We start from the raw sequence: 57,671 nt of genomic DNA on the forward strand, positions 1-57,671 counted from the left end.
CGCGAGAAACTCGTTTAGCTTCAAACACTTGACTCGCTGCGATCTCTCGTAGCGGGAGGCGAATCATACAGCGTTTAAAACCGCTGTCAACCTTCATCTCAACCGCTGCCGATCATGCGACCGTAGCCTTTTCAGCTTCTTCGCCACTACTTAACTCATTGATTAACAAGGAGTTTTTCGTTCCGATGTCGCTGGAAGTGGGGCGCATTATAAGGGGATTCGGAGAGGGGTCAAGGGTTAATTTCAAGAAATTGCAATATACGCAAAAAAGACCGTATCAAGGCTGCCAAGTGCCCGCCACGACGCATTCAGCGCCTATGCGATCGAGTGCCGCGCGGGCGGCGCTCGATTTTGTCGGCGCTGCAAGGGTTGTGGCGGACACTTCTGAAAACCAACTCAGCTTCAAGACAACCCCCAACCCTCAAACCGCCCTCCCCTGCCTCCGGGCAATCTTGGGCAACACCCGCGAAACCACAGGCACCCGCAGCACCATCAACACAACACCTATAAGCGCATAGATCACCCACTCCCGCAGATCCGACCGAACGATCCACAAGAAATGCAGCAACCCCAACCCAAGCACGCCATACACCAACCTGTGCAGCTTCTTCCACCGCGCCCCCATTCGCCGCTGACTATACCGGTTCGAGGTAGCCGCCAAGGCCAGCAACCCGAGGAACCCCAATGCGCCCACAATAATGTATGGCCGCTTGCGTAGCTCCACCGCCAGCTGCCCCCAATCCAGCCCGAGGATAAAGAACAGATACGCCAGGATATGCAGCACGATATAGGCAAACACCCACAACCCCAGCTGTCGGCGCACCACGACCCAACCCGGCCAGCCCGTCAGCTTCTGCAGCGGCGTCATGCTCAAGGTAACCAGCAGGAAGGTCAGCGCCCCAAGCCCGAGGCGGTCCATCAGGATCTTGCCCGGGTCCGGCCCCAGCAGATTCAGCGCGGCCTCATACAACCACCAGGCCGGGAACAGGCACCCCACGATGAAGATGGCCAGACGCAACCAGGGGTAACGCATCAATAGTTCTTCCGCAGATCGAGCCCGGTATACAGCGACGCCACTTCATGGGCATAGCCATTGAACATCTGGGTTTCCCGCACATTGGGGCTGAACAGCCCGCTGGGCAACCGCCGCTCACGCGCCTGGCTCCAGCGTGGGTGATCGACCGACGGGTTCACATTGGCGTAGAAGCCATACTCGTCCGGCGCCAGGCCTTGCCAGGTAGTACCAGGTTGCTCAGCCACCAGGCTGATACGCACGATCGACTTGATACTCTTGAACCCGTACTTCCACGGTACTACCAAGCGCAATGGCGCGCCATTCTGGTTGGGCAGTTCGCGGCCATACATGCCCACCGCCAGGATCGCCAACGGGTGCATCGCCTCATCCAGGCGCAAGCCTTCCCTGTAGGGCCAGTCGATCAAGGCGAAACCCGAACGCTGCCCGGGCATGTGCTCCGGGTCCTTCAAGGTTTCGAAGCGTACATAGCGCGCCCTGGAAGTCGGCTCGACCTGCTTGAGTACCTGTGCCAACGGAAAGCCCAGCCATGGGATGACCATCGACCATGCCTCTACGCAGCGCAGCCGGTAGATGCGCTCCTCAAGCTGGTACGGTTTGACGAAGTCTTCCAGCGCATAGCGCCCGGGCCTACCCACTTCGCCATCGACCACAACGCTCCACGGTTCGGTTTTCAGGCTGTCGCCATTGGCCGCCGGGTCACCCTTGTCTGGCCCGAACTCGTAGAAGTTGTTGTAGTGGGTCGCATCCTTGAACGGGGTGATTGCCTCGTCCTTGACCGTTACCGCCTGCCACTGTGTGGCAGCAAGCTTGTCGGCAAACCAGGCTGGCGCGCGCCCGGCCTGTACATCGGCATAACGCGAGACCTCGGCCGCGCCGACCCTGCCGGGCAACGCCCCCAGGGCCAGAGCCGCCAGGGAACCGCCCATCAGGGCACGCCGGGAAAGATAGAGGCTTTCAGGGGTGATCTCCGATGCCTTGCATTCGGAAGACCTGGATAGCTTGATGAGCATGGGCGGCTCCATAGCACTGGATAGCGGATGTACCAGTGAGACTATGGAGCCGAAGGGTTATTCCAACATTAACGGGCTGTCAGGCTTTACGCCGACGCCCCTTCAGCAGGAACTGGATCGGTCCCGAAGCCGCATAGGCGAGGAAGATCAACAGCAGGATGCGCGGCGGGTCGCTGAACACCACGGCAAACACCAGCACCACGGCCAGGATCGCCACAAACGGCACACGGCCCTTGAGGTCCAGTTCCTTGAAGCTGTTGTACTTGATGTTGCTGACCATCAGCATGCCGGCAGCAGCCACTAGCAGCGCCACCAGGAACGACAGCTTGGAACCCTGGATGCCGTAGTCGCTGAACGCCCATACGGTACCCGCCACCACGCCTGCAGCGGCCGGGCTGGCCAGACCGATGAAGTAGCGCTTGTCAGCAGTACCGACCTGGGTATTGAAACGTGCCAGACGCAACGCCGCACCCGCCACATAGATGAAGGCGACCATCCAGCCAACCTTGCCCATGTCGCCCAGCGCCCAGCCGAAGGCCAGCAAGGCCGGGGCCACACCAAAGGCGACCATGTCCGACAGCGAGTCGTACTCGGCACCGAAGGCGCTCTGGGTATTGGTCATGCGCGCGACACGGCCATCCAGGCCGTCGAGCACCATGGCCACGAAGATGGCGATGGCAGCGAAGGCAAAGTACTTGCTCGCCTCGCGCGGGTCACCGGCACTGAGGGCGCTCTGCGCACTCATCGAGCTGATGATGGAATAGAAACCGGCAAACAGGTTGGCGGTGGTAAACAGGTTGGGCAGCAGATAGATGCCACGGTGGCGCACCTTGCGCCCTTCGGCGTCATGCCCTTCTTCAACGTGCTCATCGACAGGTAGCAGGCTTTCGGCGTCGGAGGGCTTGTTCGGCTCTTCGGGACGTTCGCTCATGGAGGGTACCTTGCAACAGGATGGAAAATGTTCGACACGGGCCCGCAAGACAGGTTCTAACAGCCGGCCACTGGTCTGCTTTATACCAGAAGCCAGCTGCCAGAACGAAAAAACGCGGCCGAAGCCGCGTTTTTCATCCTTCGACAGACTCAGTTCTTGGTCTTGTCGACGATCTTGTTGGCCGAGATCCATGGCATCATCGAACGCAGCTGCTCGCCGATGATTTCGATGCCGTGAGCGGCGTTGTTGCGGCGCTTGGCGGTCATCGATGGGTAGTTGGTAGCACCTTCGGAGATGAACATCTTCGCGTACTCGCCGTCCTGGATGCGCTTCAGGGCATTGCGCATGGCCTTGCGGGATTCTTCGTTGATGACTTCCGGACCGGTAACGTACTCACCGTACTCGGCGTTGTTGGAGATCGAGTAGTTCATGTTGGCGATGCCGCCTTCGTACATGAGGTCAACGATCAGCTTCAGCTCGTGCAGGCACTCGAAGTAGGCCATTTCCGGCGCGTAGCCAGCTTCGACCAGGGTTTCGAAACCGGCTTTGACCAGCTCAACGGTACCACCGCACAGTACAGCCTGCTCGCCGAACAGGTCGGTTTCGGTCTCGTCCTTGAAGGTGGTTTCGATGATGCCGGTACGGCCGCCACCCACGCCCGAGGCGTAGGACAGGGCGACGTTCTTGGCGTTGCCCGAAGCGTCCTGGTAGATAGCGATCAGGTCAGGAATGCCGCCGCCTTTGACGAACTCGGAGCGAACGGTGTGGCCCGGGGCCTTCGGCGCGATCATGATCACGTCGAGGTCGGCACGCGGAACCACCTGGTTGTAGTGGATCGAGAAGCCGTGGGAGAAGGCCAGGGTGGCGCCCTTCTTGATGTTCGGCTCGATTTCCTGCTTGTACAGCTGGCCCTGGAATTCGTCCGGGGTCAGGATCATGACCAGGTCGGCGGCAGCGACGGCGGAGGCAACGTCGGTCACTTTCAGGCCGTGGGCTTCTGCCTTGGCAACGGTGGCCGAACCTTTACGCAGACCGATGGTGACATCCACACCGGAGTCCTTCAGGTTGCACGCCTGAGCGTGACCCTGGGAACCGTAACCGATGATGGCGACTTTCTTACCCTGGATGATGGAAAGGTCGCAGTCTTTATCGTAGAAAACTTTCATGAAAATACCCCTGGTTATATCTCGGCCCCTGCGGAGCCATCGCTAATTTGTGGAATTCAGATGCTGAGCACTTTGTCGCCACGGGCAATGCCGGTAACGCCGCTGCGCACGGTTTCGAGAATCGATGCGGTGCCGATCGCCTGGATGAAGCTGTCCAGTTTGTCGCTGGTACCGCTCAGCTGCACGGTGTACACGCTGGCGGTCACATCGACAATCTGGCCACGGAAGATATCCGTGGTGCGCTTGATCTCGGCGCGCTGGGCACCGGTGGCCTTGACCTTGACCAGCATCAGTTCACGCTCGATGTGAGCGCTTTCCGACAGGTCGACAAGCTTGACCACTTCGACCAGCTTGTTCAGGTTCTTGGTGATCTGCTCGATCACTTCGTCATGGCCAACGGTGGTCAGCGTCAGACGCGACAGGGTCGGGTCTTCGGTCGGCGCCACGGTCAGGCTTTCAATGTTGTAGTTACGCTGGGAGAACAGGCCGACCACGCGGGACAACGCACCAGGTTCGTTTTCCAGCAGCAGGGAAATGATGTGCCGCATATCAGGTACGCTCCGTCTTGCTCAGCCACATGTCACGCATCGAGCCATCCTTGATCTGCATCGGATAGACGTGCTCGCTGCGGTCAACCGCGATGTCGATGAACACCAGGCGGTCCTTCATCGCAAACGCTTCTTCCAGCTTCGGCTTGAGGTCCTTCAGGCTGGTGATGCGGATACCCACATGGCCATAGGCCTCGGCCAGCTTGATGAAGTCAGGCAGCGACTCGACATACGAGTGCGAGTGACGACCGTTGTAGGACATGTCCTGCCACTGGCGGACCATGCCCAGCACACCGTTGTTCAGGTTGACGATCTTCACCGGCAGGCCGTACTGCATGCAGGTGGACAGCTCCTGGATGTTCATCTGGATGCTGCCTTCGCCAGTCACGCAGGCCACGTCCTGGTCCGGGAAGTTGAGCTTGACGCCCATCGCCGCCGGGAAGCCGAAGCCCATCGTGCCCAGGCCACCGGAGTTGATCCAGCGGTTTGGCTTGTTGAAACGGTAGTACTGCGCCGCGAACATCTGGTGCTGGCCGACGTCGGAAGTGACGAAGGCGTCGCCATGGGTCACTTCGCACAAGGTCTCGATGACCTTCTGCGGCTTGATGACGTTGCCGTCGCCCTTGTCGTACGGGAACAGCTCGCCATTGCCACGCCATTCATCGATCTGCTTCCACCAGGCATCCAGCGCCGCCTTGTCAGGCTGCTCGCCGATTTCCTTGAGGATACCGAGCATCTCGCTGAGGACGCTGTCAACCGGACCGACGATCGGCACGTCGGCCTTGATCATCTTGGAGATCGACGCCGGGTCGATGTCGATGTGGATGATCTTGGCGTTCGGGCAGAACTTGGCCGGGCCGTTCACCACGCGGTCGTCGAAACGGGCGCCGACGGCAAAGATGACATCGGCATGGTGCATGGCCATGTTGGCAGTGAAGCTGCCGTGCATGCCGAGCATGCCGAGGAACTGGCGGTCGGTACCCGGGAAGCCACCGAGGCCCATCAGGGTATTGGTGACCGGCAGGTTCAGCGATTTGGCAATTTCGGTCAGGGCTTCGGAACCGCCACCGAGAATCACGCCACCGCCGGAGTACACCACCGGGCGCTTGGCCGCCAGCAGCATCTCCGCAGCCTTGCGGATCTGTCCGGAATGACCGCGAACGGCCGGGCTGTAGGAACGCAGCTTGACCTTTTTCGGGTAGACGTATTCGAACTTCTCGGCCGGGTTGGTCATATCTTTCGGAATGTCGACCACGACCGGACCTGGGCGACCGGATTGCGCCAGGTAGAATGCTTTTTTCAGAACTTCCGGGATTTCGCTGGCATGTTTGATCATGAAGCTGTGCTTCACGATCGGCCGCGAAATGCCGATCATGTCGGTTTCCTGGAAGGCATCGGTACCGACCATGGTGCTGGGCACCTGACCGGACAGGATGACCATCGGGATCGAGTCCATGTAGGCAGTGGCAATACCGGTAATGGCATTGGTCGCACCAGGCCCGGAAGTTACCAGTACCACGCCGGCCTTGCCGGTGGCACGGGCGTAGCCGTCCGCCATATGGGTAGCCGCCTGCTCATGACGAACCAGGATGTGCTCGACTTCCGGTTCCTTGAACAGCGCGTCGTAAACATGCAGGAGAGCACCACCAGGGTACCCGTAGATGTGCTTAACGCCTTCGTCACGCAAGAAGCGGACGACCATCTCAGCGCCAGATAAAAGCTCCACGTTGTTCACCTCTAAAACGCCAGAATACCGCCCTCACTGGACGGGTCTTAATAGGTTTACTGCCAAGCAGAGCATGAGCGAACGTCAGCACTGACTGAGCAAGTATTGGGAGCGCCCCAGAGTGTTGCGGGGTTTTCCCACCCAGCGCGAGGTAACGCGTTGCGGGGTGTAACAGGTCGGCGCGGGTGTGCGCCTCATGATCTGCTTAGCGGGTCTGCTTCTGGCAGTCCCTCTACAGCGGAGATTGGATTCTTCTGATTCGGCGCCAACAAGTCAAGAAAAATTATTGCCAATTTTTCGCCAAGATGAATTCCTGCCACCACTAAAAATCGCTTCAGCAGCAGAATTAATAAGATTTCCACAAAAAAGGGCCACAATCTGCGGCCCTTGAAGGAAAAACTGAAGAAATCAGGCTGAAGGAGCAATCAATTGATCGAAAGCTGCCAACAGGCGCCGAAGCTCGCGGCTTTGTTCCGGACGGTCGGTAAATACGGTTTCGGCCATGACCAGGATGCCAGAGGCATTGGGCAGCGGGTGGCCCAGCTCGATGATGATCTTCATGCGCGGCAGGAATATCCATTGCAGCCATTGCTCGAAGCTGAGGGTATCGACGGCGAACGGCACAGTGCTGGCCAGTGCCTCGTCGCTTGGCGCCTCGGCATCCCACCAACCCTGCACCTGCAGCTCACGCTCGATCAGCATCAGATGGTCGGCAATATCCAGGATGCGTTGCTCGATCATCACGAATTGACCCGAGCCTTTTGCCGGGCCAGCGCAGCACCAGCGCTGTCACCCTGCTTTTCGCGGGCCTGGGCGATGGTGTTCCACAGCTCGGCCTGCAAGCTCGGGCGGCCGTTGGCGTAAGTCAGGGCGCGACGCGCCAGTTGCTCGGCCTGTGGCGCGTCACCTTGCGACAGGCGCACCTGGGCCAGGCGGTACAGCACCTGCGGCTCGCGCGGGGCAATGCGCTGGGCACGTTCCAGGCTGGAAGCAGCACCGTTGAAGTCACCGCTACCCTGCTGCGACTGCGCAGTAGTCAGCAGTGCCAGTACCGGGCCATCCAGTTGCTCATCTGCCGACAGCCCGCCTGCAGCGGCACCGCTACGCGGGATACCGGTCGGGGCGCTGGTGCTTTGCGGGGCGCTGTTCATCGCGGCGATGTCGAACGGTTCGTCGGCGATCGGGTTCGGATTGGTGGTCATAGGCGCCGAACTGACCGGGCCGGTTGTGATCGGCCCCGGCGTGATCGGCGAGGTGCTGATCGGTGCCGAGCCGTTGGCCGCCGGGAATGTCTGGATGCCGGAGGCACCCGCACCCTGCGGGATCATCACGGTGACGCCAGAGTCCTCGGGCAGCGTTTGCGCTTGCGCGGTACCCGCGTTATAGCCACCCGCCGAGCGGTTGGCCGTGACGCGTTCGCTATTGGACACGCGGGTGCTCGAGTCGACCACCGGAATATTGCCGCGCGGGACACTGGCGCACCCCTGGAGCACAGCCAGCGCCGTCACGGCAGGAAACAGCCACTTGTTCACGTCACACCTCTTCAATGCAGCCTGTGCTTAATTCATCCAGCCCTTGACCCAGTCCATGACCGATTCAACCGGATCCTGCTCGCCGCCACAGGTCGCACCGGCGGGCGGTTCACTCCCGCGAATATACGGCATCTGCACTGCGCCCGGACAGCTGCCATCAGAACCATGGCCACTGTATGGGTCAATCCACGCCTGCACCACGTTGTCCGGTTGCGGCATGTCCAACGGCAGCGGGTCGGCCTTCTTCATGAAGCTGGTCCACACCTGCAGGGCACCGGTAGCGCCGGTAAATGGCGTTTTGCCGTTGTCGTCACGGCCCATCCATACCACGGCCAGCAGGTCCTGGCTGAAACCGGAGAACCAGCTGTCACGCGAGTCGTTGCTGGTACCGGTCTTGCCCGCCAGGGTCAGCGTGCGCGGCAAGGTGTTGTATACCGAGCGGCCGGTACCTTCGCGCATTACCCGCTGCATGGCGTTCTGCACCAGGTAGATGGCGCCCGGGTCGAAGGTCTGCTGGATCTGGAACGGGTAGCGCTTGAGCGGCTCGCCCTCGGCGGTGAGCACGCTGCGGATACCGCGCATCGGCGTATTGAAGCCGCCGTTGGCGATGGTCTGGTACATGGTCGCCACCTGCATTGGCGACATGCCGCCAGCGCCCAGCAGCATGGCCGGGAAGGCTGGCCAGTCGACATTCACGCCCAGCCGGCCGATGGTCTTGATCACGTTCGGCACGCCCACTTCCAGGCCGATCTTGGCGGTCGACAGGTTGTAGGAGTTGGCCAGCCCCTGGTACAGGTAGATGGTGCCATGCGGGCGGCGGTCATAGTTCTGCGGGCGCCAGACCTGGCCGTCGGCGCCTTTGACCGAGAAGGGCTCGTCCTGCACCCAGCTGGTCAGCGTGTACTTGCTCGGTTGCTCCAGCGCGGTCAGGTAAACCGCCGGCTTGACCAGCGAGCCGATCGGGCGCACGGCATCGATGGCGCGGTTGAAGCCAGCAAAACCGGCCTGGCGGCTGCCGATCAGCGCCTGCACTTCACCGGTTTCCGGGTTGGTCACGACCATCGCCGACTCGACTTCGTCAGCCCCCTTGCGACCTGCCAGGCGCTTGAAGGTCTCGCTCATCGAGGCTTCGGCCTTCATCTGCAGGATCGGGTCGAAACTGGTGAAGATGCGCAGGCCCTCTTCGGTCAGGTCTTCGTCGCGGTAGTCCTGGCGCAGCTGACGCTTGACCAGGTCAAGGAATGCCGGGAACGAGCTGTCAGCCAGGCTGCCGCGCTTGGTCACGCCCAGCGGCATCTTTTTCGCCGCATCCACTTCCGCCTGGCTCGCCACGCCCTGTTCGGCCACCAGGTCGAGCACCAGGTTGCGGCGCGCAAGGGCACGGTCGGGGTAGCGTCGCGGGTTGTAGTAGGACGGGCCTTTGACCATGCCCACCAGCAAGGCGATCTGGTGCAGTTTCAGCTCCGACAGCGGCTGGCTGAAGAAAAACTGGCTGGCCAGGCCGAAGCCGTGCACCGCACGCTGACCATCCTGGCCGACGAACACCTCGTTGAGGTAGGCCTCGAGGATTTCGCGCTTGTCGTAATGCAGCTCCAGCAGCACGGCCATCATGGCCTCGGTCAGTTTGCGGCTGAGGCTGCGCTCGCTGGTGAGGTAGAAGTTCTTCACCAACTGCTGGGTCAGGGTACTGCCGCCCTGGCGCATCGAGCCGGCTGACGTGTTGACCCAGAGGGCGCGGGCGATCGATTTGGGCGACACCCCGAAGTGGCTATAGAAATCGCGGTCTTCGGTGGCCACCAGGGTTTCGAGCAGGTACTTGGGCACCTGGTCGATCTTGATCAGAATGCGGTCTTCAAGGTTTTTCGGGTAGATGCCGCCGATCATCAGCGGCTCCAGGCGCACCACATCGAGCGCCTTGCCGTTGGCTCCGGACAGGCCTGCAACGTAGTCGCCGGAGAAGCGCACCCGCACGAACTGTGCTGGCTCCATGCCCTCGTAGAACTGGAAGCCGCGGGTGTTGAGGTCGACCGTATTGCCGTTGACCGACGCCGCACCGGGGCCATTCGCAGCGTTTTCACGGCGATAGCCGAGCGCATCCAGCTCGGTGAGGAAGTCGTCCTTGCTCAGCTTCTGCCCGGTGAACAGCTCCAGCGGCCGGGCGTACACCTTGGCCGGGATGGTCCAGCGCTTGCCGGAGAACTTTTCCTGGACGACGGCATCGAGGTAAACCGCGAAGCCGGCAACGATCACCAGGCCGACCAGGCTGAGCTTCAAGGCCCAGCCCAGCCAGGCGCGGGAGCGGCCGGTCGGGCGTTTCTGAGGGGTGCGGGGGTTTCGGGTTCGAGTCATGGCGGCGGATTATACGCACTTTATAAAGGCTGGGCAGACGGCCCGGCGGTAGGCAGGGGCGGCACCATTGACCATAATGGCGCATTCGAATTCCCTGCCCCGGAAGGATTTCCCGTGAGCCAAGCCCTTATCACCGCGCTGCAGAACCCTGCCCTGTACCCTCACCCCGTGGAGGAGTTCCAGCTGATCGAGACGCATATCTCCTGGGTTCTGCTCACCGGCGAGTATGCCTACAAGATCAAGAAGCCGATGAACTTCGGCTTCCTCGACTTCACCAGCCTGGATCAGCGCCAGCACTTCTGTAACGAAGAATTGCGCCTGAACCAGCGCCTGACCGACGGCCTGTACCTGGAAGTGCTGCCGATTACCGGTAGCGTCGAGGCGCCGCAGATCGGTGGCGCAGGCGAAGCCATCGAATACGTGCTGAAGATGCGCCAGTTCCCCCAGGGGCAGATGCTCAATACCCTGCAGGCCAATGGCGAACTGAACGCCGCGCATGTCGACCAGATGGCCCGGCAGATCGCCGAATTCCACTTGCAGGCGCCCCGTGTGCCGGTGGAGCACCCCCTGGGCACGCCGGACAGCGTGATGGCGCCCGTGGAGCAGAACTTCGAGCAGATTCGCCCGTTCCTCAGCGACAAGGCCGACCTGCAGCAGCTTGACGCCCTGCAGGCTTGGGCACGCAGCAGCTTCGAGCGCCTGCATGGCCTGCTGGAAAAGCGCAAGGCCAACGGTTTCATTCGCGAATGCCACGGTGACATCCACCTCGGCAACGCGACGCTGATCGATGGCAAGGTGGTGATCTTCGACTGCATCGAGTTCAACGAACCGTTCCGCCTCACCGACGTCTACGCCGACACCGCTTTCCTGGCCATGGACCTGGAAGACCGCGGCCTGAAATGCCTGGCCCGGCGCTTCATCAGCCAGTACCTGGAACTGACCGGCGATTACGAAGGCCTGGAACTGCTCAACTTCTACAAGGCCTACCGCGCGCTGGTACGGGCCAAGGTGGCGCTATTCAGCATGCCGGCCAATGCCGATGGCGTGCAGCGTGCGACCACCCTGCGCACCTACCGCAACTACGCCAACCTGGCAGAAAGCTACAGTGCCATCCCGTCGCGCCTGCTGGCCATTACCCATGGGGTTTCGGCGGTAGGCAAAAGCCACGTGGCCATGCGCATGGTCGAGGCCCTCGGCGCGGTCCGGGTACGCTCGGACGTTGAGCGCAAGCGCCTGTTCGGCGAGCAGCAGCAGGCCGATGCGGGCCAGCTGAGTTCAGGCATCTATGCCCAGGACGCCAGTGCCGCTACCTACCAGCGCCTGCACGAGGTGGCGGCAACCATTCTGCGTGCCGGCTTCCCGGTAGTGCTGGATGCCACCTACCTCAAGCGCGAGCAGCGCCAGGCAGCAGCCGATGTCGCCAGCCAGACCGGTGTGCCGTTCCTGATCCTCGACTGCCATGCACCGGACGCGGTCATTGCCAGCTGGCTGGGGCAGCGCCAGACAGAGCAGAACGACCCATCGGATGCCACCCTCGACGTGATCAAGGCCCAACAGGCCAGCCGTGAGCCACTGGATGCGCAAGAGCTGGCACAGAGCAAACGCGTCGATACCCAGGATGCCGGTAGCATGGACCAGGTGATCGAGCAGATTCGCCAGCGCTTGCCTGGGCTGTAGGTTCAGCGCTTTCCCGTGGGGGCCTCTTCGCGGGCTTGCCCGCTCCCACAGGTACAGCACAGGCCCTGAAAGCTGTGCCGCACCTGTGGGAGCGGGCAAGCCCGCGAAGAGGCCCCCAGGTCATCTCGTCGCCCTCAATGGCAAAAGGCCGCGCATTTTCCAACCCCCGCTACACTCCTCTCTGACCTGCTCGCGATTTATCCCCCATGACCCGTTCAGCCATCGCAAGGAGGCTCGATGAACGATGAATTGCAGCATCTGAAGAACCTTGGCAAGACCTCTGCGCAGTGGCTGCATGCAGCGGGCATCCACAGTGCATCGGATCTGCGACGCCTGGGCGCGGTGGGCGCGTACCAGGCCGTGAAGACGCGAGGGTTCCGCGCATCGAAGGTGCTGCTGTATGCCATTGAAGGCGCGCTTCTGGACATGCACTGGAACGATTTGCCGCTAGAACGCAAGGAAGCGCTCAACCAGCAGCTGGACGCAAAATGCCCGCCGCAAAAAAATCCGAAATAATCGTGGGAAAGGGATTGACCTCGAAATGAGAATCGTTATGATTATCACAACTGGTCGCGAGACTGGTTGGATAAGCTAAGAGACCTTGGTTCGGACTCTCAGATTATCTCCTCATCAGGCTAATCACGGTTATTGACCCGGCAGTTTGCCGGGTCTTTTTTTGCCAGGCGTGTGGGCATCAGCGTTGTAATTGGGCGCAGTAGTCCTGCGCCGGCAGTGCCGCCGTATACCATACGTAATCCGCTTGCCCCGCCTCGACCTGCTCACCCGCCTCAGCCAACAGTAAAACCCTGCTGCTACCCTGCGCACCCAAGTCAGCCAGATGCAACGGCACGCCCAGGTCCTTGCGCACATGATAGGCACCGGCAAACAACAAAGCTGGCTGCGGTGCCGCTAACAGGCGCTCGGCCATTCGCCGGTCGCGCTGCTGCTGCACGGCCAACATTGCGGGCAACTGGCTGTCCGGAAGCATCCCGCAATGGCCGGCGCGCACCTGTTGCAGCAACGCGGCCTTGACCGCTGGTGCATTCGACCGCTCGCCAACCAGCGATGCCGGTTGCCGATACGCCTGGCGCATCTGGCCGGGGGACAGGTTGGCAGCCAGCAAAGGAATGCGTTGCTGCAACGCCTCGGTGACGATTGGCCCGTACATCTGCCAGTCCCAACCGTCCTGCCAGGCCAGCGCCTGTGGCAGATCGGCCGGCACGGGTTGCCCCGCGAGCCGGTCCAGCAGCGGTTGCTGCTCGGGCTGCAGCATTTCCAGCAGCAGGCTGCCTTGGGCACGCTGGGCCTGCAGCGCCCGCAACAGCCACAGTTGCAGGGCATGGTGGTCGGGGTTGTCGTGTTTCTCACCGACCAGTACCCGCGGCGCAACAGCCAGGCGTTCTACCAGTTGCTCTGGGTTGAGCAGTTGCCCGCTGGCAAGCTCGACGATATGCCCCAGCTCGGGATGGGCGCGCCCTTCACTGCTTTGCCAGGCTGGCAGCGCTGGCAGGCTGGCCTGGCAACCGCCAAGGGCCAACGCGAGGCATAACGAGAAACCTGACAACAGCGGATGGCGCATGTGCGATACCTCTCTGTCACTCACGATGGATCTGGCCGGTGCCGAGAAAGCGGACGTCTGGTAGCCTGCGGCGAAACTGCGCAGCACAGGCAGCCAGGCACAGCGAATGCAGGTAACCTGATGGACATCCACACTGGCGGGTCAAGCCATCACTTGTTTCACGAGTCGTCGTTGCCATGCACTTCCTTTGTACTTCCCAGAGCCTTGTCGAAGGCCAGAGTCGCGCCTTCAGTGTAGAAGGCGTCGAGTTGTTCGGCGTGCGCCGTCTGGGCCAGGTTTACCTTTACCGCAACCGTTGCCCGCACCGCGGCATACCCCTGAACTGGGCGCCAGATGCCTTCCTCGATGACAGCGCCAGCCTGATTCACTGCGCCCACCACGGCGCCTTGTTCCTCATCGAAAGTGGTGAGTGCGTGGCCGGGCCTTGCGAAGGCGAGTCACTTGAGGCCCTTGGCTGCCACGAAGACAGCCAAGGTATCTGGTTCAAGGCGTAAGCAGCACCGGCAGGCGGCGATCGATGACGATGCCCTCCGGGTTCAGGCGGGTGCCGTAAGCCAGCACTTCCACGCCATCGGCCACGGCATCGCGCAGTGCCTGGGCATAGGCCGCATCGATTTCCTCGGCCGGGCGCACTGCATCGACACCGGTCAGGTTGACGCAATACAGCTGCACCGCCCGCACGCCCTGCCGGGCCAGCTTGGCCAGTTCACGCAGGTGCTTGGCGCCGCGCTGGGTCACCGCATCGGGAAAAGCCGCGACCGAGCTGTCGGGATAGCCAAGGGTCACGCTCTTGACCTCGACATAAGCCGGGGCACCATTGAGCTCCAGGCGAAAATCGATGCGGCTGCCTTCTTCGCCGTAGGCCACTTCCCGCCTGAGTGCAGTAAAGCCTGCCAGTTCGGCGATGGTGCCGGCATGCAAGGCTTCTTCGACCAGCGCATTGGCCCGCCCGGTGTTCACGCAGGCCAGCCGCCCTTGCGGGGTTTCGCTGATTTCCCAGGTACCTGGCAGCTTGCGCTTGGGGTCGTTGGAGCGGCTGAACCATACCTCCCCGCCTTCACGCATGCAGTTCAGCATCGAGCCGGTGTTAGGGCAATGAATGGTCATCTGCTCGCCGCCCACCATTTCGATATCGGCGAGAAAACGTTTGTAGCGGCGCAGCAGGCGACCTTTTTCCAGTGACGGCGAAAATCGCATCAGCCTTGCCAGCTCCGCAAGCCGCGGGCAATGCGCTGTACCGCTTGTTCCAGGCGCGGCAGGCTCTGGGTGTAGGCAAAGCGCACATGGTGCCCGGCCAGATGCCGACCGAAATCCAGACCCGGTGTGAAGGCGATGTGCTCGGTCTCCAGGAAGTGCCGGCAGAAAGCGAACGCGTCACCGCCAAAGGCACTGATGTCGGCGTAAAGGTAGAACGCCCCCTGCGGTTCAACGGCAATCCGGAAGCCCAGTTCGCGCAGGGCGGGCAACAGGTAGTCGCGACGGCGGGCGAACTCGGCGCGGCGCGCTTCGAAAATGGCCAGGGTCTCGGGCTGGAAACACGCCAACGCAGCGTGCTGGGCCATGCTCGGCGCGCTGATGTACAGGTTTTGCGCCAGCTTTTCCAGGTCTGCCACGGCGCCCGGCGGCGCTACCAGCCAGCCGAGGCGCCACCCGGTCATGCCGAAATACTTGGAAAAACTATTCAGCACGAAGGCCGAGTCATCCACTTCCAGCACGCTGGGTGCATCCATGCCATAGGTCAGGCCGTGATAGATCTCGTCCACCACCAGGTGGCCGTGGCGCTCCCGGGTAGCTCTGGACAGGCTGGCCAGTTCGTCTCTGCCCAGCACGGTGCCGGTCGGGTTGGCTGGCGAGGCAACCAGGGCGCCGACGGTGTCCTTGTCCCAATGGCGCTGCACCAGGTCGGCGGTCAGCTGGTAATTGACCTCCGGGCCCACCGGCACCAGTTGTGCCCCGCCTTCGACCAGGCGCAGGAAGTGCCGGTTGCACGGGTAACCCGGATCGGCCAGCAGCCAGTGTTTGCCCGGGTCAACCAGCAAGCTGCTGGCCAGCAGCAGTGCACCGGAGCCGCCCGGCGTAATGAGGATGCGTTCCGGGTCGACACTCAGGCCGTAGCGCTGGCCATAGAAACCGGCAATCGCCTCGCGCAATGCCGGCAGGCCGCGGGCGGCGGTATAACGGGTGTGCCCGGCGGCGAGTGCCGCCTGGCCAGCAGCGACGATCGGTGCCGCCGTGGTGAAGTCCGGCTCGCCGATTTCCAGGTGGATCACGTCGTGCCCGGCCGCCTGCAGCTCGTTGGCCCGGGCCAGCAGCGCCATGACATGGAAGGGTTCGATGGCGCGGCTGCGCGCACTGTAAGGGTGGGCCATGACCTTCTCTCAATAGGGTCTAAACTGGAGATTCTACCTCTGCAAGCGATCGAACGTACCGCTCAGGCCGGTGTCAATCAGCAAGATCGGGCGGGGTAGCGCACCCCCGATCTAATCTGGTAAGTTCGGCGGCTCGCAGTCGCAGGGCCGGCGGGTGCCGGAGATGGAGCAGCCTGCGCATTGGATCAGATGAGTGAGAGGCGGTCTATTCATGTCCACCGTAGAAAAGCAAAAAGCCCAGACCATGTACGGTGTCGAGCCCTACGTAGAAACCAAGGGTGAAGAGTACATGGGCGAGCCCATGAAACAGCACTTCACCAAGCTTCTCGGCGCCTGGAAGCGAGACTTGATGGAAAGTGTCGACCGCACTGTGGACCATATGAAGGACGAGGCAGCCAACTTCCCCGACCCGGCCGACCGCGCCAGCCAGGAAGAAGAATTCGCCCTGGAGCTGCGTAACCGCGATCGCGAGCGCAAGCTGATCAAGAAGATCGACAAGACCCTCGAAAAGATCAAGGCCGACGAGTACGGCTGGTGCGAATCGTGCGGCATCGAGATCGGCCTGCGTCGCCTGGAAGCCCGTCCTACTGCGGACCTGTGCTTCGACTGCAAGGAAATCGCCGAGAAAAAGGAAAAGACGGTCGGCAAAGGCTGATCCTTCTTCCATCCGGACGGGGCGCATCATGCGCCCCGTTTCATTTTCATGCCCAGCCTGACCATGACCGATACCCGTTACATCGGGCGTTTCGCCCCCACCCCGAGCGGCTTCCTGCACTTCGGCTCGCTGGTCGCCGCCCTCGCCTCCTGGCTCGATGCCCGCGCTGTAAATGGCCGCTGGCTGCTGCGCATGGAGGATACCGACCCGCCCCGGGAAATGCCCGGTGCCCGCGATGCCATCCTGCAGACGCTGGAGCGCTATGGCCTGGAGTGGGATGGCGAAGTGGTGTTCCAGAGCCAGCGCCACGACGCCTACGCCGCTGTGGTCGACCGCCTGTTCAACATGGGCCTGGCTTATGCCTGCACCTGCTCACGCAAGCAGCTGGAGGGTTACAACGGCATCTACCCCGGGTTTTGTCGCAACGCCGGGCATGCGCGTGAAGGCGCGGCGATCCGCTTGCGGGTGCCGGAGCTGATCTATCGCTTTACCGACCGGGTACAGGGCGAGTTCCAGCAGCACCTGGGCCGTGAGGTAGGGGATTTCGTCATCCAGCGCCGCGACGGGCTGTATGCCTACCAGCTGGCAGTAGTACTGGATGATGCCTGGCAAGGTGTTACCGACATCGTGCGCGGCGCCGACCTGCTCGACAACACCCCGCGCCAGCTGTACCTGCAAGAGTTGCTGGGCTTTTCGCAACCGCGCTACCTGCATATACCACTGATCGTGCAGCCGGACGGGCACAAGTTGGGCAAATCGTACCGTTCGCCGCCGCTGCAGGCGGAGCAGGCGACACCGCTGTTGTTGCGGGCGCTGCGGGCGCTGGGGCAGGAGACCGATCCCGAGCTGTTGCTGGCGACGCCGGCCGAAGTGCTGGCGGTGGCTCGCAAACAGTGGCAGCCCGAGGCGATTGCGCAGCGGACCACGGTGCCAGAGGCTGATTTGCGCTGAGGCATTACCGGCCTCTTCGCGGGCACGCCCGCTCCCACAGGAACTACACCACCTTCAAGATTTGTGGTTTACCTGTGCGAGCGGGCGCGCCCGCGAAGAGCCCGGCACAGGCAACCCACCCCGCAAAAACAAAAGCCTAATAAATTCAACCCCTTGGCGAACCCCCTGGATTCCCGCTAGCATCCCCCCCGCCATTTGCGCCAATAATAAGTCCAAGCCCGCAGCGCCCAACCATCGAGGCCAGCATGTACATCTATCGTTTGGTCCTGCTTCTGGTCGTGGGGATCTACCTGTTCTCCCCGGCCATCATGGACTGGTGGATCGAACCGACCGGAGCCTGGTACCGCCCTTACCTGCTCTGGCTGATCCTGATCGTCGTCACCTTCATCCTGCAGAGCCAACGAGATGCCGATGAGCTTTAGCCTGACCCAGATGATCCTGATCAGCGCCGCGTACCTGATGGTGCTGTTCGGCGTGGCCTGGATCAGCGAGCGGGGCCTGATCCCGCGTTCGATCATTCGCCATCCGCTGACCTACACCCTGTCGCTGGGCGTGTACGCCAGTGCCTGGGCCTTCTATGGCTCGGTCGGCCTGGCCTACCAGTATGGCTACGGCTTCCTCGCCTGTTACCTGGGGGTGTCCGGCGCGTTCCTGCTGGCACCGGTGCTGCTCTACCCGATCCTCAAGATCACCCGCACCTACCAGCTGTCATCGCTGGCCGACCTGCTGGCGTTTCGCTTCCGCAGTACCTGGGCCGGCGCGCTGACCACGATTTTCATGCTGATCGGCGTGCTGCCCTTGCTGGCCCTGCAGATCCAGGCGGTGGCCGACTCGATCAGCATCCTCACCGGCGAACCGGTCAAGGCCCGGGTGGCCTTCGCCTTCTGTACCCTGATCATCCTGTTCACCATCTTCTTCGGTTCGCGGCACATCGCCACGCGCGAGAAACACGAAGGGCTGGTCTTCGCCATCGCCTTCGAGTCGGTGATCAAGCTGCTGGCGCTGGGCGGCATTGGCCTGTATGCGCTGTATGGTGTGTTTGGCGGCCCGCACCAGCTGGAGGTGTGGCTGCTGCAGAACCAGACCGCCCTGGCCGCCCTGCATACCCCGCTGCAGGAAGGGCCATGGCGCACCTTGCTGCTGGTGTTCTTCGCCTCGGCCATCGTCATGCCGCACATGTACCACATGGCCTTCACCGAAAACCTCAACCCGCGTTCGCTGGTCAGTGCCAGCTGGGGCCTGCCGCTATTCCTGCTGCTGATGAGCCTGGCCGTGCCGCTGGTGCTATGGGCCGGCCTGCGCCTGGGCGCCAGCACCAACCCCGAGTATTTCACCCTGGGCCTGGGAATTGCCGCCAACAACCAGGCACTGGCGCTGCTGGCCTACATCGGCGGGCTGTCGGCCGCCAGCGGGCTGATCATCGTCACCACCCTGGCACTGTCCGGCATGGCCCTCAACCACCTGGTGCTGCCGCTGTACCAGCCGCCGGCCGAAGGCAACATCTACCGTTGGCTGAAGTGGACCCGCCGCGCGCTGATCGTCGCCATCATCACCGCCGGCTTCATGTTCTACCTGACCCAGAACAACCACCAGAGCCTGGCCAACCTGGGCATCGTCGCCTTCGTCGCCACCTTGCAGTTCCTGCCTGGCGTGCTGTCGGTGCTGTACTGGCCCACCGCCAACCGCCGCGGTTTCATCGCCGGCCTGCTCGCCGGCACCCTGGTGTGGATGGTGACCATGCTGCTGCCGCTATTGGGCAACCTGCAAGGTTTCTACATTCCGCTGCTGGACATGATCTATGTGCTGGACGACACCAGCTGGCACATGGCAGCGATCGCCTCGCTGGCGGCCAACGTGCTGCTGTTCACCCTGATCTCGCTGTTCACCAACGCCAGTAGCGAGGAAGTCAGCGCAGCCGAGGCCTGCGCGGTGGACAATGTGCGCCGCCCGCAACGCCGCGAGCTGCACGCCGCCTCGCCGCAGGAGTTCGCCACCCAGCTGGCCAAGCCACTGGGTGCCAAGGCCGCACAGAAGGAAGTGGAACAGGCCCTGCGCGACCTTTATCTGCCGTTCGACGAACGCCGCCCCTATGCCTTGCGCCGCCTGCGCGACCGCATCGAGGCCAACCTGTCCGGCCTGATGGGCCCCAGTGTGGCGCAGGACATGGTCGAGACCTTCCTGCCGTACAAGTCTGGTAACGAAAACTACGTGACCGAGGACATCCACTTCATCGAAAGCCGCCTGGAAGACTACCATTCGCGCCTGACCGGCCTGGCGGCCGAGCTCGATGCCCTGCGCCGCTACCACCGCCAGACCCTGCAAGAGCTGCCAATGGGCGTCTGCTCGCTGGCCAAGGACCAGGAAATCCTGATGTGGAACAAGGCCATGGAGGAGCTCACCGGCATCGCCGCCAAGCACGTGGTCGGCTCACGCCTGGTTACCATCGACGAACCCTGGCGCGGCCTGCTGCAAGGGTTCATCAACGTGCCGGACGAACACCTGCACAAGCAGCGCCTGGCGCTGGATGGCCAGCCGCGCTGGCTGAACCTGCACAAGGCGGCCATCGACGAGCCATTGGCACCGGGCAACAGCGGCCTGGTGCTACTGGTCGAGGACCTTACCGAAACCCAGGCGCTGGAAGACAAGCTGGTGCATTCCGAACGCCTGGCCAGCATTGGCCGCCTGGCTGCCGGCGTGGCCCACGAGATCGGCAACCCGATCACCGGCATTGCCTGCCTGGCGCAGAACCTGCGCGAGGAGCGTGAGGGCGACGGCGAGATCATCGAACTGTCCAGCCAGATTCTGGAACAGACCAAGCGGGTTTCGCGCATCGTGCAGTCGCTGATGAGCTTCGCCCATGCCGGCGGCAGCCACCAGAACAGCGAAGAGCCCGTATGCCTGGCCGAAGTGGCGCAGGATGCCATTGGTCTGCTGGCGTTGAACCGGCGCAATTTCGAAGTACAGTTCTTCAACCTCTGCGACCCTGAGCACTGGGTCGAGGGGGACCCGCAGCGCCTGGCCCAGGTGCTGATCAACCTGCTCTCCAACGCCCGCGACGCCTCGCCACCCGGCAGCGCCGTGCGCGTGCGCAGCGAGGTCAACGAACACACCGTCGACCTGATCGTCGAGGACGAGGGCAGCGGGATTCCGAAGAACATCATGGACCGCCTGTTCGAACCCTTCTTCACCACCAAGGACCCGGGCGAAGGAACCGGACTGGGGCTCGCTCTGGTCTATTCCATCGTGGAAGAGCATTATGGGCAAATCACCATCGACAGCCCGGCCGATATCGAACGGCAGCGTGGCACCCGGATCCGCGTGACCCTGCCCCGGCATGTCGTAGCGACGTCCCCTGAAATTCGAGACCGTCGAGAGAATTGAATCAATGCCGCACATTCTGATCGTCGAAGACGAAACCATCATCCGCTCGGCCTTGCGTCGCCTGCTCGAGCGGAACCAGTACCAGGTCAGCGAAGCCGGCTCGGTGCAGGAAGCCCAGGAACGCTTCAGCATTGCCACCTTCGACCTGATCGTCAGCGACCTGCGCCTGCCAGGCGCACCCGGCACCGAACTGATCAAGCTCGGCCAAGGTACCCCGGTACTGATCATGACCAGCTATGCCAGCCTGCGCTCGGCGGTGGACTCGATGAAAATGGGCGCGGTGGACTACATCGCCAAGCCCTTCGACCATGACGAGATGCTCCAGGCCGTGGCACGTATCCTGCGCGACCGGCAGAACGCCCCGGCCGCCGCACCGGTTGCCGAGCCGCGCGCCAGTAATGGCAAGGCGGCCCCCGCCGACAAGGGCAGCGCCCCGGCCAATGGCGAGATCGGCATCATCGGTTCCTGCCCCCCGATGCAGGATATGTACAGCAAGATCCGCAAGGTCGCGCCCACTGACTCCAACGTGCTGATCCAGGGCGAGTCGGGTACCGGCAAGGAGCTGGTGGCCCGCGCCCTGCACAACCTGTCGCGCCGGGCCAAGGCGCCGATGATCTCGGTGAACTGCGCGGCCATCCCGGAAACGCTGATCGAGTCCGAACTGTTCGGCCACGAGAAAGGCGCGTTCACCGGCGCCAGTGCCGGGCGGGCGGGCCTGGTGGAAGCGGCTGACGGCGGAACCCTGTTCCTCGACGAAATCGGCGAACTACCGCTGGAAGCCCAGGCCCGCCTGCTGCGCGTGCTGCAGGAAGGCGAAATCCGCCGGGTTGGCTCGGTGCAGTCGCAAAAGGTCGATGTGCGCCTGATTGCCGCAACCCACCGCGACCTGAAGAACCTGGCCAAGGCCGGCCAGTTCCGTGAAGACCTGTATTACCGCCTGCACGTGATCGCCCTGAAACTGCCTGCCCTGCGCGAGCGCGGCAGCGACGTCAACGAGATTGCCAGCGCCTTCCTGGCCCGCCAGAGCGCGCGTATCGGCCGTGACGACCTGCATTTCTCTGCCGAAGCCGAACAGGCCATCCGTCATTACAGCTGGCCGGGGAACGTGCGGGAGCTGGAAAACGCCGTTGAACGCGCGGTCATCCTCAGCGAGAGTGCAGAAATTTCCGCTGACCTGCTGGGCATCGATATCGAACTGAGCGACCTGGAAGAGGACGAGATCCTTGACAACGCCCTGGCCGTGGCCAGCGCCTCCAACGCCAGCCATGAACCGACCGAAGACCTGTCGCTGGAGGACTACTTCCAGCACTTCGTGCTCGAGCACCAGGACCACATGACCGAAACCGAGCTGGCCCGCAAGCTCGGGGTCAGCCGCAAATGCCTGTGGGAACGCCGCCAGCGCCTCGGCATTCCGCGACGCAAGAGCAACGCTACCAGCGAATAACCGACCTGCCCGGGGCAGGAGGTTCCTCCTGCCCCTGTCTACAAACTCTCCGGCCCTTTCGCGGGCACGCCCGCTCCCACAGGAATTTCACTGCCCTAGAGGGTGGCAACTCCTGTGGGAGCGGGCGTGCCCGCGAAAGGGCCGGCAAAACCAGCGCACACACCCCAGGTAACACATCAGACCCCACGGAAATCTGTTACCCGGCCTTGACCGCCGTAACAGTTCCCGAGGCGTACGGTAACGAAATTTCCACATTTTCAGCCGGCGAAAGAGGTCACCGATGTCGCAAGCCCCTGTTTTTACTGGGTTTCAAAAAGTTGGCACGGCACCTGCTATATGTCTGGTACAAGAACAATAACAAGCACTGCAACCTAGAATAAGAACAAGACGAAACGGCTCACGCACAATAAAAACAAGACGGCGGAGGCGCAGCTAACTGATTCTTTTGGAGAGGATGCGTGTTTGGGGCTTGCCCCACGACCAGGCAGAGAACAACAAAAACTGCACTGAAAAGCAGCGCCTGAACTGGTTGGATCGACAGGTCAACGTGACATCAGCGGCCAAAGCAATCCGTTTGCTCTTAACCCCTGGCTTGGGGGTCGTCCACAAGCTTCGAGATTTGTGGGCAGGGCACTCAACAAAAACAAGAAGCCCAGCAGAAAAACAATAAGAGCACGCAACGACTTCTTGGGGAGCTTAGGCTCCCCTTGTCGTTTCTACCGTCCTGGCAGGCATCCTGCTACCCGCCTACACCATTCCTTGAGTAAATGCTAGAATCCCCGCCCATCATGCGGCCATTCTCCTATTCTTGGCCGAACATTCCTTCAAACAGTGCATCCCATGCTGAAGAAGCTGTTCCAGTCGTTCCGCCCGCCCGTACCGGGCCCGCATCACAGGCGTACCACACCTGAGGTGATCAACAAGAGCCAGCATTCGCTGCAGCGCCACCAGTTCAGCCGCCACGCGGTGAGCATCGTGGAACGCCTGCAGAGCGCCGGCTACCAGGCTTACCTGGTCGGTGGCTGCGTCCGCGACCTGATGCTTGGCATCACCCCCAAAGACTTTGACGTCGCCACCAGTGCCACCCCCGAGCAGGTCCGCGCCGAGTTCCGCAATGCGCGCATCATCGGCCGCCGCTTCAAGCTGGTGCACGTGCATTTCGGCCGCGAAATCATCGAAGTCGCCACCTTCCGCGCCCACCATTCGGAGGACGACCAGGGTGACAGCCACCGCTCGTCGCACAATGCCAGTGGCCGCATCCTGCGGGACAACGTGTACGGCACCCTGGAAGAAGACGCGCAACGCCGCGACTTCACCATCAACGCCCTGTACTACGACCCGGTCAGCGAGCGCATCCTCGACTATGCCAATGGCGTGCACGATATCCGCAACCGCCTGCTGCGCCTGATCGGTGACCCGACCCACCGCTACCAGGAAGACCCGGTGCGCATGCTGCGCGCGGTACGCTTTGCCGCCAAGCTCGATTTCGGTATCGAAAAGCACACGGTGCAGCCGGTGCGTGAACTGGCCCCACTGCTGCGCGAAATTCCGCCGGCGCGCCTGTTCGAGGAAAGCCTCAAGCTGTTCCTGTCGGGCCAGGGCGCCATCGCCTTCGAGATGCTGGTCGACTTGCAGCTGTTCGAACCGCTGTTCCCGGCCAGTGCGCATGCGCTGGACGAACGCCCGACCTACACCCATACCCTGATCAGCCAGGCGCTGCACAACACCGACCTGCGCGTGAAGCAAGGCAAACCGGTAACTCCGGCGTTCCTTTTCGCCGCGCTGCTGTGGCCAGCCTTGCCGGCCCGCGTGTTGCACCTGCAAGCCCAAGGCGTGCCGCCCATCCCGGCCATGAACGGTGCAGCCCACGACCTGATCGCCGAACAGTGCGCACGCATCGCCATCCCCAAGCGCTTCACCCTGCCGATCCGCGAGATCTGGGACATGCAGGAACGTCTGCCGCGACGCAGCGGCAAGCGCGCCGATGTGCTGCTGGACAACCCGCGTTTCCGCGCCGGTTATGACTTCCTGCTGCTGCGCGAGAGCGCCGGGGAAGAAACCGACGAGCTCGGCCAGTGGTGGACCGATTACCAGGATGCCAATGACAGCGAGCGCCGCGAGATGATCCGCGAGCTGGGCAGCCGCGACGAAGGCAGCGGTGCCGGCCCGCGCAAACGCAAACGCAGCGGCGGCAAGCGCAAGCGCGGCGGCGATGAGGCATTCGAGTGACCACCCGCGCCTATATCGGCCTGGGCAGCAACCTGGATGCACCGGCCGAGCAGCTGCGCAATGCCCTGCAGGCGCTCGACCAGGTAGAAAGTACGCGCCTGGTGGCGGCTTCGGCCCTGTATACCAGTGACTCACTGCTGCCAGGGCAGCCGCGCTACACCAATGCCGTCGCCGCCCTGGATACCGCCCTGCCGCCCTTGGCCCTGCTCGATGCACTGCAGGCCATCGAGAATGACCAGGGTCGCGTGCGCAAGGAACGCTGGGGCCCACGCACGCTGGATCTGGACATCCTGCTGTTCGGCGACCAGGTGCTCGATGAGCCACGCCTGAAAGTGCCGCACTACCACATGCACGCCCGGCCTTTCGTGTTGTACCCGCTGGCCGAACTGGTACCGGGCGATTTCCGCCTGGCCGACGGCCGCGCCCTCGCGCAACTGCTCGAAGCGTGCCCGTTCGTCGGTCTCGAACGCCTGTAAACCGGGCGTTCCAGCCGTGCACAGCGGCGCGGTAACGCCAGTAACACCCTGAACGTAACAATGCGGTAACAGGGTCATTGACTTCCCCCACCTCGCTCACGACTATAGGCGTCCCGTGTGGCACCGAAGTGCCGCTACCCGTATTTAGGCCCGGACGGACCTGTGCCCGAACATCACACGCGATGATGTGCCGCTCCGGAAGATGACTACGCGTTGAATGCAGTCGTTTCTTACAGCGCCTGAACGAGGAATTTCCTACATGCCTGAAGTAACCCTGACCACCCTCAATGGCCTCAAGGCCAAGGGTGAAAAAATCACCATGCTGACCTGCTATGACGCGACCTTCGCCAAGGCCGCCAGCCAGGCCGGTGTCGAAGTGTTGCTGGTGGGCGACTCGCTGGGGATGGTCCTGCAAGGCCACGACAGCACACTGCCGGTAACCACCGCGGACATGGCCTACCACACCGCCAGCGTCAAACGCGGCAACGATGGCGCGCTGATCCTCACCGACCTGCCGTTCATGGCGCATGCCACCCCGGAACAGGCTTTTGCCAACAGCGCCACGCTGATGCAGGCCGGCGCCCACATGGTCAAGATCGAAGGGGCTGCCTGGCTGGCCGAGACCATCCGCTTGCTGGCCGAGCGTGGCGTGCCGGTATGTGCACACATGGGCCTGACCCCGCAAACCGTCAACGTTCTGGGCGGCTACAAGGTCCAGGGCCGCCAGGAAGCCCAGGCCAGGCAGATGCGTGCCGACGCCATCGCCCTGGAGCAGGCTGGCGCGGCCATGCTGCTGCTCGAATGCGTGCCCAGCGAACTGGCGGCGGAAATTACCAGTGCCGTCGGTATTCCGGTGATCGGCATTGGTGCCGGCAGCGGCACCGATGGCCAGGTGCTGGTCCTGCACGACATGCTCGGCCTGTCGCTGAGCGGTCGCGTGCCGAAGTTCGTGAAGAACTTCATGCAAGGCCAGCCGGATATCCACAGCGCCATCGTCGCTTACGTCGAGGCAGTCAAGCAGGTCAGCTTCCCTGGCAGCGAACACGGGTTCAGTGCATGAATACAGTCAAGACCGTCCGCGAATTGCGCGCCGCCGTTGCTCGCGCGCGTAGTGAAGGCAAGCGCATCGGCTTCGTGCCGACCATGGGCAACCTGCACAGCGGCCACGCGGCCCTGGTAACCAAGGCCGCGCAGCGTGCCGATTTCGTGGTTGCCAGCATCTTCGTCAACCCGCTGCAGTTCGGCGCCAACGAAGACCTCGACAAATACCCACGTACCTTGGCCGCCGACCAGGAGCGCCTGCTGCAGGCCGGTTGCAACCTGTTGTTCGCCCCCACCGTCGACGAGATGTACCCAGACGGCATGAGCGTGCAAACCCGCGTCAGCGTTCCCCAGCTTTCCGAAGGCCTGTGCGGCGCCAGCCGACCCGGGCATTTCGAAGGCGTGGCCACTGTGGTTACCAAGTTGTTCAACATGGTCCAGCCCGACCTTGCCGTGTTCGGCGAAAAGGACTTCCAGCAGTTGGCGGTGATACGCGCCATGGTGCGTGACCTGAACATGCCGATCCAGGTCATTGGCGAGCCCACCGTGCGTGCCGAGGACGGCCTGGCGCTGTCGTCGCGCAACGGTTACCTGACGCCTGAGCAGCGCGCCACGGCGCCGGCGTTGTATCGCGCGTTGCAGCACATCGCTGCGGCCATCGGCCGGGGCCAGCGTGACTTCGCTGCCTTGGTTGCCGAAGGTCAGGCGCAACTGACTGCCGCGGGATTCCGCCCGGATTACCTGGAAGTGCGGCATGCCGTGAGCCTGCGTCCGGCGATGATCGATGATCGCGACCTGGTGGTGATTGCGGCGGCTTACCTGGGTAACACGCGGTTGATCGACAACCTTTACCTGCATGTGGAAGAGAAGACCGCGTAACCGCCTGGGGCTGCCTTGCAGCCCATGCGCCGCAGAGCCAGCTCCCGCAGGGGCGCAAAGCGCCCCAAATTCCCTCTGCCATACCCATTCCCTGCCAGTGGCCTTTTCCTATAATGTTGCCAGCCTGAACCCGGCAATGACTGCCGTGTCCAAGGCATCACCACGCACCAAGGGAACCCCGCGCAATGGCGTATTACCGTACACCCCACGATGTGACGGCCCTGCCCGCCTGGCAGGCGCTCCAGCAACACCGCGACGCCATGCAAGGCTTCAGCATGCGCGAAGCCTTCGCCGCCGACGCCAAACGCTTCGACCAGTTCTCCCTGAGCTCATGTGGCCTGTTCCTCGACTACTCGAAGAACCTGATCACCGAACAGACCCGTGACCTGCTGGTGAACCTGGCTGACCAGGTCGGCCTGCAAGACGCCATCAAGTCGATGTTCAGCGGCGAGATCATCAACGCCTCCGAAGGCCGCCCGGTGCTGCACACTGCCCTGCGCCGGCCGGTGGGCGACAAGCTCAGCGTCAACGGCGTGAACGTCATGCCGGAAGTGCACAAGGTGCTCAACCAGATTACCGAACTGGTCGGCCGCATCCATGACGGCCTGTGGCGCGGCTACAGCGAGAAGCCAATCACCGACGTGGTCAACATCGGCATCGGTGGTTCGTTCCTCGGCCCCGAACTGGTTTCCGAAGCGCTACTGCCGTATGCCCAACGCGGCGTGCGCTGCCACTACCTGGCGAACATCGACGGCAGTGAATTCCACGAGCTGTCGGCCAACCTGCGTGCTGAAACCACCCTGTTCATCGTCTCGTCGAAGTCGTTCAACACCCTCGAGACGCTGAAGAACGCCATGGCCGCACGCACCTGGTACCTGGCCCAGGGCGGTTCGGAAGCTGAGCTGTACCGCCACTTCATCGCTGTTTCCAGCAACAAGGCCGCGGCCGTGGCCTTCGGTATCCGCGAAGAGAACATCTTCCCGATGTGGGACTGGGTCGGCGGGCGCTACTCGCTATGGTCGGCCATCGGCCTGCCGATTGCCCTGGCCATCGGCATGGCCAACTTCAAGGAGCTGCTGTCCGGTGCCTACACCATGGACCAGCACTTCCAGACCGCACCGTTCGAAAAGAACATGCCGGTGCTGCTGGCCCTGCTGGGCGTCTGGTACGGCAACTTCTGGGGCGCAAGCAGCCACGCGATCCTGCCGTACGACCATTACCTGCGCAACATCACCAAGCACCTGCAGCAGCTGGACATGGAGTCCAACGGCAAGAGCGTGCTGCAGGATGGCAAACCGGTGAAGACCGATACCGGCCCGGTGATCTGGGGCGGCGTCGGCTGCAACGGCCAGCATGCCTACCACCAGTTGCTGCACCAGGGCACCCAGCTGATCCCGGCCGACTTCATCGTGCCGGTAGTGAGCTTCAACCCGGTCGCCGATCATCATCAGTGGCTGTACGCCAACTGCCTGTCGCAGAGCCAGGCGCTGATGCTGGGCAAGACCCGCGAGGAAGCCGAAGCCGAACTGCGCGCCAAGGGCCTGAATGAAGCGGACATCGAGAAGCTGGCCCCCCACAAGGTGATCCCGGGCAACCGCCCGAGCAACACCCTGGTAGTGGAACGCATCAGCCCGCGCCGTCTGGGCGCCCTGGTGGCGATGTACGAACACAAGGTGTTCGTGCAGAGCGTGATCTGGGGTATCAACGCCTTCGACCAGTGGGGCGTGGAACTGGGCAAGGAGCTGGGCAAGGGCGTTTACCAGCGCCTGGTCGGCAGCCTGGAAGACAGCGCCGAGGACGGCTCCACCCAGGGCCTGATCAACTACTTCCGCGGCCGTCACCGCGGTTGATCCCGACGCCACTCGATCGCTCCGTGCAGGAGCGGCCTTGTGTCGCGATGGCCCGTAGAGCGGCACCCGGGGTTTCAGCGCTGGTGCGTCAATTGTCGGGGCCGCTCGCGGCCCATCCTGACACAAGGCCGCTTCTACCAGGACCGGGCCCGGCCCCAAGGAACACCACCTCTAGCTACACTGTCCTATCGAATAGCCGTTGCAGTCCATCGCCCCTTACAAGAGCAGGACCACCCGCCATGTTCGATATCCGCAACTACCCGCAGGCCCTGGCTGTCAGCCAGTCCGCCGCACTCACCCCCGACGACTATCGCCGCCTCTACCGCCAGTCGGTCGACGACCCCGACACTTTCTGGGCCGAGCAAGCCCGACGCCTGGACTGGATCAAGCCCTGGTCGAGCGTGCAGCAGTGCGACCTGAACACCGGCCAGGCACGCTGGTTCGACGGCGGCCAGCTGAATGTCAGCTACAACTGCATCGACCGCCACCTGGCCCGGCGCGGCGACCAGACCGCCTTGCTATGGGAAGGTGACGACCCCAAGGATGCCAAGGCCATCACCTACCGCGAACTGCACCGTCAGGTCTGCCGCCTGGCCAATGCCCTGAAAGCGCGCGGGGTGAAGAAAGGCGACCGGGTATGCATCTACATGCCGATGATCCCCGAGGCCGCCTTCGCCATGCTCGCCTGTACCCGCATCGGCGCCATCCACTCGGTGGTGTTCGGTGGTTTCTCACCCGATGCCCTGCGCGACCGCATTCTCGATGCCGACTGCCGCACCGTGATCACGGCTGATGAAGGCGTGCGCGGCGGCAAGCGCATCCCGCTGAAACAGAACGTCGACAAAGCGCTGCTCAGCTGCCCCGCAGTCAGCAGCGTGTTCGTGGTACGCCGCACTGGCACCGATGTCGCCTGGGCTGAAGGCCGCGATCTCTGGTACCACGAGGCAACGGAAAAGGCCGGCGACGATTGCCCTGTCGAGCCGATGGAGGCCGAAGACCCACTGTTCATCCTGTATACCTCCGGCAGCACCGGCAAACCCAAGGGCGTGCTGCATACCACCGGCGGTTACCTGCTGCAGGCCACCCTTACCTTCAAGGTGGTGTTCGACTACCGCGACGGCGAGGTGTTCTGGTGCACCGCCGACGTCGGCTGGGTCACCGGCCACAGCTACATCGTCTATGGCCCACTGGCCAATGGCGCGGTCTCGCTGATGTTCGAAGGAGTGCCCAACTACCCCGACACCTCGCGCTTCTGGCAGGTGGTGGACAAGCACAAGGTGAACATCTTCTACACCGCCCCAACTGCCTTGCGCGCCCTGATGCGCGAAGGCGACGGGCCGCTGCAGGGCACCTCCCGCCAGAGCCTGCGCCTGCTCGGCAGCGTCGGCGAGCCGATCAACCCGGAAGCCTGGGAATGGTATTTCGAAGCCGTCGGACAGAAGCGCTGCCCCATCGTCGATACCTGGTGGCAAACCGAAACCGGCGGCATCATGATCACCCCTCTGCCCGGCTCGCAGGTGCTCAAGCCCGGCTGCGCCAGCCAGCCCATGTTCGGCGTGCAACCGCTGCTGCTGGATGACAAGGGCAAGCTGGTCGAAGGCCCGGGGGCCGGCCTGCTGGTCATCAAGGCCAGCTGGCCAGGGCAGATCCGTAGCGTCTATGGCGACCATCAGCGCATGGTCGACACTTACTTCAAACCCATGCCCGGCTATTACTTCACCGGCGACGGCGCCCGCCGCGACGCCGATGGCGACTACTGGATCACCGGGCGCATCGATGACGTGATCAATGTCTCCGGGCACCGCATCGGTACTGCCGAAGTGGAAAGCGCACTGGTGCTGCATGACAGCGTCGCTGAAGCAGCCGTAGTCGGTTATCCCCACGACCTCAAGGGCCAGGGGGTCTACGCCTTTGTCACGACGATGAACGGGGTAACCCCGGACGAGGCGCTCAAGGCCGAGCTTCTGGCACTGGTCAGCAAGGAAATCGGCAGCTTCGCCAAACCCGAGCTGATCCAGTGGGCCCCGGCACTGCCCAAGACACGCTCAGGCAAGATCATGCGGCGTATACTGCGCAAGATCGCCTGCAACGAGCTGGACAACCTGGGCGATACCTCGACCCTGGCCGACCCCAGCGTGGTACAGGGCCTGATCGACAAACGCCTCAACCAGTAACCGGTAGCCGCTCTCGTGGCTACCCTGCATGACAGGTCGCCATGGAAGCCCTTCGCCGCCGCATCGAAACCCAGGTCATGAGCCTTACCGGGCTGGCCCTCGGCCAGCTCGACCTCGAATCACCCAAGGGCGACCCCGGCCTGTTCGGCCCGCACAGCATCAGCTGGCGAGTGCATGGCGACTTCCCGAGCATGCTGGTGGGCGGCATCAGCGCCCTCATGTTGCAGCTTCTGCACCCGCTGGCCCTGGCCGGGGTGTGGGATCATTCCAACTTCCGTGAAGACCTGCTCGGGCGCCTCCGGCGTACCAGCCAGTTCATCTCCGGCACTACCTTCGGCGCCACCCGCGATGCCGAGTGGCTGATCGAAAAGGTCCGCACCCTCCACCTGCAGGTAACCGGTACCGCACCGGACGGCCGTTCGTACGCCGCCAGCGACCCGGACTTGCTCACCTGGGTGCACGTGGCGGAAGTCAGCAGCTTCCTGAATGCCCACCTGCGTTACTGCAATCCGCAGCTTGCACCCGCCGAACAGGACGCCTATTACGCGGAGATCGCGCTGATCGCCGAGCGCCTGGGTGCACGCGACGTGCCGCGTTCGCGCCAGCAGGTCGAGAATTACCTGCAACACATGCGCCCGCAGTTGCGCTGTGACGCCCGCAGCCGCCAGGTGCTCGAGATCCTGCTCGATGCTCCCGCGCCCAGCCGCCTGGCACAGCCGGTGGGCAAGCTGATGCTGCACGCTGGCCTCGACCTGTTACCAGACTGGGCCCAGGCCATGCTCGGCGTGCAGCGCGGCACGCTGCAGCAGCGCATCATCCGCCTGGGCCTGCTACGCACCGCGCCGCTGCTGCGCTGGGCCATGCGCAACGGCTCGGCACAGCGGGCGAAACGGCGCATGGGCATCGAATGAGGACCAATGGTCGCCGCTGCGGAACTGATTTAACGTGCCATACTCCAAGCTCTCCTGCTTAGACAGACGAAGCGACACATGTACAAAGGATTGACTCGCGCCGCAGGCGCACTGCTGGCCCTGGTAGCACTCTACAGCCTTCTTGGCTTTCTCGTCCTTCCCGGTGTCGCGTTGCGCATCGCCAACCAGCAGTTGGCTCAGTACGCGACCGTGCCTGCCCACCTTGAACGGATCGAACTCAACCCCTTCAGCCTCGAACTGACGCTATGGGGCCTGCAGATCGGCGAGCCAGGCAAGGAACAGGTCGGCTTTGAGCGGCTGTATGCCAATCTTTCGCTCGACAGCCTGTGGAGCGGTGCACTGCACCTGGAAGCGGTGGAACTGCTCAAGCCGCGCAACGAAGTGTTGTTCGCCAAGGACGGCACGCTCAACCTGACTCGCCTGTTCAAGCTGCCCGCCAGCCAGGCCAAGCCCGACGAGCCGCCCAGCGACCCGTTCCCGCTGCGCATCGGCAGCATCAAGCTGAGCGACGGCTACCTGCACTTCGAGGACCTGCGCCCGAGCGAGCCGATCGAGTTCCTCTACGACAACATGAACCTGGAGCTGAAGAACCTCAGCACCTTGCCCAACGACAATGCCGACATGACCTTGGTGGCGAACGGCCCGAATGGCGGGCGCATCGACTGGAAAGGTACGCTGAGCCTGGCGCCAATCGCCTCCGAGGGCACGCTGAAAGTCACCGAAGGCAAGATGAAGGCGTTCTGGCCTTATGTACGCGATGCCGTGCCCTTGGTGCTTGAAGAGGGTGTGGTCAGCCTCGACACCCATTACAAGCTCAACCTCGCCAAGCAGACCGAACTGCTGCTGGACAACGCCTCGCTGCGCATCGCACCGTTCGCCATCAAGGCGCCGGATGGCCGCCCACTGGCTCGCCTGGCCAGCCTGGAGGTGAGCGAGACCTCAGTCGACCTGGTCAAGCAACTGGTCACCGTGGGCAAGATCCGCAGCGAAAAACTGGAGACCTGGGCTGCGCTGGAAAAGGACGGCCAGCTCGATTGGCAGAAGCTGTTCGCCAGCCAGCCGGCCAAGGCCACGCCGAAAGAAAAGGCCGAACCGGCCGCCGCTGAGCCCACGGCCAAAGAGCAAGCGGCAAAAGAGCCGAGCAAGCCCTGGCAGGTACTGCTCAAGGACGTGCAACTGCGTAACTACCTGGTGCACCTGGCAGACCGTACGCAGAAGGAGCCGGTGGCCCTCGACGTGGGCCCGCTCAACGCCGACCTGCAAGGGTTCGACAGCCTCAACCAGTCACCCTTCAGCCTCAAGCTCGATACCGGCGTGGGTAGACAAGGCAAGCTGCAGGCCACCGGCCAGGTCAACCTGGCGCCGATCTGGGCCAAGCTGGATGTCAGCACCCGCGACATCGACCTGCGCGTCGCCCAGGCCTATATCAGCCCGTTCATCCTCCTGGAACTGCGCAGTGGCATGCTCTCCAGCGACCTCAATGTCGACCTGAAGAACACCTCGCCGCTGGCCTTCAACGTCACCGGCAAGGCACAGGTGAGCCAGCTGCATACCCTCGACACCATCAAGAGCCGCGATTTCGTCAAATGGCAGCAGGTGAATGTCGACGGCCTGTCCTACGTGCATGGCGATGCGCTGTCGATCGACAAGGTGACCCTGCAGCAGCCTTATGCACGCTTCATCATCAACGAAGACCGTACCACCAACATCAATGACCTGCTGATCCCGCAGCCGGCCGGCGCACCGGCCCAGGCCCAGGCCAAGCCGGCGCCGGCCAGCAGTGGCAAGCCGCTGGGCATCCACATCGGCCAGATCGACATCAACGACGGCTCGGCCAACTTCGCCGACCTGTCCCTCACGCCCAACTTCGCCACCGCCATCCAGCAGCTCAACGGCCAGGTCGGCACCATCGACAATCGCAAGCCGGTACCGGCCAAGGTCGACGTCAAGGGCAAGGTCGACCGCTACGCGCCAGTTACCATCAAGGGTGCACTCAACCCGTTCAACCCGTTGGCCAGCCTGGACATCGCCACCAGCTTCAAGCGCGTCGAGCTGACCACCCTGACGCCTTATTCCGGCAAGTTCGCCGGCTTCCGCATCCGCAAGGGGCGGCTCAACCTCGACCTGCATTACCTCATCACCAATGGCCAGCTCAAGGCCGAGAACAAAGTGGTGGTGGAGCAGCTGCAACTGGGCGAGAAGGTCGACAGCCCGGATGCAGTGGACCTGCCGATCCGCCTGGCGGTGGCGCTGCTGAAGGATACCGAGGGCAAGATCTCGATCGAGCTGCCGGTATCCGGCGACCTCAACAACCCACAGTTCAGCGTAATGCCGATCGTCTGGCAGACCCTGCGCAACCTGGTACTGCGCGCAGCACAGGCGCCGTTCAAGTTCATTGGCGGGCTGGTTACTGGCGGCGGCTCGGAAGACCTGGGCAGCGTGGCCTTCGCCCCGGGCTCCAGCGAGCTTGGCCAGGACGCCCAGGCCTCGCTGGACAAGCTGGCCTCGGCGCTGAAGGAACGCCCGGAACTGCGCCTGGAAATCGAAGGCACCAGCGCCCAGGCCAGCGACGGCCCGCTGATCGCCCAGCAGCGGCTGGAACGCGAATACCAGGCTACCTGGTACAAGATCCTGCAACGCCGGGGCGACAAGGTACCGGCCAATGCATCCATGCTGGTGGTCGATGACAGTGACAAACCGGCGATGCTGGAAGGCATCTACCGCAACCGCCTGAAGCAGCAACCACCTGCCGAATGGGAGCAACTGGGCCGCGAAGAACGCACGGCCAGGTTGCGCGAGGCGGTGATCAAGTCGTGGGCCGAGAGCACTGCGCTGCTGCGTACACTGGGCCAGGAGCGGGCCAGCAGCATCAAGGATTACCTGGTGGACAAGGGCCAGCTGGAAGATGACCGGGTGTATTTCATCGATACCAACCTGGGGCAGCCCGAGAGCGACGGGCGGGTGGTGACGCCGATGCACCTGGATGCTGAATAAACAGTGTGAACCTGTACCGGCTCTCCGCGGCCAAAGCCGCAAAGGGCCGGTACAGGTTCACACCAGACGCTGTCCCGACACCGCCGGGTGATACAGTGGCTGCACCTTGTTCCCAGCCGGGTCCAACAGATGGAAGCTGCGCGCGCCGTCGCCGTGGTTGAACGGCTTGTCGAGCAAGGTCACGCCACGCGCCTTGAAGTACTGGTACCAAGCCTCCAGCTCCTCCACGCTGTCGACGATGAACCCATAATGGTCAAGGGTCTGCAAGCCATTGGCCGCCCCAGCCCCGCGCCCCAGCGACAGGTTGTCGTTACCACAGGTCAGGTACACCAGGTCCTCGTTGGCGCGATTCAGTACTTCCATGCCCAGCACATCGACGTAGAAGCGCTCACACTCTTCCAGGTTGGGTACCAACAAGGCAATGTGGCGCAGGCCGTTCAGACGACCAGGACGGGCAGGCAATTCAGACATTGGCAGGGCTCCTTTTTTGTATACAATTCGAAATCGAATTTAAAACAAAAGGAACGCCTTGTGTATAGCCTGTTCATCAAGACCCGCGTGAAACGCGGCTGTGTGGAGGACTTTCTGGCCGCGATCAAAGCCAATGCCGAGGCCTCCGTAGGCACCGAGCCGGGCTGCCTGGTGTTCGATGTGTCGCAGGACCGGGGCGACCCGGAGGTGATCTACCTGTACGAGATCTACCGTGACGATGCAGCGTATGAAGCGCATACCCAGACCGCGCATTTTCGCGACAGCCGTCCATTGGTGGAACCGCTGATCGTTGAACAAGAATGCTTCGAGAGTGATGTGGTTTCGCGCAACCCGATGGTGTAATTGAAAAGGGGCCGCATAGCGGCCCCTTTCGGTGTAGGTGGCCAAATCCCTTTGGCCGACGGGACATCCTCTTACTCGGCCTTCAGGCCATCAGCCGAAACGGCCTGTACACCTTTGATCTTCTTGGCGATGGCAATCGCCGTCTCTTTCTGTGCAGAGGTCACCGGCGTGTCAGAGGACAGCGACACGACGCCTTTATTGGTTTCGACCTTGATATCGCTTCCAGGCACACCTTTCTCGGTCATCAGGTCAGCCTTCACCTTGGTGGTGATCCAGGTGTCAGAGGCCGCTTCCTTGGTCTTGGTCACCTCACCGGCCGCCAGCGTCATCGGGGCCTGGGTGGATTGCTGGGCGAATGCCGCGTTAGCCATGGTCAGGGTCAGAGCGGTAGCAGTAGCGGCAGCAATGGCGAACTTCTTCATGTGGGTCACTCCTGTTTTTCGAAAGGTCTGCGCCGTATGTCCTGGCGACAGGTACAAGAGTAGTTGCATGCGCTATGCCAGCTTTAGCGTTTCGCTTGCGCCCTTTCAAATCAAAGGGTTAGCGAAATCACAAAGCAATCAGGGTCGTGCAATTTGCAATCTGCGCGGTCAACCTGCATGCAAGATGCAAGTCCGCAAAAGTTTCCCTTGGCGCATGAAAAAAGGGCCCCGAAGGGCCCTCTTTTCATGCGAGACAGTCGCTTAGACGCCCGAGGCCTTGGCCGCGGCGACGTCTTTGATCGACAGCTTGATACGGCCGCGGTTGTCCACGTCCAGTACCAGCACTTCGACTTCCTGGCCTTCCTTGAGCACGTCGGTGACTTTCTCGACGCGAGCATCGCTCAGCATGGAGATGTGCACCAGGCCGTCCTTGCCGGGCAGGATATTGACGAAGGCGCCGAAGTCGACGATGCGCTCGACCTTGCCGACGTAGATCTTGCCGATCTCGGCCTCGGCGGTGATGCCCAGGATGCGCTGCTTGGCAGCATCTGCGGCTTCCTTGGTTTCGCCGAAGATCTTGATCGAGCCGTCGTCTTCGATATCGATCGAAGCCTTGGTCTCTTCGCAGATGGCGCGAATGGTGGCGCCGCCCTTGCCGATCACGTCACGGATCTTGTCGGTGTCGATCTTCATCGCGATCATGGTCGGGGCATTGGCCGACAGCTCGCTGCGCGACTGGGCGATGATCTGGTTCATCTGGCCAAGGATGTTCAGGCGCGCTTCCAGGGCCTGGCCCAGGGCGATTTCCATGATCTCTTCGGTGATGCCGTTGATCTTGATGTCCATCTGCAGCGCGGTGACGCCTTTGGCGGTACCGGCTACCTTGAAGTCCATGTCGCCCAGGTGGTCTTCGTCACCCAGGATGTCGGTCAGGACGGCGAACTTGTCACCTTCCTTGACCAGGCCCATGGCGATACCGGCAACCGGCGCCTTCATCGGCACGCCAGCGTCCATCAGCGCCAGGGAAGCACCACACACCGAAGCCATGGAGCTGGAACCGTTGGATTCGGTGATTTCCGAAACCACGCGGATGGTGTACGGGAACTCGCTGTCGCTCGGCAGCATGGCTTGCACGCCACGACGGGCCAGGCGGCCGTGGCCGATTTCACGACGGCCAGCGCCGCCCATGCGGCCGCACTCACCTACCGAGAACGGTGGGAAGTTGTAGTGCAGCATGAAGGCGTCTTTCTTCTCGCCTTCCAGGGTGTCCAGCAGTTGCGCGTCACGCGCAGTACCCAGGGTCGCGACGACCAGGGCCTGGGTCTCGCCACGGGTGAACAGTGCCGAACCGTGGGTTTTCGGCAGGACGCCGACTTCGATGTTCAGCGGGCGCACGGTGCGGGTGTCACGGCCGTCGATACGCGGCTTGCCGTTGACGATGTTCTCGCGGACGGTGCGGTATTCCAGCTCGCCGAAGATCTCTTTGATGGCAGCGGCGGACGGGCCGGTCTCTTCGTTGCTCAGACGGGCAACAGCCTCGTCGCGCAGCTGGCCCAGGCGGTTGTAGCGGTCGGCCTTCTGGGTGATGGTGTAGGCCTGCGAAACGGCTTCGCCGAACTCGGCACGCACCAGGTTCATCAGCTCGGTGTTGGCCGGGGCTGGCTGCCAGTCCCAGGTTGGCTTGCCGGCTTCGGCGGCCAGTTCCTTGACGGCCTGGATCACGGCCTGGAATTCGTCGTGGGCGAACAGCACGGCGCCCAGCATCTGGTCTTCGGTCAGCTCTTTGGCTTCCGATTCGACCATCAGTACAGCCGATTCGGTACCGGCAACGACCATGTCCAGGCTCGAGGCAGCCAGTTGTTCGTAGGTCGGGTTCAGCAGGTAGCCAGTGCTTTCGTGGAAGGCAACGCGGGCGGCGCCGATCGGGCCTTCGAACGGAATGCCGGAAATGGCCAGGGCAGCCGAGGTACCGATCATCGCGGCGATGTCCGGGTCGGTCTTCTTGCTGGTGGAAACCACGGTGCAGACAACCTGCACTTCGTTCATGAAGCCTTCAGGGAACAGCGGGCGGATCGGACGGTCGATCAGGCGCGAGGTCAGCGTCTCTTTCTCGGAAGGACGGCCTTCACGCTTGAAGAAGCCACCCGGGATCTTGCCGGCGGCGTAGGTCTTTTCCTGGTAGTGGACCGACAGCGGGAAGAAGCCCTTGCCTGGGTCGGCCTGCTTGGCACCGACCACGGTCACCAGCACGGTGACGTCGTTGTCGACGGTAACCAGCACGGCGCCGGTTGCCTGACGGGCAATACGGCCCGTTTCGAGAGTAACGGTCGATTGACCGAACTGGAATTTCTTGATTACCGGGTTCACGGTTTCCTACCTTTTTTCAGTGGCTCTGGGGGAACTGGTTTCTTGCGAATTCTTGGGCAGAACGGGGAATCGGCCCCATTGACCGTCCAGATACAACACGAGGCTGGGAGCCTGGCACCAAGCGGAAGATCCGCTCAGCATTGCCAGGCTGCCAACCTCGGAGATACGCGTGGCGTGTCCAACGGCAGCACTGCAAAACAGCCCTGCCGAAGCCTGCGACACGCCATGCACACCACTGGCCAGGCCGCTATTAGCGACGCAGACCCAGGCGACCGATCAGGGCGCTGTAACGAGTGGTGTCTTTGCCCTTCAGGTAATCCAGCAGCTTACGACGCTGGTTGACCATACGGATCAGACCACGACGGGAGTGGTGGTCTTTGTCGTTGGCCTTGAAGTGGCCTTGCAGCTTGTTGATGTTGGCGGTCAGCAGAGCAACCTGCACTTCCGGGCTACCGGTATCGCCGGCGGCTTGCTGGTATTCGGCAACGATCTGAGCTTTTTCTTCAACGCTGAGGGCCATGTGGCTTCTCCTGATAACGGATCCCGCACGCGGGGTCCAATAGGCCAGGGACAAATCCCTGTATTAATAAAAAAGGTGTGACCGTGCCTACTGACAGCCACCCTTGTTGCCGTGGGGTTTGGCGGTTGCCTGGCCCTACGGTTTCGGTCATTCCGACCGAATCAGCCGACGCGGCGCAATGCGCCCGTCTTCGCTCACTTCACCAATACCGATGAAGCGCGCATTGTGATCCTGTACCCGGACCATGCCAAATTGGGGTGCGTCCGGCGCGCGTACCGCCTGGCCATGCAGCCAGTAGAAGGCACTGTGCTCGGACAGGCACACCAGTGGCCAGTCCTGCAGGCCGCTGTCCGAAGGCATCAGGAAGCGGTCGAGCGCTTCGTTACCGCCTTCGGCGTGGGCCTGTTCGAGTTCCTCGAGGGTGACCGTCTGTGCCAGCACGAAGGGCCCGGCCTGGGTCCTGCGCAGCTCGGCGACATAGGCGCCGCAGCCAAGGGCCTCGCCGATATCCTCCACCAGGGTGCGGATATAGGTGCCTTTGCTGCATCCTACGCTCAACCGTGCACGGGTGCCTTCGCACTCGAGCAACTCCAAGCGGCCAATAGTAACAGAACGCGCCTCGCGCTCCACTACCTCTCCCGCACGTGCCAGCTTGTACAGTGGCTGGCCGTCACGCTTGAGCGCCGAGTACATCGGCGGTATCTGGCTGATCTGGCCACGGAAACGCGGCAACACTGCCTCGATGTCGGCACGACCAACGGTCACTTCGCGGGTCTGCAGCACTTCACCTTCAGCGTCGCCGGTGTTGGTCGTCTGCCCCATCTGCATGACCGTTTCGTAGCCCTTGTCCGAATCGAGCAGGTACTGCGAAAACTTGGTCGCTTCACCAAAGCACAGCGGCAGCACGCCGGTGGCCAACGGGTCGAGGCTGCCGGTGTGGCCGGCCTTTTCCGCATTGAGCAGCCAGCGCACTTTTTGCAGCGCAGCGTTGGAAGTGAAGCCCAGCGGCTTGTCGAGCAGGATGATGCCGCTGACGTTGCGGCGGATACGTTTGACCTGGGCCACCGCTTACTCCTCGGTGTCCGGCTGGTCGGCATCCTTGTGCTGACGGTCCTCGGCGACCGCGCGCTCGATCAGTGCCGACAGGTGGGCACCACGGCTGACGCTTTCGTCGAAGTGGAAATGCAGTTGCGGCACGCTGCGCAGTTGCATGACCCGGCCCAGGTGCAGGCGCAGGAAGCGCGCGGCGCTGGTCAGGGCCTTGAGGGTCTGCGGTACGGCGTCAGTGCCGTCAGCGTCCATCACGGTGATGAACACCTTGGCGTGGCCAAGGTCGCGGCTGACGTCGACGGCCGTGATGGTCACCAGGCCGACGCGCGGGTCTTTGACTTCACGGCGGATCAGCTCCGACAGCTCGCGCTGCATCTGGTCGCCGATGCGTTGGGTACGGCTATATTCTTTTGCCATTCTTGCTACCTGTAACTTAAAGCGGCAAACGCCCGGTCAGGCTGAAGCCTGACCGGGCGCTACCTTCAGAGGTGCTGCCAGCCGCCCTGGGGCGGGGCCTGCACCACGCTCGCCCCTTACAGGGTACGAGCCACCTGGACTTTCTCGAAGACTTCGATCTTGTCGCCGACCTTGACGTCGTTGTAGCTCTTCACGCCAATACCGCACTCCATGCCCGAACGGACTTCGGAGGCATCGTCCTTGAAGCGACGCAGCGACTCCAGCTCGCCTTCGAAGATCACAACGTCTTCGCGCAGTACGCGGATCGGACGGTTGCGGTACACGGTACCCTCGATGACCATACAGCCAGCGATGGCGCCGAACTTCGGCGAACGGAACACGTCACGCACTTCGGCGACACCCAGGATGTTCTCGCGAACATCGCTGCCGAGCATGCCGGTCAGGGCCTTCTTGACGTCTTCGATGATGTCGTAGATCACGTTGTAATAACGCATATCCAGACCTTCCTGCTCGACAATCTTGCGCGCACCGGCATCGGCACGCACGTTGAAGCCGAACAGTACTGCATTCGAAGCCAGCGCCAGGTTGGCGTCGCTTTCGGTGATACCACCGACGCCGCCACCGATCACGCGCACCTGAACTTCGTCGTTGCCCAGGCCCGACAGCGAGCCCTGCAGTGCTTCCAGGGAACCACGCACGTCGGTCTTGAGGACGATGTTGAGGGTCTTCTTCTCTTCCTGACCCATGGTCTCGAAGATGTTTTCCAGCTTGCCGGCGTGAGCACGGGCCAGCTTGACCTCGCGGTACTTGCCTTGACGGAACAGGGCCACTTCACGGGCCTTCTTCTCGTCGGCCACCACGGACAGCTCGTCACCGGCTTCCGGGGTACCATCCAGGCCGAGAATCTCGACCGGGATCGACGGGCCGGCTTCCTTCACAGGCTTGCCGTTCTCGTCGAGCATGGCACGCACGCGGCCATAGTTGGAGCCGCACAGGACCATGTCGCCCTGACGCAGGGTACCGTCCTGAACCAGGATGGTGGCCACTGGACCACGGCCCTTGTCCAGGCGCGATTCGACGACCACGCCACGACCTGGAGCGGTCGGGGTAGCGGTCAGCTCGAGGATCTCGGCCTGCAGCAGGACGGCTTCGAGCAGCTCGTCGACACCGGTACCCATCTTCGCCGAAACCTTGACGAACGGAGTGTCACCACCCCAGTCCTCGGAGGTCACGCCTTCGACGGCCAGCTCGTTACGGATGCGGTCGATGTCGGCACCCGGCTTGTCGATCTTGTTCACCGCGACCACCAGCGGAACGCCAGCTGCCTTGGCATGCTGAACGGCTTCGCGCGTCTGCGGCATCACGCCGTCGTCCGCTGCCACCACCAGGATGACGATGTCGGTGGCCTTGGCACCACGGGCGCGCATTGCGGTGAACGCAGCGTGGCCCGGGGTATCGAGGAAGGTGACCATGCCGCGATCGGTTTCCACGTGGTAGGCACCGATGTGCTGGGTAATGCCACCGGCTTCGCCTGCGGCAACCTTGGCACGACGGATGTAGTCGAGCAGCGAGGTCTTACCGTGGTCAACGTGACCCATGACGGTAACGACCGGTGCACGCGATTCGACTTCACCTTCAAATTTCAGCGATTCGGCCAGGGAGTCTTCCAGGGCGGTATCGCTGACCAGGGTCACCTTGTGGCCCAGTTCTTCGGCGACCAGCTGAGCGGTTTCCTGGTCGAGCACCTGGTTGATGGTGACCGGGGTACCCAGCTTGAACATGAACTTGACCACTTCAGCGGCCTTGACCGACATCTGCTGGGCCAGTTCCGAGACGGTGATGGTCTCGCCGATGGTCACGTCACGAATGACCGGACCGGTCGGGTTCTGGAAGCCATGCTGGTTGCGTTTCTTCAGCTTGCTCTTGCCACCGCGGCCACGGCGTACGCCATCGCTCTCTTCATCGGTGGTGCGCGGCGCGGCACGAGGAGTCGGAGCCTTTTCCTTCTCCTTGACCTTGACCTTGATCGACACGCGTGGGGCCTCGCCACGACGCTCGCCACCGCGACGGTCTTCGTCACGGGTGCGACCTTCGTTACGACGGGCTTCGTCCTTCTTGCGCTCGGCAGCACGGGCTGCGGCGTCTTCGGAGGCCGGGGCGTCGGCAACTACCGGGGCCGGGGCAGCGGCAGGTGCCGGCTCCGGCTTGGCAGCAGGCGCAGGTGCGGCGGCAGCGGTTTCGGCAGCCTGACGGCGAGCCTGCTCTTCGTTGCGCTGGCGAACTTCGGCCTCGACCTTCTCGCGAGCGGCGTTTTCGGCCGCGCGACGCTCTTCCAGCTCACGCTTCTGCTCAGCCTGGATTTCTTCCGGGCTGCGCTGCACGAATACTTTCTTCTTGCGTACTTCTACGCTGATGCTCTTGCTACCGGCGACACGCAGGGTGCTGGTGGTTTTGCGCTGCAAGGTAATCTTGCGCGGCTCTTCCGCCTTGCTCTTGTGGCTGCTCTTCAAATGAGTCAGCAGGGTCTGCTTCTCATTGTCGGTCACTACCTGACCGGCGTCGGTGTGCGGCAGACCTGCCTCACGCATCTGCTGCAGCAGGCGCTCTACCGGTGCCTCGACCTCTTGGGCCAGTTCTTTCACCGTGACTTGCGTCATGCACTTCTCTCCTCAGGCCGCGCCTAATTACTCGAACCAGTGGGCTCGGGCGGCCATGATCAACTTGCCGGCACGCTCTTCGTCGATGCCGTCGATGTCGAGCAGATCGTCAATCGACTGCTCGGCCAGGTCTTCGCGGTTAACCACGCCGCGCACCGCCAGTTCCGCCGCCAGGTCCTTGTCCATGCCCTCGAGGGAGAGCAGGTCTTCGGCTGGGTGGGCATCTGCCAGTTTTTCTTCGGTAGCGATGGCCTTGGTCAACAAACGGTCCTTGGCTCGAGCGCGGAGCTCATTGACGATCTCTTCGTCAAAGCCATCGATGTTGAGCATTTCTTCCAACGGTACGTAGGCAATTTCTTCGAGGCTGGTGAAGCCTTCGTCGACCAGCACTTGGGCCAGCTCCTCGTCGACTTCCAGTTCATCGATGAAATTGCGCAGGATGTCACCGGTTTCGGCCTGCTGCTTGGCCTGGATGTCCTTCTCGGTCATCACGTTCAGGGTCCAGCCGGTCAGCTGGCTGGCCAGGCGAACGTTCTGACCGCCACGGCCAATGGCCTGGGCCAGGTTGTCCTCGGCGACGGCGATGTCCATGGCATGGGCATCTTCATCAACGATGATCGCCGCGACTTCAGCCGGCGACATGGCGTTGATGACGAACTGCGCCGGGTTATCGTCCCACAGGACGATATCCACACGCTCACCACCCAGCTCCCCGGATACGGCCTGGACGCGCGAACCACGCATGCCGATACAGGCACCTTGCGGGTCGATGCGCTTGTCCTTGGAGCGGACGGCGATCTTGGCTCGCGAACCCGGATCACGGGAAGCAGCCATGACTTCGATGAGGCCCTCGGCAATTTCCGGCACTTCAATGCGGAAAAGCTCGATCAGCATCTGTGGCGCGGTGCGCGACAGGATCAGCTGTGGGCCACGGTTTTCGGTGCGAATTTCCTTCAGCAGCGCACGCAGGCGCACGCCAACACGGAAGGTTTCGCGCGGAATGATGTCTTCGCGGGCCAGCAGGGCCTCGGCGTTGTTGCCCAGGTCAACGATGACGTTGTCGCGGGTGACCTTCTTGACGGTGCCGGAAATGATCTCGCCAACGCGCTCGCGGTAGGCATCGACCACCTGGGCACGCTCGGCCTCACGGACCTTCTGCACGATGACCTGCTTGGCGGTCTGGGCGGCGATACGGCCGAACTCGATCGACTCGATCTTCTCTTCGATCACGTCACCGACCTTGGCTTCAGGGTGGGTGTCCTTGATCTTGTCCAGCCAGGTCTCGATCGCCGGATCATCAAGATCGGCTTCGTCGACCACGGTCCAGCGACGGAAGGTCTCGTAGCTACCGGTGTGGCGGTTGATCTCCACACGCAGGTCGACTTCGTCTTCAAAACGTTTTTTGGTTGCAGTGGCCAGGGCCACTTCCAGCGCTTCGAAAATGACGCCGGGCGGTACACCTTTTTCGTTGGATACCGATTCAACAACCAGCAGTACTTCTTTGCTCATCGTACGCCTCGCCTTGCGCAAGCCATTGGGCCCGGATAGTCCGCCGGGCCCGGCACGTCTCAGTCAAAACTGGGAATAATATTGGCCTTGTCGATCGAGTCGATCGGCAACAGGAATTCTTGATTGTCCACCTGGACCACCACGTCCTGCTCCTCCACACCGCGGAGAAGGCCCTGGAAGTTACGACGACCCTCGAAGGGTGAGCGCAGCTTGATCTTCACTTGTTCGCCGGCATGCGAGGCAAACTGTTCCAGAGTGAACAGTGGGCGATCCATGCCTGGAGAAGACACCTCGAGGGTGTACTCACTGCTGATCGGATCTTCTACGTCGAGGATTGCGCTGGCCTGACGGCTGACCGCTTCGCAGTCGTCCACCAGGATGCCGCCTTCCTTGTCGATGTAGATGCGCAGTACCGAATGCTTACCCTGGGAAACGTATTCGATCCCCCAGCATTGATAGCCCAGACCCTCGACAACCGGGGCCAACAAGGCCTGCAACTGTTCTAGCTTGCTCGACACCTGAACCCCCTCGTGCATGCTGTGCAAATAAAAAATGGGCAAAGCGCCCATCCCTGAAAGCGCCGTTGGACAACGACGCCGAAAACTGTTCGGTTAGCAAAAAGCCCCTGAAAAGGGGCTCCGCTGAAGCTGGTTGCGGGGGCTGGATTTGAACCAACGACCTTCGGGTTATGAGCCCGACGAGCTACCAAGCTGCTCCACCCCGCGACAAAGCTGGGGCAAAAGTATAAGACCGAACCCTCTCAAGGGTCAAATCCGAACCTTCACCTGCAAGAAAGCCCGCTAAAGCGGGCTCTCAAGCTTTAATTGGTACCGAGAAGGGGACTCGAACCCCTACACCCTATGGGCACAACCACCTCAAGGTTGCGTGTCTACCAATTCCACCACCTCGGCAATACTACTACTTGAAACCCGTTACTTCTGCTCTTGTGCCGGAGGAGGTACATCACCAGTGTTAGTGGTGGTTTCGCTCTTCTGCTGCTGGAGCACCGGTACATCATCATTAACTGCCGGTTTCTGCGGCTCTTTCACTTCTAGCACTGCTGGATCTGGAAGACCTGCTTGGCTAAGCTGGTGAGCTTGTTGCTTCGCGAAGTATCCTAACCCAAGTGCTGTCAAAAAGAAAGTGGCAGCGAGTACAGCAGTTAATTTACTCAGGAAGGTTGCAGAACCCTGGCTCCCGAACACGGTATTTGAAGCACCCGCGCCGAAAGATGCACCTGCTTCCGCACCCTTACCCTGTTGCAACAGAACCAGCACTACAAGCGACAGCGCTGCCAACAGATGAAAAACAACGATGACTGTTTCCAGCATTTGTTCAGTTTCCTGCGGCGCGACAAATTGCACCGAATTCGTCTGCGTTCAGGGAAGCTCCACCAATGAGCCCCCCATCGATATCCGGCATGCCGAACAGTTCGGCCGCATTGGCCGCCTTCACGCTGCCGCCGTAGAGCAGCTGCACCTTCGCAGCCACTTCAGCATCTTCTGCCGCCAGCTGGCCGCGAATGGCGGCATGCACATCCTGGGCCTGCTGTGGCGTGGCCGTAAGGCCTGTGCCGATGGCCCATACAGGCTCATAGGCAATTACTGCATTGGCAAAAGCTTTAACACCGAAGGCTTCGATGATACTGCTTAGTTGACGCCCGACAACTTCGAGCGTTTTGCCGGCCTCGCGCTCTTCAAGGGTTTCCCCGATGCAAAGCACTGGCTTCAAACCTTTGGCCTGAGCGGCTGCAAACTTGCGATTGAGCACTTCGTCAGTTTCACCAATAAGCTGGCGGCGCTCCGAATGACCAATCAGAACCAACTTGCAACCCGCTTCAACCAGCTGTTCCGGAGCAACTTCCCCGGTCAGCGCACCCTGTTCGGGCTGTATTGCAGAATTCTGTGCGCCGACGATGATTCCCTTATCTGCCAGACCATCGATCACCTGATTGATGAACAAGGCCGGTGGGAACACCGCGACTTCCACTCCGCTCGGCAAGGCCAGATTTCTCAAGCCTTCGGTCAGCTCAGCGACGCTAGCGCGGGTACCGTGCATCTTCCAGTTACCAGCTACCATGGGGCGACGCATGCTTTACCTCGTCGGTCAAAGTGGGCGCAGATAGTACCCAACCCTATCTGCGCTGGCAAGCGCCTTCAGACACAAACTTCGCCGACCAGTTTGGCCAACGCTTCGGCATGGGCACGCACCTGGCTTTCGTCTTCACCCTCGACCATGACCCGCACCAGAGGCTCGGTACCGGATTTGCGCAGCAGCACGCGACCACGGCCAGCCAACGCTTCGGTCACCTTGGCACTGGCTTCCTTGACCGACGGGTGCTGCAGCGGGTCGACCTTGCTGGCACCATAACGCACGTTGATCAGCACCTGTGGGCACTTGCGCAGGGCCTGACGGGCCTGGGCCAAAGTTTCGCCACGGCGCTTGAGCGCCATCAGCACCTGCAGCGCGGCAATGATTGCATCACCCGTAGTGGTGTGGTTGCAGCAAACGACGTGCCCCGAGTTTTCACCCCCGACCAGCCACTCACGCTCCAGCAGCTCGGCCATGACGTAACGGTCGCCGACCTTGGCCCGCACGAACGGGATTTCCAGGTCCTTCAGCGCAAGCTCCAGACCCAGGTTGCTCATCAGCGTACCCACCACGCCGCCCTGCAGCTTGCCACGGTCCTGCAAGTCGCGGGCAATGATGAACAGCAGCTCGTCACCGTCGACGATGGCGCCAGTGTGGTCGACCATCAGCACCCGGTCGCCGTCACCGTCGAAAGCGATACCCAGGTCGGCATGCCCTACCAGCACAGCGGCCTGCAGCGATTCGATATGGGTCGAACCGCAGTTTTCATTGATGTTCAGCCCGTCCGGCTGCGCATGCAGCACGGTCACCTCGGCACCCAGCTCGCGGAACACGCTTGGCGCAACCTTGTAGGTGGCACCATGGGCGCAATCGACCACCAGCTTGAGTCCATCGAAGCTGGTGCTGCTGGGCACGCTGCTCTTGCAGAACTCGATGTAGCGACCTGCTGCATCGTTGATGCGCGACACCTTGCCCAGTTTGCTCGACTCGACCACGGTCATCGGCTGGTCGAGCAGCTCTTCGATCATCAGCTCGACTTCGTCAGGCAGCTTGGTCCCCTGGCCCGAGAAGAACTTGATGCCGTTGTCATCGTGCGGGTTGTGCGAGGCACTGATGACGATACCGGCTTCGGCGTGGAAGGTACGCGTCAGGTAGGCGATGGCCGGCGTCGGCATAGGCCCGAGCAGCATCACGTCGGCCCCCGCCGCAGACAGGCCAGCTTCGAGCGCGGACTCGAACATGTAGCCGGAGATCCGCGTGTCCTTGCCCACCAGCACCCGGCAGTGGCCCTGCTTGCGGAACGCCATGCCGGCTGCCCAGCCGAGCTTCAGCATGAAGTCGGGCGTGATCGGGTATTCGCCGACGCGGCCACGAATGCCGTCGGTACCAAAGTATTTTCTGCTCATAGGGACTCCAATGTTCTTATTCGGCGTTTTGCACCGCAGCGATCATGCGCACCACATCAACGGTTTCGGCCACGTCATGGACACGCAGGATGCTCGCCCCCTTGGTCATGGCCAACGCCGCCAGCGCCAGGCTGCCGTACAACCGCTCGCCGACCGGACGTTCCAGCGTCTGGCCGATCATGCTCTTTCGTGACACACCCACAAGTAGCGGGCGCCCCAGGCGATAGAGCGCTTCCATATGCTTGAACAGGCTGAGGTTGTGCGCCAGCGTCTTGGCGAAACCAAAGCCCGGGTCAAGGATGATTCTGTTTGCATCGATGCCCGCCGCAGCGCAGGCGACCATCCGCTGTTCAAGGTAGCGCGTGACGTCGACGGTCACATCTTCGTACTGCGGGTCGTCCTGCATGTTCCCCGGCTCGCCGCGCATGTGCATGAGACACACCGGCAGCCCCGTGTCCGCAGCGGCATCCAGCGCGCCATCGCGCTCCAGGGCCCGCACGTCATTGATCAGCCCGGCACCGAGACGCGCGGCTTCACGCATGACCGCCGGCGTGGAGGTATCGACCGAGATGACCACGTCAAGGCGGCTGTTGATGGCCTCGACCATGGGGGCCACGCGCTCCAGCTCCTCGGTCACCGACACCGCGCGCGCGCCTGGCCGCGTGGACTCACCGCCGATGTCGATCAGCGTAGCACCAGCGGCAACCATCGCTTCGGCATGGCGCAGCGCCTCGTCGCGCTGGTTGAAGCGCCCACCGTCGGAGAAGGAGTCGGGGGTGACGTTGAGAATACCCATGACATGGGTACGCGACAAATCAAGAACCCGGTTGCCGCAAGGCAACCGGGTCGGGTACTGCACTGAGCTCATAGGTGCCCTTAGTGTTGAGCCGCTGGACCGCCGATCGGCGATTCTGGGCGATCACCCTGGGCGGCAGGCTTGCCCGAAGCCGAGTCATCATCCCAGTCGCGCGGTTCGCGAGGGGTACGGCCGGCCATGATATCGTCAATCTGCTCGGCGTCGATGGTCTCGTATTTCATCAAGGCCTCGGCCATGGCATCAAGCTTGTCACGGTTTTCGGTAAGCAACTGCTTGGCCGTGGCATAGCACTGGTCGATGATGCTGCGCACTTCCGAGTCGATCAGCTTGGCGGTTTCGCCGGAAACGCTGGCGTGCTGGCTGGCGGCACTGCGGCCCAGGAACACCTCGCCTTCTTCCTCGGCGTACATCAGTGGGCCGAGTTTTTCCGACAGGCCCCACTTGGTCACCATGTTGCGGGCGATCTGGCTGGCACGCATGATGTCGTTGGACGCGCCGGTGGTGACACCGTCGAAGCCCAGGGTCATTTCCTCGGCGATACGACCGCCGTACAGCGAGCAGATCTGGCTGATCAAGGCGCGCTTGGACAGGCTGTAGCGGTCCTCTTCCGGCAGGAACATGGTCACGCCCAGGGCACGGCCACGCGGGATGATCGACACCTTGTAGACCGGATCGTGCTCGGGCACCAGGCGACCGACGATGGCGTGACCAGCCTCATGGTAGGCGGTGTTCTGCTTTTCTTTCTCGGACATGACCATGGTCTTGCGCTCGGCGCCCATCATGATCTTGTCCTTGGCCAGCTCGAACTCTTTCATTTCGACCAGGCGCTTGTTGGAACGCGCGGCAAACAGCGAGGCCTCGTTGACCAGGTTGGCCAGGTCGGCGCCGGAGAAACCAGGGGTACCACGGGCAATGACCGCCGGGTTGACGTTCTCGCCGACCGGCACCTTGCGCATGTGCACCTTGAGGATCTGTTCGCGGCCGCGGATGTCCGGCAGGCCGACCACCACCTGGCGGTCGAAGCGGCCCGGGCGCAGCAGCGCCGGGTCGAGCACGTCCGGACGGTTGGTGGCGGCAATGACGATGATGCCATCGTTCATTTCGAAGCCGTCCATCTCCACCAGCAACTGGTTGAGGGTTTGCTCACGCTCGTCGTGACCACCGCCCATGCCGGCGCCACGGTGGCGACCAACGGCGTCGATCTCGTCGATGAAGATGATGCAGGGGGCGTGCTTCTTGGCCTGCTCGAACATGTCGCGCACACGGCTGGCACCGACACCCACGAACATTTCCACGAAGTCAGAACCGGAAATGGTAAAGAACGGCACCTTCGCCTCGCCAGCGATGGCCTTGGCCAGCAGCGTCTTGCCGGTACCGGGTGGGCCAACCATCAGCACACCACGGGGGATACGGCCACCCAGGCGCTGGAACTTGCCCGGGTCGCGCAGAAACTCGACCAGCTCACCAACCTCTTCCTTGGCTTCGTCACAGCCCGCGACGTCAGCCAACGTGGTCTTGACCTGGTCTTCGGACAGCAGGCGCGCCTTGCTCTTGCCGAAGCTCATCGGCCCGCCCTTGCCGCCCGCACCACCTTGCATCTGGCGCATGAAGAACATGAACACGGCGATGATCACCAGGATCGGGAAGCTGGCTACCAGCAACTGGGTCCAGATGCTCTGCTGCTCGGGCTGCTTGCCTTCGATGATGACGTGGTTATCGACCAGATCACCGATCAGGCCATTGTCGGTAATGGCCGGACGCACGGTCTTGAAGTTGTCACCGTCGGCGCGCTTGCCGGTAATGATGTAGCCATCGACGGTCACGCGCTCGACCTTGCCATCCTTGACCTGCTGGATGAAGTCGGAATAGTTGAGGGTCTGCGGCTCGTTAGGGCTGGAGAAGTTGTTCATCACCGTCACCAGGACAGCTGCGATGATCAACCACAGGATCAGATTCTTTGCCATGTCGTTCAATTCGCTACCCTCTGAGGTCGGCGCACGACGCAGCCGTTCCTCGCATGATATTCATCGCCCTAACTTACTACATTACCTACGCAGACGCAGGCACCGTCTGTAACCCTTTGTGAAAGCTAGACTACACGAAGTTCGGACGATCCTGGCGCGGCGGCCGATTGGAAATAACTATCGGCCACCCCGCTTGAAACCTTTCACGCCCCTTTGAAACCCCTGCCCAGCAGGTACTGCTCACGGGAACGGTCCCGCGACGACGATGGCTTGCGCATCTGCACCTTGTCGAATTTGCTGCGCACGTCCTTGAGGTATACGTCAAAGCCCTCGCCCTGGAAGATCTTGATCAGGAAGTCGCCGCCGGGCTTTAGCACGCGGGTTGCCAGATCGAGGGCCAGCTCGCAGAGGAACATCGCCCGCGGCATGTCCACTGCGGGCGTACCACTCATATTGGGGGCCATGTCGGAAATCACAAGGTCCACGTGCGAATCGCCGACCGCCTCGAGGATGCGCTGCAGCACCTCGTCGTGGGTGAAATCGCCCTGGATGAAGGTCACGTCGGGGATCGAGTCCATCTCCAGAATGTCGGATGCAATCAGCCGACCTTGGCCACCAATCAGACGACTGGTCACCTGCGACCAGCCGCCGGGAGCAGCGCCGAGGTCGATCACGCTCATGCCTGGGCGGATCAGCCGGTCCTTTTCCTGGATCTCCAGCAGTTTGTAGCTCGCACGCGAGCGGTAGCCGTCCTTTTGCGCCTGCTTCACAAAAGGATCGTTGAAATGTTCACGCAGCCAGTTGGCGCTGCTTTTGGAACGTTGTACCACGGGGCACCTCGATGATATGCGTCGTGATTGACTGGGCGGAGCCGGTGGCCCTCGGGTAAAATGCCGGTCAATTTTACAGAATCAGACGGAAAGGGTCAGATTATGCCGCTCAATAACGAGCAGAAGAAGCAATACAAGTCCATTGGTCATGACCTGAAGCCGGTCCTGATCGTTGCTGGTAATGGTTTGAATGAAGGCGTCATTGCCGAACTGGAGCGTGCCCTGGTCGACCACGAGCTGATCAAGGTCGAGATTCGTTCGGAAGACCGCGAAGAGCGCGCCGAGACCATTGCCGAACTGTGCAAGGCCGGCCGTGCCGAGCTGGTGCAGACCATCGGCAAGAAGGCCCTGATCTACCGCAAGAACCCGCAGCCGAACAAGCAGCTGTCCAACATCCACCGCTACAAGTAACGGCAAAGGGGCTGCTGCGCAGCCCATCGCGACACAAGGCCGCTCCCACAGCGATTGCGCTGTGCCGCAGGTCGGTGCAATCCCTGTGGGAGCGGCCTTGTGTTGCGAAAGGGCCGCGAAGCGGCCCCAGCGATCTCGAACTGTTTAGCGGCGCACCTTGACCGGCACCGGCTGGGCCACCAGCACGATGCCGGAAAAACCCAGCACCAGGAAACAGAACATCTGCCAGCGCTCGCCAACAGAGATGCCGTAGCGCAAGGTGTAATACCCCACGCAAGCACCAAGGCCGAGCAACAGCATCTGGCCCCGGAACTGCCGCCACCAGGCTGCCAGGCCGTCCACCCTGGCCAGCACGGCCAACTGGATCAGCAGGCCAAGCATCGCCACACCGATCAACCAGCGGTCGATCTGCCCGGCGATGTCCTGCACCAGCAGCGGCGCCAGGCCACTGACCTTGAGCGCAGGCACCAACCCGACGTGGAACACCCACAGGCCACCGACCCAGAAGACCTGGGCCAGCTGCCAGAGGATCCCCTCGAGGGATGGCGCCCGCAGGCGCCGGTCAGATGTGTTTGACTTCGACAATCTCGTACTCGACCGTACCGTTTGGCGTCTTCACGACAACGGTATCCCCTTCTTCCTTGCCAATGATGGCACGGGCGATCGGGGCACTGTTCGACAGCTTGCCTTTCTTCACGTCAGCTTCATCTTCGCCAACGATCTGGTAGGTCACTTCATCATCGGTTTCGGTGTTGGCCAGCACTACGGTAGTGCCGAAAATCACCTTGCCGGTGTGAGCAATGGTGGTCACGTCGATCACCACCGAGTTCTGCAGGCGCCCTTCGATATCGCGGATCCGCGCCTCGACCATGCCCTGCTCTTCACGCGCGGCGTGGTATTCGGCGTTTTCCTTCAGGTCACCCAGCTCGCGCGCTTCACCAATGGCCTGGCTCAGGCGCGGGCGCTCGGTCTTGCTCAGGAACAGCAGTTCCTCTTCCAGGGCGCGAGCGCCCTGGACGGTCATCGGGTACTTGGTAATGCTCATGCTTTCAATCCTGCGTGCAGATCCTGCAGGCGACGAACGGTCTTTTCCGGACCGAATTTCAGCGCCTCGCAGATGGCTTCACCGGCCGCAATGGTGGTGGTGCAGTAAATCTTGTGCTGCAGCGCATTGCGACGAATCGAGTAGGAATCGGCGATCGACTGGCGGCCTTCGGTGGTGTTGATGATCAGCGACACCTCGTCGTTCTTGATCATGTCGACCACGTGCGGACGACCTTCGGTCACCTTGTTCACACGGCGCACTTTCAGGCCAGCCGCTTCGATAACCTTGGCGGTGCCGGCAGTAGCGACCACTTCGAAGCCAAGGGCGATCAGGTCGCGGGCAACGCCAGCCACTTGCGGCTTGTCGTCGTCGCGCACGCTGATGAACGCGGTACCGCCGGTCGGCAGCACTTCGCTGGCACCCATCTGGGCCTTGGCGAAGGCTTCACCGAAGCTGTCACCGACACCCATGACTTCACCGGTCGATTTCATCTCAGGGCCGAGGATCGGGTCAACCCCCGGGAACTTGGCGAACGGGAAGACGGCTTCCTTGACGCTGTAGAAGTTGGGGATGATTTCCTGGGTGAAGCCCAGCTCTTTCAGGGTTTTGCCGGCCATGACGCGGGCTGCGATCATCGCCAGGGAGGTGCCGATGCACTTGGACACGAACGGCACGGTACGCGAGGCGCGCGGGTTGACTTCGATCACGTAGATCTTGTCGCCCTGCAGGGCCAGCTGCACGTTCATCAGGCCGACCACGCCCAGCTCCAGGGCCATTTTCTTGACCTGTACGCGGACTTCGTCCTGCACTTCCTTGCTCAGCGAGTAAGGTGGCAGCGAGCATGCCGAGTCGCCGGAGTGAACGCCGGCCTGCTCGATGTGCTGCATGATGGCGCCGATCACCACGTCGGTACCGTCGCACACCGCATCCACGTCCATCTCGATGGCGCAATTGAGGAAGTGGTCGAGCAGTACCGGGCTGTCGTTCGACACCTGTACGGCTTCACGCAGGTAGCGCTTGAGCTCGTCCAGTTCGTAGACGATTTCCATGGCGCGGCCACCGAGCACGTAGGACGGACGCACCACCAGCGGGTAGCCGATGCCGCCAGCAGCGCTGATGGCTTCTTCTTCGCTGCGTACGGTAGCGTTTGGCGGCTGCAGCAGGTTCAGGCGCTGCACCATCTGCTGGAAGCGCTCACGGTCTTCGGCGCGGTCGATGGCATCCGGGCTGGTGCCGATGATCGGTACGCCGGCTTCTTCCAGGGCGCGGGCCAGTTTCAGCGGGGTCTGGCCACCGTAGTGGACGATCACGCCTTTCGGCTTCTCGACGCGGCACACTTCCAGCACGTCTTCCAGGGTCAGCGGCTCGAAGTACAGGCGGTCGGAGGTGTCGTAGTCGGTGGAGACGGTTTCCGGGTTGCAGTTGACCATGATGGTCTCGTAACCGTCTTCACGCAGCGCCAGCGCGGCATGTACGCAGCAGTAGTCGAACTCGATACCCTGGCCGATACGGTTGGGGCCGCCACCCAGGATCATGATCTTGTCGCGGGTCGACGGGTTGGCCTCGCACTCTTCCTCGTAGGTGGAGTACAGGTAGGCGGTGTCGGTGGCGAACTCGGCAGCGCAGGTGTCGACGCGCTTGTACACCGGGAACACTTCCAGCTTGTGGCGGTGACGGCGCAGGTTCTTGTCGGTGATGCCCAGCAGCTTGGCCAGGCGCTGGTCGGAGAAGCCCTTGCGCTTGAGGCGCAGCATGTAGTCCTTGTCGATCGACGACAGGGCCAGGGTCTTGACCTTCTCTTCTTCCTTGATCAGGTCTTCCATTTGCACCAGGAACCACATGTCGATGCCGGTCAGGTCGAAGATCTGCTCGCAGGTCATGCCGGCGCGCATGGCATCGGCCACGTACCAGATACGCTCGGCGCCCGGTACGGTCAGCTCGCGCTTGAGGATGCTGCTGGCTTCAGGGTTGGCCAGGTCGACTTTCGGGTCGAGGCCGCAGGCACCGACTTCCAGGCCGCGCAGGGCTTTCTGCAGGGACTCCTGGAAGGTACGGCCGATGGCCATGACTTCACCCACGGATTTCATCTGGGTGGTCAGGCGGGCGTCGGCTTTCGGGAACTTCTCGAAGGCGAAGCGCGGCAGCTTGGTGACGACGTAGTCGATCGACGGTTCGAAGGACGCCGGGGTGCGGCCGCCGGTGATGTCGTTCTGCAACTCGTCGAGGGTGTAGCCGACTGCCAGCTTGGCGGCGATCTTGGCGATCGGGAAGCCGGTGGCCTTGGAGGCCAGTGCCGAGGAACGCGATACGCGCGGGTTCATCTCGATCACGACCATGCGGCCGGTGTTCGGGCAGATACCGAACTGCACGTTGGAACCGCCGGTTTCCACACCGATCTCACGCAGCACCGCCAGCGAGGCGTTGCGCATGATCTGGTATTCCTTGTCGGTCAGGGTCTGCGCCGGGGCAACGGTGATCGAGTCGCCGGTGTGCACGCCCATCGGGTCGAAGTTCTCGATCGAGCAGACGATGATGCAGTTGTCCTTCTTGTCGCGGACCACCTCCATCTCGTATTCCTTCCAGCCGATCAGCGATTCGTCGATCAGCAGTTCCTTGGTCGGCGACAGGTCCAGACCACGGGCGCAGATTTCTTCGAACTCTTCACGGTTGTAGGCGATGCCGCCACCGGTGCCGCCCATGGTGAACGACGGACGGATGATGCACGGGAAGCCCAGGCGCTCGAGCACCGCATTGGCTTCTTCCATGCTGTGGGCGATACCGGAGCGCGGGCACTCCAGGCCGATGTCCTTCATCGCCTTGTCGAAGCGCGAGCGGTCTTCGGCCTTGTCGATGGTGTCGGCGTTGGCACCGATCATTTCCACGCCGAACTTTTCCAGAACGCCGTGGCGCTCCAGGTCCAGGGCGCAGTTCAGCGCGGTCTGGCCACCCATGGTCGGCAGCAGCGCGTCAGGGCGCTCTTTCTCGATGATCTTGGCCACCGACTGCCACTTGATCGGCTCGATGTAGGTGGCGTCGGCCATGGCCGGGTCGGTCATGATGGTGGCCGGGTTGGAGTTCACCAGGATGACGCGGAAACCTTCCTCGCGCAGGGCTTTACAGGCCTGGGCGCCGGAGTAGTCGAACTCGCAGGCCTGGCCGATCACGATCGGGCCGGCGCCGAGAATCAGGATGCTTTTGATGTCTGTACGTTTTGGCATGGTTGTCACTCAAATCCGGGGTCAGTCGGCAAGCCGCCTTGAACAATCTGGGTCAGGCGCTTCCGGGCGCGGCGCGAGCCGGCCCGGGGCCTTGAAGCAGGATGCTCAGCGGCGCTTGGCCATGGCATCGATGAAACGATCGAACAGCGGCGCGACATCGGTCGGGCCAGGGCTCGCTTCAGGGTGACCCTGGAAGCTGAACGCGCTCTTGTCGGTGCGCTCGATACCCTGCAGGGTGCCGTCGAACAGCGACTTGTGGATGGCGCGGACGTTGCCCGGCAGGGTGGCCTCGTCGACGGCAAAGCCGTGGTTCTGGCTGGTGATCATGACCACGCCGGTATCCAGGTCCTGCACCGGGTGGTTGGCACCGTGGTGGCCGTGGCCCATCTTCACGGTCTTGGCGCCGGAGGCCAGGGCCAGCAACTGGTGGCCGAGGCAGATGCCGAACACCGGGATCTCGGTCTCGAGGATTTCCTTGATCGCCTGGATGGCGTAGTCGCACGGCTCGGGGTCGCCAGGGCCGTTGGACAGGAACACGCCGTCCGGGTTGAGTGCCAGCACTTCGCTGGCCGGGGTCTGGGCCGGCACCACGGTCACGCGGCAGCCACGGGCGACCAGCATGCGCAGGATGTTCAGCTTGACGCCGTAGTCGAAGGCGACCACGTGGTACGGCAGGTCGGCGGCTTCGATGGTCGGGTGGCTGTCGGTTTTCAGCTCCCACACGCTGGAGCGCCACTCGTAGCGTTCCTTGGTGGAAACGACCTTGGCCAGGTCCATGCCCTTCAGGCCCGGGAAGGCACGGGCAGCGGCGATGGCGGCTTCTTCGCTGATGTTGTCACCGGCGAGGATGCAACCGTTCTGGGCGCCCTTTTCACGCAGGATTCGGGTCAGGCGACGGGTGTCGATGCCGGCGATGGCGACGACGTTGTTGGCCTTGAGGTACTCAGGCAGCGACTGGGTGTTACGCCAGTTGCTGGCCAGCAGCGGCAGGTCACGGATGACCAGGCCGGCGGACCAGACGCGGTTCGACTCGGCGTCTTCCGGGGTAGTACCGGTGTTGCCGATGTGCGGGTAGGTCAGGGTAACGATTTGCTGCGCATAGGAAGGGTCTGTAAGGATTTCCTGGTAGCCGGTCATAGCGGTGTTGAAAACCACCTCACCAACGGTCTGACCGTCGGCACCGA

Annotated in this window: 49 protein-coding genes and 2 tRNA genes (1 of these 51 running past the window's edge); 18 read left to right on the top strand and 33 right to left on the bottom strand. The window is 62.3% G+C overall.

Annotation, left to right across the window (positions count from 1 at the left end; translation table 11 throughout):
* Positions 1–421: 421 nt before the first annotated feature.
* The 9 genes from msrQ to mrcB form a co-directional block, all read right to left on the bottom strand.
* Positions 422–1,033: a protein-methionine-sulfoxide reductase heme-binding subunit MsrQ gene (gene msrQ, locus ACLEJP_RS23600; RefSeq protein WP_440810413.1), complete on the bottom strand. Its 612-nt coding sequence runs from the start codon at positions 1,031–1,033 to the stop codon at positions 422–424.
* Complete coding sequence (msrP, locus tag ACLEJP_RS23605) at positions 1,033–2,046, bottom strand: protein-methionine-sulfoxide reductase catalytic subunit MsrP (protein ID WP_440810415.1); 1,014 nt, start codon at positions 2,044–2,046, stop codon at positions 1,033–1,035. Before msrP ends, msrQ begins: the two co-directional genes overlap by 1 nt.
* Positions 2,047–2,125: 79 nt before the next feature.
* Complete coding sequence (gene pssA / locus ACLEJP_RS23610; RefSeq protein WP_170032690.1) at positions 2,126–2,977, bottom strand: CDP-diacylglycerol--serine O-phosphatidyltransferase; 852 nt, start codon at positions 2,975–2,977, stop codon at positions 2,126–2,128.
* 149 nt (positions 2,978–3,126) lie between these two features.
* On the bottom strand, positions 3,127–4,143 hold the full coding sequence (gene ilvC, locus ACLEJP_RS23615; RefSeq protein ID WP_013974255.1) for a ketol-acid reductoisomerase: 1,017 nt from the start codon (positions 4,141–4,143) through the stop codon (positions 3,127–3,129).
* A 56-nt stretch (positions 4,144–4,199) separates the two neighbouring features.
* Positions 4,200–4,691 (bottom strand): acetolactate synthase small subunit, encoded by a 492-nt coding sequence (ilvN, locus tag ACLEJP_RS23620; protein WP_003250040.1) that lies wholly within the window; start codon positions 4,689–4,691, stop codon positions 4,200–4,202.
* A 1-nt stretch (position 4,692) separates the two neighbouring features.
* The gene (locus ACLEJP_RS23625; protein ID WP_170032692.1) at positions 4,693–6,417 is read right to left on the bottom strand and encodes an acetolactate synthase 3 large subunit; all 1,725 of its coding nucleotides are present in this window, start codon (positions 6,415–6,417) and stop codon (positions 4,693–4,695) included.
* A 408-nt stretch (positions 6,418–6,825) separates the two neighbouring features.
* On the bottom strand, positions 6,826–7,158 hold the full coding sequence (locus ACLEJP_RS23630) for a YqcC family protein (RefSeq protein ID WP_296231395.1): 333 nt from the start codon (positions 7,156–7,158) through the stop codon (positions 6,826–6,828).
* On the bottom strand, positions 7,158–7,949 hold the full coding sequence (locus tag ACLEJP_RS23635; protein ID WP_440810419.1) for a tetratricopeptide repeat protein: 792 nt from the start codon (positions 7,947–7,949) through the stop codon (positions 7,158–7,160). Before ACLEJP_RS23635 ends, ACLEJP_RS23630 begins: the two co-directional genes overlap by 1 nt.
* Positions 7,950–7,976: 27 nt before the next feature.
* A complete protein-coding gene (gene mrcB / locus ACLEJP_RS23640) occupies positions 7,977–10,298 on the bottom strand; it encodes a penicillin-binding protein 1B (protein ID WP_440810421.1) in 2,322 nt (773 codons plus the stop codon).
* 114 nt (positions 10,299–10,412) lie between these two features.
* On the opposite strand from mrcB, the gene ACLEJP_RS23645 reads away from it, so the two are divergent.
* Both ACLEJP_RS23645 and ACLEJP_RS23650 read left to right on the top strand, forming a co-directional pair.
* On the top strand, positions 10,413–11,975 hold the full coding sequence (locus ACLEJP_RS23645; RefSeq protein WP_440810423.1) for an AAA family ATPase: 1,563 nt from the start codon (positions 10,413–10,415) through the stop codon (positions 11,973–11,975).
* A 237-nt stretch (positions 11,976–12,212) separates the two neighbouring features.
* A complete protein-coding gene (locus ACLEJP_RS23650; RefSeq protein ID WP_170032702.1) occupies positions 12,213–12,491 on the top strand; it encodes a TfoX/Sxy family protein in 279 nt (92 codons plus the stop codon).
* 178 nt (positions 12,492–12,669) lie between these two features.
* Here the strand turns inward: ACLEJP_RS23650 and ACLEJP_RS23655 are convergent, their stop codons facing one another.
* Complete coding sequence (locus tag ACLEJP_RS23655) at positions 12,670–13,554, bottom strand: ChaN family lipoprotein (protein ID WP_440810425.1); 885 nt, start codon at positions 13,552–13,554, stop codon at positions 12,670–12,672.
* 176 nt (positions 13,555–13,730) lie between these two features.
* On the opposite strand from ACLEJP_RS23655, the gene ACLEJP_RS23660 reads away from it, so the two are divergent.
* Positions 13,731–14,048, top strand: a complete 318-nt coding sequence (locus tag ACLEJP_RS23660; RefSeq protein ID WP_440810427.1) for a Rieske (2Fe-2S) protein — start codon at positions 13,731–13,733, stop codon at positions 14,046–14,048.
* On the opposite strand, the gene sfsA is transcribed toward ACLEJP_RS23660, so the two are convergent.
* A complete protein-coding gene (sfsA, locus tag ACLEJP_RS23665) occupies positions 14,038–14,751 on the bottom strand; it encodes a DNA/RNA nuclease SfsA (protein ID WP_440810429.1) in 714 nt (237 codons plus the stop codon). The two genes, ACLEJP_RS23660 and sfsA, sit on opposite strands and share 11 nt — an antisense overlap.
* Positions 14,751–15,923: a pyridoxal phosphate-dependent aminotransferase gene (locus ACLEJP_RS23670; RefSeq protein ID WP_440810431.1), complete on the bottom strand. Its 1,173-nt coding sequence runs from the start codon at positions 15,921–15,923 to the stop codon at positions 14,751–14,753. Before ACLEJP_RS23670 ends, sfsA begins: the two co-directional genes overlap by 1 nt.
* Before the next feature lie 211 nt (positions 15,924–16,134).
* On the opposite strand from ACLEJP_RS23670, the gene dksA reads away from it, so the two are divergent.
* The 13 genes from dksA to ACLEJP_RS23735 all read left to right on the top strand — a co-directional run bounded on the left by dksA (position 16,135) and on the right by ACLEJP_RS23735 (position 34,929).
* Entirely contained in the window at positions 16,135–16,578 is a 444-nt protein-coding gene (dksA, locus tag ACLEJP_RS23675; protein WP_046613112.1) for an RNA polymerase-binding protein DksA, read from the top strand.
* Positions 16,579–16,641: 63 nt separating this feature from the next.
* A complete protein-coding gene (gluQRS, locus tag ACLEJP_RS23680) occupies positions 16,642–17,529 on the top strand; it encodes a tRNA glutamyl-Q(34) synthetase GluQRS (protein WP_440810462.1) in 888 nt (295 codons plus the stop codon).
* A 245-nt stretch (positions 17,530–17,774) separates the two neighbouring features.
* Entirely contained in the window at positions 17,775–17,951 is a 177-nt protein-coding gene (locus ACLEJP_RS23685; RefSeq protein ID WP_003250005.1) for a hypothetical protein, read from the top strand.
* Positions 17,935–20,910: a sensor histidine kinase gene (locus tag ACLEJP_RS23690; protein ID WP_440810433.1), complete on the top strand. Its 2,976-nt coding sequence runs from the start codon at positions 17,935–17,937 to the stop codon at positions 20,908–20,910. Before ACLEJP_RS23685 ends, ACLEJP_RS23690 begins: the two co-directional genes overlap by 17 nt.
* A 4-nt stretch (positions 20,911–20,914) precedes the next feature.
* Entirely contained in the window at positions 20,915–22,354 is a 1,440-nt protein-coding gene (locus ACLEJP_RS23695; protein ID WP_289134814.1) for a sigma-54-dependent transcriptional regulator, read from the top strand.
* An 840-nt stretch (positions 22,355–23,194) separates the two neighbouring features.
* Positions 23,195–24,583: a polynucleotide adenylyltransferase PcnB gene (locus ACLEJP_RS23700; RefSeq protein ID WP_440810435.1), complete on the top strand. Its 1,389-nt coding sequence runs from the start codon at positions 23,195–23,197 to the stop codon at positions 24,581–24,583.
* Complete coding sequence (folK, locus tag ACLEJP_RS23705) at positions 24,580–25,059, top strand: 2-amino-4-hydroxy-6-hydroxymethyldihydropteridine diphosphokinase (RefSeq protein ID WP_440810437.1); 480 nt, start codon at positions 24,580–24,582, stop codon at positions 25,057–25,059. Before ACLEJP_RS23700 ends, folK begins: the two co-directional genes overlap by 4 nt.
* Before the next feature lie 259 nt (positions 25,060–25,318).
* Entirely contained in the window at positions 25,319–26,119 is an 801-nt protein-coding gene (gene panB / locus ACLEJP_RS23710; protein ID WP_440810439.1) for a 3-methyl-2-oxobutanoate hydroxymethyltransferase, read from the top strand.
* Positions 26,116–26,979: a pantoate--beta-alanine ligase gene (gene panC / locus ACLEJP_RS23715; RefSeq protein ID WP_440810440.1), complete on the top strand. Its 864-nt coding sequence runs from the start codon at positions 26,116–26,118 to the stop codon at positions 26,977–26,979. Before panB ends, panC begins: the two co-directional genes overlap by 4 nt.
* Positions 26,980–27,164: 185 nt before the next feature.
* A complete protein-coding gene (gene pgi, locus ACLEJP_RS23720; protein WP_225779304.1) occupies positions 27,165–28,829 on the top strand; it encodes a glucose-6-phosphate isomerase in 1,665 nt (554 codons plus the stop codon).
* A 239-nt stretch (positions 28,830–29,068) separates the two neighbouring features.
* The gene (acs, locus tag ACLEJP_RS23725; RefSeq protein ID WP_440810442.1) at positions 29,069–31,003 is read left to right on the top strand and encodes an acetate--CoA ligase; all 1,935 of its coding nucleotides are present in this window, start codon (positions 29,069–29,071) and stop codon (positions 31,001–31,003) included.
* A 41-nt stretch (positions 31,004–31,044) separates the two neighbouring features.
* The gene (locus tag ACLEJP_RS23730) at positions 31,045–31,914 is read left to right on the top strand and encodes an oxygenase MpaB family protein (protein ID WP_440810444.1); all 870 of its coding nucleotides are present in this window, start codon (positions 31,045–31,047) and stop codon (positions 31,912–31,914) included.
* A gap of 78 nt (positions 31,915–31,992) precedes the next feature.
* Positions 31,993–34,929, top strand: a complete 2,937-nt coding sequence (locus tag ACLEJP_RS23735) for a DUF748 domain-containing protein (RefSeq protein WP_440810446.1) — start codon at positions 31,993–31,995, stop codon at positions 34,927–34,929.
* A 57-nt stretch (positions 34,930–34,986) separates the two neighbouring features.
* On the opposite strand, the gene ACLEJP_RS23740 is transcribed toward ACLEJP_RS23735, so the two are convergent.
* The gene (locus tag ACLEJP_RS23740) at positions 34,987–35,400 is read right to left on the bottom strand and encodes a VOC family protein (protein ID WP_440810448.1); all 414 of its coding nucleotides are present in this window, start codon (positions 35,398–35,400) and stop codon (positions 34,987–34,989) included.
* A 60-nt stretch (positions 35,401–35,460) separates the two neighbouring features.
* Between ACLEJP_RS23740 and ACLEJP_RS23745 the strand changes: the two genes are divergently transcribed.
* The gene (locus tag ACLEJP_RS23745; RefSeq protein ID WP_440810449.1) at positions 35,461–35,763 is read left to right on the top strand and encodes a putative quinol monooxygenase; all 303 of its coding nucleotides are present in this window, start codon (positions 35,461–35,463) and stop codon (positions 35,761–35,763) included.
* Between the two features lie 71 nt (positions 35,764–35,834).
* Here ACLEJP_RS23745 and ACLEJP_RS23750 read toward each other — a convergent pair whose 3' ends face one another.
* The 16 genes from ACLEJP_RS23750 to rlmE all read right to left on the bottom strand — a co-directional run bounded on the left by ACLEJP_RS23750 (position 35,835) and on the right by rlmE (position 51,813).
* Positions 35,835–36,185: a BON domain-containing protein gene (locus ACLEJP_RS23750; RefSeq protein ID WP_440810451.1), complete on the bottom strand. Its 351-nt coding sequence runs from the start codon at positions 36,183–36,185 to the stop codon at positions 35,835–35,837.
* A gap of 261 nt (positions 36,186–36,446) precedes the next feature.
* Entirely contained in the window at positions 36,447–38,552 is a 2,106-nt protein-coding gene (gene pnp, locus ACLEJP_RS23755) for a polyribonucleotide nucleotidyltransferase (protein WP_225779311.1), read from the bottom strand.
* Positions 38,553–38,802: 250 nt separating this feature from the next.
* Complete coding sequence (rpsO, locus tag ACLEJP_RS23760) at positions 38,803–39,072, bottom strand: 30S ribosomal protein S15 (protein ID WP_003249971.1); 270 nt, start codon at positions 39,070–39,072, stop codon at positions 38,803–38,805.
* Positions 39,073–39,219: 147 nt separating this feature from the next.
* Positions 39,220–40,137 carry a tRNA pseudouridine(55) synthase TruB gene (gene truB / locus ACLEJP_RS23765; RefSeq protein WP_440810453.1) on the bottom strand — a complete coding sequence of 306 codons (918 nt, stop codon included), beginning with the start codon at positions 40,135–40,137 and terminating at the stop codon, positions 39,220–39,222.
* A gap of 3 nt (positions 40,138–40,140) precedes the next feature.
* Positions 40,141–40,539, bottom strand: a complete 399-nt coding sequence (gene rbfA / locus ACLEJP_RS23770) for a 30S ribosome-binding factor RbfA (protein WP_440810455.1) — start codon at positions 40,537–40,539, stop codon at positions 40,141–40,143.
* Between the two features lie 116 nt (positions 40,540–40,655).
* Entirely contained in the window at positions 40,656–43,196 is a 2,541-nt protein-coding gene (infB, locus tag ACLEJP_RS23775) for a translation initiation factor IF-2 (protein WP_170032744.1), read from the bottom strand.
* Positions 43,197–43,223: 27 nt separating this feature from the next.
* Positions 43,224–44,705, bottom strand: coding sequence for a transcription termination factor NusA (gene nusA / locus ACLEJP_RS23780; RefSeq protein ID WP_170032746.1), 1,482 nt, complete (start codon positions 44,703–44,705; stop codon positions 43,224–43,226).
* Positions 44,706–44,764: 59 nt separating this feature from the next.
* The gene (gene rimP, locus ACLEJP_RS23785) at positions 44,765–45,223 is read right to left on the bottom strand and encodes a ribosome maturation factor RimP (RefSeq protein ID WP_003249960.1); all 459 of its coding nucleotides are present in this window, start codon (positions 45,221–45,223) and stop codon (positions 44,765–44,767) included.
* Positions 45,224–45,353: 130 nt separating this feature from the next.
* A tRNA-Met gene (locus tag ACLEJP_RS23790) sits at positions 45,354–45,430 on the bottom strand.
* Between the two features lie 100 nt (positions 45,431–45,530).
* Positions 45,531–45,616 (bottom strand) — tRNA-Leu (locus ACLEJP_RS23795).
* 21 nt (positions 45,617–45,637) lie between these two features.
* The gene (secG, locus tag ACLEJP_RS23800; RefSeq protein ID WP_170032748.1) at positions 45,638–46,036 is read right to left on the bottom strand and encodes a preprotein translocase subunit SecG; all 399 of its coding nucleotides are present in this window, start codon (positions 46,034–46,036) and stop codon (positions 45,638–45,640) included.
* Between the two features lie 4 nt (positions 46,037–46,040).
* Entirely contained in the window at positions 46,041–46,796 is a 756-nt protein-coding gene (gene tpiA / locus ACLEJP_RS23805; RefSeq protein ID WP_225779315.1) for a triose-phosphate isomerase, read from the bottom strand.
* Between the two features lie 65 nt (positions 46,797–46,861).
* Complete coding sequence (gene glmM / locus ACLEJP_RS23810) at positions 46,862–48,202, bottom strand: phosphoglucosamine mutase (RefSeq protein WP_225779316.1); 1,341 nt, start codon at positions 48,200–48,202, stop codon at positions 46,862–46,864.
* A 16-nt stretch (positions 48,203–48,218) separates the two neighbouring features.
* Positions 48,219–49,070, bottom strand: a complete 852-nt coding sequence (gene folP / locus ACLEJP_RS23815) for a dihydropteroate synthase (RefSeq protein ID WP_440810458.1) — start codon at positions 49,068–49,070, stop codon at positions 48,219–48,221.
* 8 nt (positions 49,071–49,078) lie between these two features.
* Positions 49,079–50,983 carry an ATP-dependent zinc metalloprotease FtsH gene (ftsH, locus tag ACLEJP_RS23820; RefSeq protein ID WP_440810459.1) on the bottom strand — a complete coding sequence of 635 codons (1,905 nt, stop codon included), beginning with the start codon at positions 50,981–50,983 and terminating at the stop codon, positions 49,079–49,081.
* Between the two features lie 203 nt (positions 50,984–51,186).
* On the bottom strand, positions 51,187–51,813 hold the full coding sequence (gene rlmE / locus ACLEJP_RS23825) for a 23S rRNA (uridine(2552)-2'-O)-methyltransferase RlmE (RefSeq protein WP_025340705.1): 627 nt from the start codon (positions 51,811–51,813) through the stop codon (positions 51,187–51,189).
* 102 nt (positions 51,814–51,915) lie between these two features.
* Here rlmE and yhbY point away from each other — a divergent pair, with 102 nt between their 5' ends.
* Entirely contained in the window at positions 51,916–52,224 is a 309-nt protein-coding gene (gene yhbY / locus ACLEJP_RS23830; RefSeq protein WP_003249945.1) for a ribosome assembly RNA-binding protein YhbY, read from the top strand.
* A gap of 144 nt (positions 52,225–52,368) precedes the next feature.
* Here yhbY and ACLEJP_RS23835 read toward each other — a convergent pair whose 3' ends face one another.
* The 4 genes from ACLEJP_RS23835 to carA all read right to left on the bottom strand — a co-directional run.
* Positions 52,369–52,809: an MFS transporter gene (locus ACLEJP_RS23835; protein WP_289131209.1), complete on the bottom strand. Its 441-nt coding sequence runs from the start codon at positions 52,807–52,809 to the stop codon at positions 52,369–52,371.
* Positions 52,787–53,269: a transcription elongation factor GreA gene (greA, locus tag ACLEJP_RS23840; RefSeq protein ID WP_046613135.1), complete on the bottom strand. Its 483-nt coding sequence runs from the start codon at positions 53,267–53,269 to the stop codon at positions 52,787–52,789. The genes ACLEJP_RS23835 and greA overlap by 23 nt, the downstream gene beginning before the upstream one ends.
* Entirely contained in the window at positions 53,266–56,487 is a 3,222-nt protein-coding gene (gene carB, locus ACLEJP_RS23845; protein WP_015271865.1) for a carbamoyl-phosphate synthase large subunit, read from the bottom strand. Before carB ends, greA begins: the two co-directional genes overlap by 4 nt.
* A 105-nt stretch (positions 56,488–56,592) precedes the next feature.
* A protein-coding gene (gene carA / locus ACLEJP_RS23850; protein WP_013974294.1) for a glutamine-hydrolyzing carbamoyl-phosphate synthase small subunit crosses the window boundary here: on the bottom strand, positions 56,593–57,671 show its 3' portion. The gene runs 58 nt beyond the window's last position; the window shows 1,079 of its 1,137 coding nt (coding positions 59–1,137); the start codon falls outside the window, past its right edge; its stop codon occupies positions 56,593–56,595.

The sequence above is a fragment of the Pseudomonas sp. SMV7 genome, from assembly GCF_052041995.1.
Classification (GTDB): domain Bacteria; phylum Pseudomonadota; class Gammaproteobacteria; order Pseudomonadales; family Pseudomonadaceae; genus Aquipseudomonas.

Excerpts from the sequence above, each read along its gene's own strand:
- folP (WP_440810458.1), bottom strand. The coding sequence starts at position 49,070 with ATGAGCTCAGTGCAGTACCCGACCCGGTTGCCTTGCGGCAACCGGGTT.
- ACLEJP_RS23750 (WP_440810451.1), bottom strand. The coding sequence starts at position 36,185 with ATGAAGAAGTTCGCCATTGCTGCCGCTACTGCTACCGCTCTGACCCTG.
- rbfA (WP_440810455.1), bottom strand. The coding sequence starts at position 40,539 with ATGGCAAAAGAATATAGCCGTACCCAACGCATCGGCGACCAGATGCAG.
- panB (WP_440810439.1), top strand. The coding sequence starts at position 25,319 with ATGCCTGAAGTAACCCTGACCACCCTCAATGGCCTCAAGGCCAAGGGT.
- pssA (WP_170032690.1), bottom strand. The coding sequence starts at position 2,977 with ATGAGCGAACGTCCCGAAGAGCCGAACAAGCCCTCCGACGCCGAAAGC.
- sfsA (WP_440810429.1), bottom strand. The coding sequence starts at position 14,751 with ATGCGATTTTCGCCGTCACTGGAAAAAGGTCGCCTGCTGCGCCGCTAC.
- ACLEJP_RS23730 (WP_440810444.1), top strand. The coding sequence starts at position 31,045 with ATGGAAGCCCTTCGCCGCCGCATCGAAACCCAGGTCATGAGCCTTACC.
- msrP (WP_440810415.1), bottom strand. The coding sequence starts at position 2,046 with ATGCTCATCAAGCTATCCAGGTCTTCCGAATGCAAGGCATCGGAGATC.
- secG (WP_170032748.1), bottom strand. The coding sequence starts at position 46,036 with ATGCTGGAAACAGTCATCGTTGTTTTTCATCTGTTGGCAGCGCTGTCG.
- greA (WP_046613135.1), bottom strand. The coding sequence starts at position 53,269 with ATGAGCATTACCAAGTACCCGATGACCGTCCAGGGCGCTCGCGCCCTG.
- rpsO (WP_003249971.1), bottom strand. The coding sequence starts at position 39,072 with ATGGCCCTCAGCGTTGAAGAAAAAGCTCAGATCGTTGCCGAATACCAG.
- ACLEJP_RS23695 (WP_289134814.1), top strand. The coding sequence starts at position 20,915 with ATGCCGCACATTCTGATCGTCGAAGACGAAACCATCATCCGCTCGGCC.
- msrQ (WP_440810413.1), bottom strand. The coding sequence starts at position 1,033 with ATGCGTTACCCCTGGTTGCGTCTGGCCATCTTCATCGTGGGGTGCCTG.
- ACLEJP_RS23735 (WP_440810446.1), top strand. The coding sequence starts at position 31,993 with ATGTACAAAGGATTGACTCGCGCCGCAGGCGCACTGCTGGCCCTGGTA.
- yhbY (WP_003249945.1), top strand. The coding sequence starts at position 51,916 with ATGCCGCTCAATAACGAGCAGAAGAAGCAATACAAGTCCATTGGTCAT.
- pgi (WP_225779304.1), top strand. The coding sequence starts at position 27,165 with ATGGCGTATTACCGTACACCCCACGATGTGACGGCCCTGCCCGCCTGG.
- infB (WP_170032744.1), bottom strand. The coding sequence starts at position 43,196 with ATGACGCAAGTCACGGTGAAAGAACTGGCCCAAGAGGTCGAGGCACCG.
- ACLEJP_RS23685 (WP_003250005.1), top strand. The coding sequence starts at position 17,775 with ATGTACATCTATCGTTTGGTCCTGCTTCTGGTCGTGGGGATCTACCTG.
- ACLEJP_RS23700 (WP_440810435.1), top strand. The coding sequence starts at position 23,195 with ATGCTGAAGAAGCTGTTCCAGTCGTTCCGCCCGCCCGTACCGGGCCCG.
- ilvN (WP_003250040.1), bottom strand. The coding sequence starts at position 4,691 with ATGCGGCACATCATTTCCCTGCTGCTGGAAAACGAACCTGGTGCGTTG.
- mrcB (WP_440810421.1), bottom strand. The coding sequence starts at position 10,298 with ATGACTCGAACCCGAAACCCCCGCACCCCTCAGAAACGCCCGACCGGC.
- ACLEJP_RS23670 (WP_440810431.1), bottom strand. The coding sequence starts at position 15,923 with ATGGCCCACCCTTACAGTGCGCGCAGCCGCGCCATCGAACCCTTCCAT.
- ftsH (WP_440810459.1), bottom strand. The coding sequence starts at position 50,983 with ATGGCAAAGAATCTGATCCTGTGGTTGATCATCGCAGCTGTCCTGGTG.
- ACLEJP_RS23740 (WP_440810448.1), bottom strand. The coding sequence starts at position 35,400 with ATGTCTGAATTGCCTGCCCGTCCTGGTCGTCTGAACGGCCTGCGCCAC.
- tpiA (WP_225779315.1), bottom strand. The coding sequence starts at position 46,796 with ATGCGTCGCCCCATGGTAGCTGGTAACTGGAAGATGCACGGTACCCGC.
- gluQRS (WP_440810462.1), top strand. The coding sequence starts at position 16,642 with ATGACCGATACCCGTTACATCGGGCGTTTCGCCCCCACCCCGAGCGGC.
- ACLEJP_RS23650 (WP_170032702.1), top strand. The coding sequence starts at position 12,213 with ATGAACGATGAATTGCAGCATCTGAAGAACCTTGGCAAGACCTCTGCG.
- nusA (WP_170032746.1), bottom strand. The coding sequence starts at position 44,705 with ATGAGCAAAGAAGTACTGCTGGTTGTTGAATCGGTATCCAACGAAAAA.
- ACLEJP_RS23690 (WP_440810433.1), top strand. The coding sequence starts at position 17,935 with ATGCCGATGAGCTTTAGCCTGACCCAGATGATCCTGATCAGCGCCGCG.
- ilvC (WP_013974255.1), bottom strand. The coding sequence starts at position 4,143 with ATGAAAGTTTTCTACGATAAAGACTGCGACCTTTCCATCATCCAGGGT.
- panC (WP_440810440.1), top strand. The coding sequence starts at position 26,116 with ATGAATACAGTCAAGACCGTCCGCGAATTGCGCGCCGCCGTTGCTCGC.
- ACLEJP_RS23630 (WP_296231395.1), bottom strand. The coding sequence starts at position 7,158 with ATGATCGAGCAACGCATCCTGGATATTGCCGACCATCTGATGCTGATC.
- acs (WP_440810442.1), top strand. The coding sequence starts at position 29,069 with ATGTTCGATATCCGCAACTACCCGCAGGCCCTGGCTGTCAGCCAGTCC.
- glmM (WP_225779316.1), bottom strand. The coding sequence starts at position 48,202 with ATGAGCAGAAAATACTTTGGTACCGACGGCATTCGTGGCCGCGTCGGC.
- dksA (WP_046613112.1), top strand. The coding sequence starts at position 16,135 with ATGTCCACCGTAGAAAAGCAAAAAGCCCAGACCATGTACGGTGTCGAG.
- ACLEJP_RS23655 (WP_440810425.1), bottom strand. The coding sequence starts at position 13,554 with ATGCGCCATCCGCTGTTGTCAGGTTTCTCGTTATGCCTCGCGTTGGCC.
- carB (WP_015271865.1), bottom strand. The coding sequence starts at position 56,487 with ATGCCAAAACGTACAGACATCAAAAGCATCCTGATTCTCGGCGCCGGC.
- ACLEJP_RS23660 (WP_440810427.1), top strand. The coding sequence starts at position 13,731 with ATGCACTTCCTTTGTACTTCCCAGAGCCTTGTCGAAGGCCAGAGTCGC.